This is a genomic window from Micromonospora sp. R77, assembly GCF_022747945.1.
Classification (GTDB): domain Bacteria; phylum Actinomycetota; class Actinomycetes; order Mycobacteriales; family Micromonosporaceae; genus Micromonospora.
Map to the genome: position 1 here is coordinate 4273714 of NZ_JALDST010000001.1, position 57671 is coordinate 4331384.

At 73.3% G+C, this 57671-nt stretch carries 52 protein-coding genes and 3 pseudogenes (1 of these 55 running past the window's edge); 40 read left to right on the plus strand and 15 right to left on the minus strand.

Annotated elements, in window-relative coordinates:
- Positions 1-329, minus strand: partial view of a YifB family Mg chelatase-like AAA ATPase gene (locus MRQ36_RS20225; RefSeq protein ID WP_242797692.1) — the start only. It extends 1192 nt beyond the left edge of the window; 329 of the gene's 1521 nt are visible here — the first part of the coding sequence; it begins with the start codon at positions 327-329; its stop codon lies off the left edge, out of view.
- 2 nt (positions 330-331) lie between these two features.
- Positions 332-691, minus strand: coding sequence for a YraN family protein (locus MRQ36_RS20230; protein ID WP_242797694.1), 360 nt, complete (start codon positions 689-691; stop codon positions 332-334).
- 234 nt (positions 692-925) lie between these two features.
- Here MRQ36_RS20230 and MRQ36_RS20235 point away from each other — a divergent pair, with 234 nt between their 5' ends.
- From MRQ36_RS20235 to MRQ36_RS20275, 10 genes and pseudogenes are all read left to right on the plus strand, one after another.
- Positions 926-1423: a hypothetical protein gene (locus tag MRQ36_RS20235; RefSeq protein WP_242797696.1), complete on the plus strand. Its 498-nt coding sequence runs from the start codon at positions 926-928 to the stop codon at positions 1421-1423.
- Between the two features lie 187 nt (positions 1424-1610).
- A pseudogene (locus tag MRQ36_RS20240) lies at positions 1611-2000 on the plus strand (hypothetical protein); the annotation flags it as partial.
- A 271-nt stretch (positions 2001-2271) separates the two neighbouring features.
- Positions 2272-3153, plus strand: coding sequence for a 30S ribosomal protein S2 (gene rpsB, locus MRQ36_RS20245; RefSeq protein ID WP_242797698.1), 882 nt, complete (start codon positions 2272-2274; stop codon positions 3151-3153).
- 131 nt (positions 3154-3284) lie between these two features.
- Positions 3285-4112 carry a translation elongation factor Ts gene (gene tsf, locus MRQ36_RS20250; protein ID WP_242797700.1) on the plus strand — a complete coding sequence of 276 codons (828 nt, stop codon included), beginning with the start codon at positions 3285-3287 and terminating at the stop codon, positions 4110-4112.
- A gap of 162 nt (positions 4113-4274) precedes the next feature.
- Entirely contained in the window at positions 4275-5042 is a 768-nt protein-coding gene (gene pyrH / locus MRQ36_RS20255) for a UMP kinase (RefSeq protein WP_242797702.1), read from the plus strand.
- Between the two features lie 81 nt (positions 5043-5123).
- Entirely contained in the window at positions 5124-5681 is a 558-nt protein-coding gene (gene frr, locus MRQ36_RS20260; RefSeq protein ID WP_242797704.1) for a ribosome recycling factor, read from the plus strand.
- A gap of 253 nt (positions 5682-5934) precedes the next feature.
- Positions 5935-6546, plus strand: coding sequence for a hypothetical protein (locus MRQ36_RS34490; protein ID WP_374250468.1), 612 nt, complete (start codon positions 5935-5937; stop codon positions 6544-6546).
- On the plus strand, positions 6483-7256 hold the full coding sequence (locus MRQ36_RS34495) for a phosphatidate cytidylyltransferase (RefSeq protein WP_374250470.1): 774 nt from the start codon (positions 6483-6485) through the stop codon (positions 7254-7256). The genes MRQ36_RS34490 and MRQ36_RS34495 overlap by 64 nt, the downstream gene beginning before the upstream one ends.
- A 104-nt stretch (positions 7257-7360) precedes the next feature.
- The gene (gene rlmN / locus MRQ36_RS20270) at positions 7361-8509 is read left to right on the plus strand and encodes a 23S rRNA (adenine(2503)-C(2))-methyltransferase RlmN (protein ID WP_242797706.1); all 1149 of its coding nucleotides are present in this window, start codon (positions 7361-7363) and stop codon (positions 8507-8509) included.
- A 31-nt stretch (positions 8510-8540) separates the two neighbouring features.
- Positions 8541-9695: a DivIVA domain-containing protein gene (locus MRQ36_RS20275; RefSeq protein ID WP_242797708.1), complete on the plus strand. Its 1155-nt coding sequence runs from the start codon at positions 8541-8543 to the stop codon at positions 9693-9695.
- Between the two features lie 97 nt (positions 9696-9792).
- Here MRQ36_RS20275 and MRQ36_RS20280 read toward each other — a convergent pair whose 3' ends face one another.
- Positions 9793-10017, minus strand: coding sequence for a DUF2631 domain-containing protein (locus tag MRQ36_RS20280; protein WP_242797710.1), 225 nt, complete (start codon positions 10015-10017; stop codon positions 9793-9795).
- 259 nt (positions 10018-10276) lie between these two features.
- Between MRQ36_RS20280 and MRQ36_RS20285 the strand changes: the two genes are divergently transcribed.
- Together MRQ36_RS20285 and MRQ36_RS20290 are read left to right on the plus strand one after the other, a co-directional pair.
- On the plus strand, positions 10277-11857 hold the full coding sequence (locus tag MRQ36_RS20285; RefSeq protein WP_242797712.1) for a Rieske 2Fe-2S domain-containing protein: 1581 nt from the start codon (positions 10277-10279) through the stop codon (positions 11855-11857).
- Positions 11858-11965: 108 nt separating this feature from the next.
- Positions 11966-12604 (plus strand): TMEM175 family protein, encoded by a 639-nt coding sequence (locus MRQ36_RS20290; RefSeq protein ID WP_242801240.1) that lies wholly within the window; start codon positions 11966-11968, stop codon positions 12602-12604.
- A gap of 3 nt (positions 12605-12607) precedes the next feature.
- Here MRQ36_RS20290 and MRQ36_RS20295 read toward each other — a convergent pair whose 3' ends face one another.
- Together MRQ36_RS20295 and MRQ36_RS20300 are read right to left on the minus strand one after the other, a co-directional pair.
- On the minus strand, positions 12608-14209 hold the full coding sequence (locus MRQ36_RS20295; protein ID WP_242797714.1) for an NAD(P)/FAD-dependent oxidoreductase: 1602 nt from the start codon (positions 14207-14209) through the stop codon (positions 12608-12610).
- Positions 14210-14330: 121 nt separating this feature from the next.
- Positions 14331-15251 (minus strand): YhjD/YihY/BrkB family envelope integrity protein, encoded by a 921-nt coding sequence (locus MRQ36_RS20300; protein WP_242797716.1) that lies wholly within the window; start codon positions 15249-15251, stop codon positions 14331-14333.
- A gap of 51 nt (positions 15252-15302) precedes the next feature.
- On the opposite strand from MRQ36_RS20300, the gene MRQ36_RS20305 reads away from it, so the two are divergent.
- Positions 15303-15848: a GNAT family N-acetyltransferase gene (locus tag MRQ36_RS20305; protein ID WP_242797717.1), complete on the plus strand. Its 546-nt coding sequence runs from the start codon at positions 15303-15305 to the stop codon at positions 15846-15848.
- A gap of 40 nt (positions 15849-15888) precedes the next feature.
- Here MRQ36_RS20305 and MRQ36_RS33995 read toward each other — a convergent pair whose 3' ends face one another.
- A complete protein-coding gene (locus MRQ36_RS33995) occupies positions 15889-16011 on the minus strand; it encodes a hypothetical protein (RefSeq protein ID WP_308194889.1) in 123 nt (40 codons plus the stop codon).
- Positions 16012-16176: 165 nt separating this feature from the next.
- Complete coding sequence (locus MRQ36_RS20315) at positions 16177-16386, minus strand: hypothetical protein (RefSeq protein ID WP_242797718.1); 210 nt, start codon at positions 16384-16386, stop codon at positions 16177-16179.
- 189 nt (positions 16387-16575) lie between these two features.
- Here MRQ36_RS20315 and MRQ36_RS20320 point away from each other — a divergent pair, with 189 nt between their 5' ends.
- The 13 genes from MRQ36_RS20320 to MRQ36_RS20375 all read left to right on the plus strand — a co-directional run bounded on the left by MRQ36_RS20320 (position 16576) and on the right by MRQ36_RS20375 (position 31431).
- Positions 16576-17382, plus strand: coding sequence for a DUF5753 domain-containing protein (locus tag MRQ36_RS20320; RefSeq protein ID WP_242797719.1), 807 nt, complete (start codon positions 16576-16578; stop codon positions 17380-17382).
- Positions 17373-17579 carry a DUF397 domain-containing protein gene (locus MRQ36_RS20325; RefSeq protein WP_242797720.1) on the plus strand — a complete coding sequence of 69 codons (207 nt, stop codon included), beginning with the start codon at positions 17373-17375 and terminating at the stop codon, positions 17577-17579. The genes MRQ36_RS20320 and MRQ36_RS20325 overlap by 10 nt, the downstream gene beginning before the upstream one ends.
- Positions 17580-17742: 163 nt before the next feature.
- Positions 17743-18003: a hypothetical protein gene (locus MRQ36_RS34500; RefSeq protein WP_374251161.1), complete on the plus strand. Its 261-nt coding sequence runs from the start codon at positions 17743-17745 to the stop codon at positions 18001-18003.
- Entirely contained in the window at positions 17930-18133 is a 204-nt protein-coding gene (locus MRQ36_RS20330; protein ID WP_242797721.1) for a hypothetical protein, read from the plus strand. Before MRQ36_RS34500 ends, MRQ36_RS20330 begins: the two co-directional genes overlap by 74 nt.
- 43 nt (positions 18134-18176) lie before the next feature.
- On the plus strand, positions 18177-19388 hold the full coding sequence (gene dxr, locus MRQ36_RS20335) for a 1-deoxy-D-xylulose-5-phosphate reductoisomerase (protein WP_242797722.1): 1212 nt from the start codon (positions 18177-18179) through the stop codon (positions 19386-19388).
- A complete protein-coding gene (locus MRQ36_RS20340; RefSeq protein WP_242797723.1) occupies positions 19388-20635 on the plus strand; it encodes an RIP metalloprotease in 1248 nt (415 codons plus the stop codon). Before dxr ends, MRQ36_RS20340 begins: the two co-directional genes overlap by 1 nt.
- Positions 20636-20644: 9 nt before the next feature.
- Positions 20645-21817, plus strand: a complete 1173-nt coding sequence (ispG, locus tag MRQ36_RS20345; protein ID WP_242797725.1) for a flavodoxin-dependent (E)-4-hydroxy-3-methylbut-2-enyl-diphosphate synthase — start codon at positions 20645-20647, stop codon at positions 21815-21817.
- Between the two features lie 214 nt (positions 21818-22031).
- A complete protein-coding gene (locus MRQ36_RS20350) occupies positions 22032-23258 on the plus strand; it encodes an MFS transporter (RefSeq protein ID WP_242797727.1) in 1227 nt (408 codons plus the stop codon).
- A gap of 78 nt (positions 23259-23336) precedes the next feature.
- Positions 23337-24176, plus strand: coding sequence for a DUF4081 domain-containing GNAT family N-acetyltransferase (locus MRQ36_RS20355; RefSeq protein ID WP_242797729.1), 840 nt, complete (start codon positions 23337-23339; stop codon positions 24174-24176).
- Positions 24177-24300: 124 nt separating this feature from the next.
- Positions 24301-25056 (plus strand): ATP-binding cassette domain-containing protein, encoded by a 756-nt coding sequence (locus MRQ36_RS20360; protein ID WP_242797732.1) that lies wholly within the window; start codon positions 24301-24303, stop codon positions 25054-25056.
- Positions 25053-27203, plus strand: coding sequence for a YhgE/Pip family protein (locus MRQ36_RS20365; protein ID WP_242797734.1), 2151 nt, complete (start codon positions 25053-25055; stop codon positions 27201-27203). The genes MRQ36_RS20360 and MRQ36_RS20365 overlap by 4 nt, the downstream gene beginning before the upstream one ends.
- Before the next feature lie 55 nt (positions 27204-27258).
- Positions 27259-27852, plus strand: a complete 594-nt coding sequence (locus MRQ36_RS20370; protein WP_242797737.1) for a TetR/AcrR family transcriptional regulator — start codon at positions 27259-27261, stop codon at positions 27850-27852.
- Positions 27853-27936: 84 nt separating this feature from the next.
- The gene (locus MRQ36_RS20375; protein WP_242797739.1) at positions 27937-31431 is read left to right on the plus strand and encodes an ABC transporter ATP-binding protein; all 3495 of its coding nucleotides are present in this window, start codon (positions 27937-27939) and stop codon (positions 31429-31431) included.
- A gap of 42 nt (positions 31432-31473) precedes the next feature.
- On the opposite strand, the gene MRQ36_RS20380 is transcribed toward MRQ36_RS20375, so the two are convergent.
- The 3 genes from MRQ36_RS20380 to MRQ36_RS20390 all read right to left on the minus strand — a co-directional run bounded on the left by MRQ36_RS20380 (position 31474) and on the right by MRQ36_RS20390 (position 35721).
- Entirely contained in the window at positions 31474-32541 is a 1068-nt protein-coding gene (locus tag MRQ36_RS20380; RefSeq protein ID WP_242797741.1) for an NADH:flavin oxidoreductase/NADH oxidase, read from the minus strand.
- A gap of 91 nt (positions 32542-32632) precedes the next feature.
- Complete coding sequence (locus MRQ36_RS20385) at positions 32633-33925, minus strand: dicarboxylate/amino acid:cation symporter (RefSeq protein ID WP_242801242.1); 1293 nt, start codon at positions 33923-33925, stop codon at positions 32633-32635.
- An 830-nt stretch (positions 33926-34755) separates the two neighbouring features.
- Positions 34756-35721, minus strand: coding sequence for a glutathione S-transferase family protein (locus MRQ36_RS20390; protein WP_242797743.1), 966 nt, complete (start codon positions 35719-35721; stop codon positions 34756-34758).
- Between the two features lie 106 nt (positions 35722-35827).
- On the opposite strand from MRQ36_RS20390, the gene pcaF reads away from it, so the two are divergent.
- The 7 genes and pseudogenes from pcaF to MRQ36_RS20425 all read left to right on the plus strand — a co-directional run bounded on the left by pcaF (position 35828) and on the right by MRQ36_RS20425 (position 43439).
- Positions 35828-37033, plus strand: coding sequence for a 3-oxoadipyl-CoA thiolase (gene pcaF, locus MRQ36_RS20395; protein WP_242797744.1), 1206 nt, complete (start codon positions 35828-35830; stop codon positions 37031-37033).
- A 225-nt stretch (positions 37034-37258) separates the two neighbouring features.
- Positions 37259-38077 carry an SAM-dependent methyltransferase gene (locus tag MRQ36_RS20400; protein WP_242797745.1) on the plus strand — a complete coding sequence of 273 codons (819 nt, stop codon included), beginning with the start codon at positions 37259-37261 and terminating at the stop codon, positions 38075-38077.
- A 5-nt stretch (positions 38078-38082) separates the two neighbouring features.
- Positions 38083-40251: a bifunctional diguanylate cyclase/phosphodiesterase gene (locus MRQ36_RS20405; protein ID WP_242797746.1), complete on the plus strand. Its 2169-nt coding sequence runs from the start codon at positions 38083-38085 to the stop codon at positions 40249-40251.
- Positions 40248-40748 (plus strand): DUF456 domain-containing protein, encoded by a 501-nt coding sequence (locus MRQ36_RS20410; RefSeq protein WP_242797747.1) that lies wholly within the window; start codon positions 40248-40250, stop codon positions 40746-40748. The genes MRQ36_RS20405 and MRQ36_RS20410 overlap by 4 nt, the downstream gene beginning before the upstream one ends.
- A gap of 92 nt (positions 40749-40840) precedes the next feature.
- Positions 40841-41212: pseudogene (locus tag MRQ36_RS20415) on the plus strand (MBL fold metallo-hydrolase); the annotation flags it as partial.
- A 73-nt stretch (positions 41213-41285) separates the two neighbouring features.
- Positions 41286-41588 carry an MBL fold metallo-hydrolase gene (locus tag MRQ36_RS20420; RefSeq protein ID WP_242801543.1) on the plus strand — a complete coding sequence of 101 codons (303 nt, stop codon included), beginning with the start codon at positions 41286-41288 and terminating at the stop codon, positions 41586-41588.
- 282 nt (positions 41589-41870) lie between these two features.
- Entirely contained in the window at positions 41871-43439 is a 1569-nt protein-coding gene (locus MRQ36_RS20425) for an amino acid permease (RefSeq protein WP_242797748.1), read from the plus strand.
- 100 nt (positions 43440-43539) lie between these two features.
- On the opposite strand, the gene MRQ36_RS20430 is transcribed toward MRQ36_RS20425, so the two are convergent.
- Complete coding sequence (locus MRQ36_RS20430) at positions 43540-44709, minus strand: sorbosone dehydrogenase family protein (protein WP_242797749.1); 1170 nt, start codon at positions 44707-44709, stop codon at positions 43540-43542.
- Positions 44710-44906: 197 nt separating this feature from the next.
- Between MRQ36_RS20430 and MRQ36_RS20435 the strand changes: the two genes are divergently transcribed.
- The 5 genes and pseudogenes from MRQ36_RS20435 (at position 44907) to MRQ36_RS20455 (ending at position 53146) form a co-directional block, all read left to right on the plus strand.
- Complete coding sequence (locus MRQ36_RS20435) at positions 44907-46271, plus strand: glutamine synthetase family protein (RefSeq protein WP_242797751.1); 1365 nt, start codon at positions 44907-44909, stop codon at positions 46269-46271.
- Positions 46272-46376: 105 nt separating this feature from the next.
- Positions 46377-47762 carry an aldehyde dehydrogenase gene (locus MRQ36_RS20440; RefSeq protein ID WP_278188519.1) on the plus strand — a complete coding sequence of 462 codons (1386 nt, stop codon included), beginning with the start codon at positions 46377-46379 and terminating at the stop codon, positions 47760-47762.
- Positions 47763-47767: 5 nt separating this feature from the next.
- Positions 47768-48535, plus strand: a complete 768-nt coding sequence (locus tag MRQ36_RS20445) for a 3-oxoacyl-ACP reductase (RefSeq protein WP_242797756.1) — start codon at positions 47768-47770, stop codon at positions 48533-48535.
- Positions 48536-48591: 56 nt separating this feature from the next.
- Positions 48592-49277: pseudogene (locus tag MRQ36_RS20450) on the plus strand (gamma-glutamyl-gamma-aminobutyrate hydrolase family protein).
- A gap of 203 nt (positions 49278-49480) precedes the next feature.
- On the plus strand, positions 49481-53146 hold the full coding sequence (locus MRQ36_RS20455; RefSeq protein ID WP_242797758.1) for a SpoIIE family protein phosphatase: 3666 nt from the start codon (positions 49481-49483) through the stop codon (positions 53144-53146).
- A gap of 16 nt (positions 53147-53162) precedes the next feature.
- Here MRQ36_RS20455 and MRQ36_RS20460 read toward each other — a convergent pair whose 3' ends face one another.
- Positions 53163-53477 carry an STAS domain-containing protein gene (locus tag MRQ36_RS20460; RefSeq protein WP_242797760.1) on the minus strand — a complete coding sequence of 105 codons (315 nt, stop codon included), beginning with the start codon at positions 53475-53477 and terminating at the stop codon, positions 53163-53165.
- A gap of 95 nt (positions 53478-53572) precedes the next feature.
- Here MRQ36_RS20460 and map point away from each other — a divergent pair, with 95 nt between their 5' ends.
- Positions 53573-54430, plus strand: a complete 858-nt coding sequence (map, locus tag MRQ36_RS20465; protein WP_242797762.1) for a type I methionyl aminopeptidase — start codon at positions 53573-53575, stop codon at positions 54428-54430.
- The gene (locus MRQ36_RS20470; protein ID WP_242797764.1) at positions 54427-55143 is read left to right on the plus strand and encodes a VIT1/CCC1 transporter family protein; all 717 of its coding nucleotides are present in this window, start codon (positions 54427-54429) and stop codon (positions 55141-55143) included. The genes map and MRQ36_RS20470 overlap by 4 nt, the downstream gene beginning before the upstream one ends.
- A gap of 10 nt (positions 55144-55153) precedes the next feature.
- Here the strand turns inward: MRQ36_RS20470 and MRQ36_RS20475 are convergent, their stop codons facing one another.
- The 3 genes from MRQ36_RS20475 to MRQ36_RS20485 form a co-directional block, all read right to left on the minus strand.
- The gene (locus tag MRQ36_RS20475) at positions 55154-55897 is read right to left on the minus strand and encodes a nucleotidyltransferase domain-containing protein (RefSeq protein ID WP_242797766.1); all 744 of its coding nucleotides are present in this window, start codon (positions 55895-55897) and stop codon (positions 55154-55156) included.
- A 66-nt stretch (positions 55898-55963) separates the two neighbouring features.
- Positions 55964-56458, minus strand: a complete 495-nt coding sequence (locus tag MRQ36_RS20480; RefSeq protein ID WP_242797768.1) for a nitroreductase family deazaflavin-dependent oxidoreductase — start codon at positions 56456-56458, stop codon at positions 55964-55966.
- A 73-nt stretch (positions 56459-56531) separates the two neighbouring features.
- Positions 56532-57506 (minus strand): FtsX-like permease family protein, encoded by a 975-nt coding sequence (locus MRQ36_RS20485; RefSeq protein WP_242797770.1) that lies wholly within the window; start codon positions 57504-57506, stop codon positions 56532-56534.
- Positions 57507-57671: the final 165 nt, after the last annotated feature.

Sequence of the window (57671 nt, forward strand, 5' to 3'; positions counted from 1 at the left end):
AGTTCGCCGAGGACCACGGTGCGCTCGACCGGCAGCAGCGGCAGCTCGCCGGAGCCGCCCAGCACCGCCACGGCGATAGCCAGGTCGAACGCCGAGCCGTACTTGGGCAGCGTGGCCGGGAGCAGGTTGAGGGTGATCCGCCGGTTGGGCCACTTCTCGCCCGAGTTCACGATGGCGGCGCGGACCCGGTCACGGGCCTCGTGCAGCGCGGTGTCGGGCAGCCCCGAAATGACCACCGCCGGCAGCCCGGGCGCCAGGTCGGCCTCCACCTCCACCACGTGCCCGGTCACCCCGACCAGCCCCACGCAGATCACCTTGGCGTAGCTCATGGTCAGAACGCGCCCTTGAGGTGTTCGACCCGGGCCGCGCCGGCACCGGCCAGGCGGACCGCCAGGACGTCGAACCGCACCTCGTCGGCGGTGGTGCCGGTCTCCGCCAGCCAACGGGCCGCCAGGCCGCGCAGCCGGCGCGCCTTGGCCGGCACCACCGCCTCCGCCGGGGTGCCGAAGTCATCGGTACGGCGGGTCTTCACCTCGCAGAACGCCAGCACCTCGCCGTCGAAGGCGATGATGTCGATCTCGCCGTCGGGGCAGCGCCAGTTCCGGGCGACCGGCCGCAGCCCCGCCTCGATCAGGTGTCGCAGGGCGCACCGCTCGCCGTACGCGCCGACGGCCTGGTTCCGCTTCGTCATGGCGTCCACGGTGCGGACCGGCCGGGCCCGCGTGCCGCCCCGGGGCGGCGACCTGTGGACGACGGACCCGCCTGTGGACAGCCGGACGATCATGCGGGTGGCGTGCTATGCGACCGGGCCGACCGTCACGCTGCGTGTGCCCGCGATGACCCTCCTCGTGCCGGAATGACCGGGACGCTCGTCACCCACCGGGGCGGATGGCGCGCGTGGAGCGGGTCGCATACCGTGCCGGTCGTGGACGGACGACGGAGCTTTCCCGACGATCAGCAGGGGTCGCGCTGGAGCGACCGGGGGTACCCCGAGGGGGACTGGCGCGGCACGGACGACTCCCGCTACCGCGACGACGACTTCCGTGCCCCGGAGCAGCGTGGCGGCACCGACGAGGGCCGGTACGCCGACGCCCCGCCCCGGTACGGCGACACGGGACGCTTCGGCGCGGCCGACCCGCTCGGCGACGTACGCCAGGAGACCGAGGGTTACCGCGGCCGTTCCCGTCGGGGCGAGCCGGACCCCTCGGAGGTCTCCGGCGAGCTGCCCGGCGAGCGCGGTGGCCGCCGGGCGGCCCGGGAGAGCGCGGACCCGCTCGGGCTCGGTGGCCTCGCGCGAGACGGCCGACCCGCTCGGTACGGACCGGACGTCCGACGCACCGCGGCCCGCTCCGCTCGGCGGCTACCCGATCGTCGAGCCGTCCCGCCCGGACGGGTCGGCGCACGGCGCCCTCGGCGTCGTTGACGGTCGGTGACCGGCCGTCCGGTCCGACGCCCCTCATCGTCGGCGAGCGGCCGTCCGGCCCCGCCCCGGCGGGCCCTGCCCCTCCGGCCCCGCCCCGTTCGGCGCGGGCGAGCGGCCGGGCGGTGGGCCGGTGTTCGGCGCGGGTGAGCAGCCGGCCGGCGCGGCAGGGTTCGGGGAGCAGCCAGCCGGCCCGCCCACCGTGCACCCGCTGGACCTGCCGACCGGACCCATGCCGGCGGTCCTGCCCCGTCCGGACGGGCCGCCGCCGGGCGACGGGGTCTACCGGACCCGCCGGCCGGCGCTGGCCGTGCTGCTGGCGGTGCTGGTGCTGGTCTTCGAGGTCCCCGCGCTGCGGGTGCTGCTGCACGGCCTGCTCGGTGACCCGGTGTCGGCGTCGCACGTCGTGGTCGGCACCTTCCTGGTGGCCGGCCTGCCGATCTTCGCGGCCGGCCTGTACGGGCTGCGCACCGGCGGGTTGGCCCTGGCCGACGGCTCGCGGGGCTGGTTGCGCCCGCCGACGGCGTACCTGACCGTCGGGCTGGTGCTCTTCGTGGCGGCGGCCCTCGCGGTCGGCTGAGCCCACCAGCCGCAGGTGTTAACAGGGGCCCCTTCCTATGCGAAATGCGTTAAGAAGGGGCCCCTCCTTACACCCGAAGGGTGCGCGTACACTGGTCAACCGGCGACCGCCTCGTGCGGTCGACCTCGCGCGCCCTCTCCACGGTTCGTCGTGGGGCGACGGCTCCCTGGTCCCGATCCCGTTCGGGCCCACCATGGCCGGCGACCAGGCGCCAGGACGCCCGGCCACCGGCCGGACGTGACAAACCAGGGATCTTGAGGAGTACCCCACCATGGCCGTCGTGACCATGCGTCAGCTGCTGGAGAGCGGTGTCCACTTCGGGCACCAGACCCGGCGCTGGAACCCGAAGATGAAGCGCTTCATCATGACGGAGCGCAACGGCATCTACATCATCGACCTGCGCCAGACCCTCGACTACATCGAGAAGGCGTACGACTTCGTGCGGGGCACCGTCGCCGAGGGTGGCAGCATCCTCTTCGTCGGCACCAAGAAGCAGGCGCAGGAGGCCATCGCCGAGCAGGCGACCCGGGTCGGCCAGCCGTACGTCAACCACCGCTGGCTCGGCGGCATGCTGACCAACTTCCAGACGGTGTACAAGCGCCTTCAGCGGATGAAGGAGCTGGAGGCCCTGGGTGACCTGAGCGGCACCGCCGCCGGTTACACCAAGAAGGAGACCCTGCAGCTCTCCCGCGAGAAGATCAAGCTCACCAAGACCCTCGGTGGTCTGCGGGACATGCAGAAGCTCCCGGCCGCGGTGTGGATCGTCGACACCAAGAAGGAGCACATCGCCGTCGACGAGGCCCGCAAGCTGGGCATCCCGGTGATCGCGGTGCTCGACACCAACTGCGACCCCGACGAGGTCGACTTCCCGATCCCGGGCAACGACGACGCGATCCGCTCGGCCGAGCTGCTGACCAAGGTCGTGGCCGCCGCCGTCGCCGACGGTCTGATCGCCCGCTCCGGCCGTCGTCGTGGTGGCGACGAGAAGCCCGAGCCGGGCCAGGTCGGCGCCGACGAGCCGCTGGCCGAGTGGGAGCGCGAGCTGCTGGAGCAGCCGAAGAAGGCCGACGAGCAGCCGGCGCAGGCCGCCGAGCAGCCCGCCCAGCCGACCGAGCAGCCCGCCGAGCAGCCGGCGACCGCCGCCGCGGAGTGACCGCACCGTCGCGTCCCCGCCGTCCGTCCCGACGGGCGGCGGGGCGCGGCGGGTACGCCGGGCACGTCCGGCCCGGATCCGGGTAACCGGCACCCAGACCATCCCACCGACACGACACCGAAGAGAGAGTCATGTCCAACTTCACCGCCGCGGACGTCAAGAAGCTCCGCGACCTCACCGGCGCCGGCATGATGGACTCCAAGAAGGCGCTGACCGAGGCTGAGGGCGACTTCGACAAGGCCATCGAGATCCTGCGCGTCAAGGGCGCCAAGGACGTCGGCAAGCGGGCCGGCCGCACCGCCGCCAACGGTCTGGTCGCGCACTCCGGCAAGGCGCTGCTCGAGCTCAACTGCGAGACCGACTTCGTCGCCAAGAACGACGCCTTCATCGCCCTGGCCCAGCAGCTCGTCGAGCACGGCGAGCGCAGCGGCGCCGGCACCGCCGAGGAGCTGCTGGCCAGCTCGATCGACGGCAAGCCGGTCGCCGACCTGATCCAGGAGCAGTCCGCCAAGATCGGCGAGAAGCTGGTGCTGAACCGCTTCGCCAAGCTGGACGGCACCACCGCGGTCTACCTGCACCGCAAGAGCCAGGACCTGCCGCCGGCGGTCGGCGTGCTGGTCGAGTACGCCGGCAAGACCGACGAGGCCGGTGACGCCGACGCCCGCGCCGTGGCCATGCAGATCGCCGCGATGCGCCCGAAGTACCTCACCCGGGACGAGGTGCCGGCCGAGGTCGTCGAGTCCGAGCGGCGCATCGCCGAGCAGACCGCCCGCGAGGAGAACAAGCCCGAGGCGGCGCTGCCGAAGATCGTCGAGGGCCGGGTGAACTCCTTCTTCAAGGACTACGTCCTGGTCGAGCAGGCGTCGGTCGCCGACAACAAGAAGACGGTGAAGCAGGTGCTGGCCGACGCCGGCATCGAGGTCACCCGCTTCCTGCGGTTCGAGGTCGGCCAGGCCTGAGCCGCCGGATCGGGCGCATGACGCGTCCGTGGGCAGGGAACCAAGGACGAGGAGGCCCGGTGTACGTGACAGGCACCGCGGCCTCCTCGTCACATAGGGTCGGCAAGGGCAGCTACGCGGTACGCGGCGCACGTGCGGTGCGCGACGGGAAGGGCGGGTCGGATGACGCAGGTTGTGAGTGACCGGAGCCTGGCGGCGGATGATCCCACCGCCCCGCCGCCCGGCCGGGCGCGTCGGGTGGTGCTGAAGCTCTCCGGCGAGGTCTTCGGCGGCGGCGCGATCGGTGTCGACCCGGACGTCGTGCAGGCCATCGCCCGGCAGATCGCCACCGTGGTCCGCCGCGGCGTGCAGGTCTCCGTGGTGGTCGGCGGCGGCAACTTCTTCCGCGGCGCGGGGCTGCAGAAGCGGGGCATGGACCGGGCCCGGGCCGACTACATGGGCATGCTCGGCACGGTGATGAACTGCCTCGCGCTCCAGGACTTCCTGGAGAAGGAGGGCATCGAGACCCGGGTGCAGAGCGCGATCACCATGGCCCAGGTCGCCGAGCCGTACATCCCGCTGCGGGCGATCCGGCACCTGGAGAAGGGCCGTGTGGTCATCTTCGGTGCGGGCGCCGGCATGCCCTACTTCTCCACCGACACGGTGGCGGCCCAGCGCGCGCTGGAGATCCGCGCCGACGTGGTGCTGATGAGCAAGAACGGCGTGGACGCCGTCTACACCGCCGACCCCCGGGTCGACCCCACGGCCAGCAAGCTCGACTCGATCACCTTCTCCGAGGTGCTGCGCCGCAACCTGCGGGTGGCCGACGCCGCGGCGTTCAGCCTCTGCATGGAGAACGGCCTGCCGATGCTGGTCTTCGGCGCACAGGGCGACGACACGATCGTCCGCGCCGTCAGTGGCGAGAAGATCGGCACCCTGATCACCGCCTGACCGGCTCCGCCGACGACAGCGGCCCTCCCCACGACATCCCGCAGAGCCCACGACGAGCACAAGAAGGAGGCGAGGAGACCGGTGATCGACGACACCCTCCTCGAAGCCGAGGAGAAGATGGAGCGTGCCATCGAGCACGCCAAGGAGGAGTTCGGCGCCATCCGCACCGGTCGCGCCAACGCCGCCATGTTCTCCAAGGTCATCATCGACTACTACGGCAGCCCCACCCCGCTGCCCCAGATGGCGTCCATCGGCGTTCCCGAGCCGCGCATGGTGATCATCAAGCCGTACGACAACTCGCAGATCAACGCCATGGAAAAGGCGATCCGCGACTCGGACCTCGGCGTGAACCCGAACAACGAGGGCAACCAGCTGCGCATCCTGCTGCCGCAGATGACCGAGGAGCGGCGGCGCGAGATGATCAAGGTCGCCCGGCACAAGGGTGAGGAGGCCAAGGTGGCCGTCCGCAACATCCGCCGCAAGGGCAAGGAAGAGCTGGACCGCCTCGTCAAGGACGGCGAGGTCGGCGAGGACGAGGGCCGCCGCGCCGAGAAGGAGCTGGACGACCTGACCCAGCGCTTCGTCGCCATGGTCGACGAGCTGGTCAAGCACAAGGAAGCCGAGCTGCTCGAGGTCTGAGCGCCCGACGACCCACCCGGCACCGGGCCCGCCGCCTCCCGCGCGGCGGACCCGGTGCCGTCGTCGTGCCGGGGCCAGCGTCCGCCGTGCCGGGTTCCCCGGTGCAGTAGGCTCGGCACGATTCCCGACCACCACCGGGTGAACGGCGGGGGTCACCCGGCCGTCGGGCCGGTCAACCGGAACTTCGCACGCCTGTAGGGGATGTCTTGGTCTTGCGTCATGTGGTGGCACTCGTACCGCGTCCGCTCGGTGCGTGATGTCCCACCCCGACCCCTACGGCGCCACCGATCCCCGCGGCTGGGACCGGCCGGACCGACCGCCCGCGCTGCCCTGGCCGGAGACCGACCTGGAGCCGGGTCCGCGGCGGCGGCCGGGCGGCAACCCTGAGGCGTACGCCGAGCCGCAGCGCCGGCCCCGGCCGACGGCGGACCCGTACGCCGAGCCGTACGCCCGACCCGACGTCGACCGGCACGAGCCGCCCCGCGCCGGCCACCCCGCCCCGTACACCGGGCAGCTCGGCGGGCCCGACGAGCACCCCGGGGCGTACGACGAGCGCGCCGGCCGGGTCGACGGCCGCTCCGGGCGCGACCGGGACGACCACGACGGACCCGGTCGGGACGACGAGTACCCGACGGCGCAGCTCGCGCCGGTCCGGGCCGACGTGACACCCGACCCCGAGCCGGGGCGCCGACGGGCCGCCGGTCCCGGGGGCGTCGCCGGGCCAGTGCCGACCGGCCGCCCACCCAGCAGGCCGCGCCCAGCCGGGCCGGCCGCAACCTGCCGGCCGCGATCGCGGTCGGGTTGGGGCTCGGCGCGGCGATCCTGGTGCCGCTCTTCTTCTATCCGCTGGCCTTCCTCGGGGTGATCGCCGTCGCCGTGGCGATCGGCATCTGGGAGATGGCCCGGGCGGTACGCCGCAGCGGCGCCCACCCGCCGCTGGTGCCGCTGATCGCCGGTGGTGTGCTCACCGTCGGGCTGGCCTGGTTCGCCGGCCCGGACGCGTTGAGCCTGGGCCTGCTGGTCACCGTCCTCGGCACGATGATCTGGCGGCTCGGCGACGGCCCCGGCAACTACCAGCGGGACCTCACCGCGGCCACCCTGATCGCGGTCTACGTGCCATTCCTGGCCGGCTTCGCGGCGATGCTGGCCGCGGCACCCGGGGACGGTCGGCTGCGGGTCCTGGTGACCCTGGTCGCGGTGGTCCTCTCCGACACCGGCGGTTATGCGGCGGGCGTCTCCTTCGGCAAGCACCCGATGGCCCCGTCGATCAGTCCGAAGAAGTCCTGGGAGGGGTTCGCCGGGTCGGTGACCGCGGCGGCGGTGGGCAGCGCGGTGCTGATCTGGCTCTTCTTCGACGTGGCCCCCTGGTGGGGGGCGCTGTTCGGGGTGGCGGTCTCCGGCGCGGCGGTCCTCGGCGACCTGGCCGAGTCGATGATCAAGCGGGATCTCGGCGTGAAGGACATGAGCAACCTGCTGCCCGGTCACGGTGGTCTGATGGACCGGCTGGACTCGATCCTGTTCGCGGTCCCCACGGCCTACCTGCTCCTCGCCCTCTTCGCCCCGGCGGCGGGCTGAGGCATGAATCACGTCGCGGGAGCCGGCTCCGTCGCCTGGTCGGGGTCGATTCGGCACCCACAGCCGGGTGTGTCCCGCTCCGCGCGTGTCAGACTGGACCCGCCATGACGAGCCTCCCCCTGATCTCCGTAGACCCCGACGCCCGCGGCCGGCGGCCGGCGATGCCGCCCCGGCACCTCGCCGACCTGGACCTGCCGGGCCGGCAGGCACTCGCCACCGAGCTGGGCGAGCCGGCGTTCCGTGCCAAGCAGATCTCCCACCACTACTTCGGTCGGCTGGTGCGCGACGCCGCCCGGATGACGGACCTGCCGGCGGCCACCCGGGAGAAGTTGGCCGGCGCGTTGCTGCCCACGCTGCTCACCCCGGTACGCGAGCTGGCCTGCGACGACGGCGCCACCCGCAAGGCGCTCTGGCGACTGCACGACGGTTCGCTGGTGGAGAGCGTGCTGATGGGCTACCCGGACCGGGTCACCGTCTGCATCTCCAGCCAGGCCGGCTGCGGCATGGCCTGCCCGTTCTGCGCCACCGGCCAGGCCGGCCTGACCCGTAACCTCTCCACCGCCGAGATCGTCGACCAGGCGGTCTATCTCGCCGGGGTGGCCGCCTCCGGTGCCGTCGCCGGCTCCCCGCCGCGGCTGTCGCACGTCGTCTTCATGGGCATGGGCGAGCCGCTGGCCAACTACTCGCGGGTGGTCGCGGCGATCCGCCGGCTGGTCACGCCGGCCCCCGAGGGGCTCGGCCTGTCGCAGCGGCACATCACCGTCTCCACGGTCGGGCTGGTGCCGGCCATCCGCCGACTGGCCAGCGAAGACCTCTCAGTGACCCTTGCGTTGTCGCTGCACGCCCCCGATGATGAGCTTCGCGACGAACTCGTCCCGGTCAACCAGCGCTGGAAGGTGTCCGAGGTGCTGGACGCGGCATGGGACTACGCCGCCACGACGGGGCGTCGCGTGTCGATCGAGTACGCGATGATCAAGGACGTGAACGACCAGCCGTGGCGAGCCGATCTGCTCGGGCGGCTGCTGGCCGGCAAGCTGGCCCACGTGAACCTCATCCCGCTCAACCCGACTCCGGGCAGCCGCTGGGACGCCAGCCCGAAGCCGGTCGAGCGGGAGTTCGTCCGGCGGTTGCGCGACGCCGGGGTGTCGACCACCGTGCGGGACACCCGGGGACGCGAGATCGACGGCGCGTGTGGGCAGCTCGCCGCCGCCGAGGACAGGGACACCGATGCGCCGCACGAGGCAACGGCGTGACCGGGCGTAGCGAACGAGACCAGGAGACATAGTGGCGAGTCAGGGTCAGCGTTTCCGGCGTAAGGCGCTCCGCCGGGGATACAAGGTCGACGAGGTCGACGCCTTCCTGGACCGGGTCGAGGCGACCCTCGACGGCCAGCCGATCGGCGCACCCGTCGCCTCCCAGGAGGTCCACGACGTCGTCTTCCGGGTCCGCTTCAACGGCTACGACGAGTGGCAGGTCGACCTGCACCTCGACCGGGTCGAGCGGCAGCTGGCCGAGCTGGAGGAGCGCACCGGCGCGGCCGGCGGGCGCGGGGGCGACCCCCGGATGGCCGACCGGCTGGGCCCGCCCGTACGGGACGATCGTGGCCTGTCGCCGGTGCCGCAGCCGCCGATGCCGCCCCGGTCGATGCCGGCGCAGGCCGGCCCGCCCGCCGACCGTTACGGCCGCTACGACGAGCCGACCGGCGCGTTCGCCGGCGGGTACGACGCCCCTCGGGGCGGGTACGACGCGCCGCGCGGCCCGGCCGGTCCCGGCCCGATGGGTCACGGTGGGCCGATGGGTCACGCCGGTCCTCCGCCGTCGCGTGGCCTGCCCCCGGGCCCGTCCGGCTACGGCGCCCAGGACGATCCCCGCTACGGTGCCCAGGACGACCCCCGCTACGGCGCTCCGGAGGACCCGCGCTACGGCGGCGGCCACGACGAGCCCCGCTACGGCGGCCAGGACGAGTCGCGCTTCGACGGCTTCGAGGCCGGCCGGCACGGCCGCGCCGACATGACCGCCGAGATCCGGATGCCCGAGCGGGAGCTGCGCGACCCGCGGGGTCGGGGCCCGGCCGGCCCGCCGGCCCTCCCGCAGCAGGGCATGGGCCCGGGAATGGCCGGCCCGCCGATGGGCGGTCCCGCCGTCGGTGGCCCGCCCATGGTCGGCCCGCCGATGGCCGGCCCGCCCGGCAGCGACCTCTATCGGGTGGACCAGATCCGGCGCAGCTTCCAGGTGCGCCGCTTCGGCAGCGGGTACGACCCGGACCAGGTCGACCGCTTCTTCGACACCCTGCTCGGTGGCATGCAGGGGCGCAACCCGATGCCGGTGAACCCGAAGGACCTGGACACCCTGCGCTTTCCCCTGGTGCCCGGCGGCTACTTCGAGGCCGAGGTCGACGCCGCGCTCAAGGACGTCCAGGACATCCTCTTCGGCCGCTGACCGGCCGGCAGGCCGCTGACGCCGCCCGCAACGACGACGAGGGCCCACCCCGACGGGGTGGGCCCTCGCGTGTCTCCGGGTCCGGGATCCGGCCCGGTCAGGACCGCAGGCCGTTGCGGCGCAGCACCGAGTCGCCGATGACGATGGCGAGCAGCACCAGGGCGATCCCGATGAGCCAGATGTCCTCGACCTTGCCCTCGTGATTGCCGCAGAGCGCCATCACTACCAAGACCACCGCCGAGAGCACCGCACCGATCCGCCCCGACTTGCGGTGCCCGGGCTTGTGCTGATCTGGCGCGGTTACCGGCTCGCTTCCTGCCACTGTCGGTCCTTCCCTCGCAATCGGATCTCCGGTTAGTCTGGCACGCCCCGTACCGGGCCCGGCGCAGGGTCCGACCTGATCGCCGGTGGGCCGTGGGCGTGGCCGGGACGGGCGGAGCCGGTCCTGGGCCGAGTGCCCGGGCCGTTGGACCCCTTCTCGACGGGGCGGAACGGCACTACCGGCGTCGCGGGGCGGTGACCAGACTGCCTCCGGTAGCGTCTTGACGTACACCTTGATTGTCGTTTTGAGGGGGACTGCGGTGCGAGTGACCGGTACGGGGCATGCCAGCATGCGGATCGACACGGCCGCGGGCAGCATCCTGTGCGACCCGTGGGTCAATCCGGCCTACTTCGCCTCCTGGTTCCCGTTCCCCGACAATTCGCTGCTCGACTGGGAGACCCTGGGCCAGGTCGACTACCTGTACGTGTCGCACCTGCACCGGGACCACTTCGACGCCAAGCACCTGCGCGACTTCGTCTCGAAGGACGCCACCGTCCTGCTCCCCGAGTTCCCCACCTCGGAGATGGAGGACGAGCTGCGGGAGCTGGGCTTCACCAAGTTCCTCAAGGCGCCGAACGAGCAGGTCGTGGAGCTGCCCGGCGGCCTGAAGATCATGATCCAGGCGCTGACCAGCCCGACCGACGGCCCGATCGGTGACTCCTCCCTCTGGGTCGAGTACGACGGCGTCCGGCTGCTCAACCAGAACGACGCCCGCCCCACCGACCTGACCGTCTTCGCCGAGCTGGGCCACGTGCACGCGCACCTGCTCCAGTTCTCCGGCGCGATCTGGTACCCGATGGTCTACGAGCTGCCGCAGTCGGCGAAGACCGCGTTCGGCAAGCAGAAGCGGGAGCGGCAGTTCGACCGCACCTGGCGCTACATCGACGACCTGAAGGCCGACCACGTCTTCCCGATCGCCGGCCCGCCGTGCTTCCTCGACGACGCGTTGTGGCAGTTCAACGACATCCACGGCGACGAGGGCAACATCTTCCCCGACCAGTCGGTGTTCCTGTCGGAATACGCGAAGGTCGGCGGCACCAACGGCATCGTGCTGCTGCCCGGCAGCGTCTCCGAGATCACCACCTCCGGCGCGAGCACCACCCACCCGCAGCCGGTGGAGGAGTTCTTCGCGAACAAGGTCGCCCACCTGGAGGAGATGCGGGAGCGCAAGCGCGGCGTCATCGAGGCGGAGAAGGCGTCCTGGCGGCACCCCGAGGTGGACGTGCTCGCCGGCATGAAGCGCCGGATCGAGCCGCTGCTGGACGAGTCGATCTATCTGGCCAAGGGGGTCGGCGGCCCGGTCCGTTTCGACCTGGTCGGTTACGACGGTGAATCCGTCGAGTCGATCGTGGTGGACTTCCCGGGCAAGGAGGTCCGGCCGTACGCGGACGAGAAGGTGCGCTACCGGTTCCGTACCGAACGGGCGCTGATCGAGCACCTGCTGCACATCGGCGAGGTGGACTGGGTCAACTCGCTCTTCCTCTCCTGCCGGTTCTCCGCGGCCCGGATCGGCCAGTACAACGAGTTCGTCTACGCCTTCTTCAAGTGCCTCTCCGAGGAGCGCCTCCAGTACGCCGAGGGCTGGTACGACGAGCACGAGCGGGCGGTCGACGCCGAGGACATCACCCTGGACGGCTGGGTGGTGCAGCGCCGCTGCCCGCACCTGAAGGCGGACCTGAGCCGGTTCGGGATCGTGGACGGTGACCAGCTCACCTGCCAGCTGCACGGCTGGAAGTTCGACCTGCCCAGCGGGCGCTGCCTGACCAGCGTCGGCCACAAGGTCCGCGCCCACCGGGTCGACGCCGACACCTCTGCCCCGGCCGGCGAGGCGGTCAGCTGACGGTTCCGCCCCGCACGCCGCCCCCGGCGGGTGACCATGAGGTCGGAAGGGGGCGGCGTGACGGGCGCGGACAGGGAACCGGGGCGGCGGTTCGTACGGGGCAGCGAGATGGCCCGGGACGCCTCCCGGGTGGAGGCGTTCAGCGACGCGGTGATCGCCATCGTGCTGACGCTGATGGCGGTCGAGCTGCTCCAGTTCAGCCCGGACGCCCCGGACGGGCACGGGCTCGCGGCCGCGCTGGCCCACGAGTGGCGGGCCTACCTGGCGTACGTCATCACGTTCGGGATCGTCGGACAGGTCTGGCTGACCCACCACAACATGTGGCGGTACGTCTGCCGGGTCGACCAGATGCTGCTCGTGCTGAACCTGCTGCTGCTGATGTTCGTGGCGGCCATCCCGTTCACCGCGAACCTGCTGTCGGACAATCTGCGCGGCGCGGCCGTCGACCAGCGGCTGAGCGCCGCGCTCTATGTCGGCACGGTGCTCGGTGAGGCGCTGTTCTTCAACCTGAGCTGGTGGTGGGCGCGCCGGCGCGGCCTGCTGCACCCGGATCTGGACCCCCGGCTGGCGAAGGCGGTGGCCCGCCGGTTCCTGCTCGGGCCGCTGCTCTATCTGGTCGCCTTCGCGGTGGTCTTCGTCGACCCGATCCTGAGTCTGCTGGCCTACCTGTTGCTGATCGCGCTCTATCTGATCCGGGGCCCCGGCGACCTCCCACCCGCCGGGCGGGAGGCCGCCGAGTCGGGGTGAGGGCTACCGGCCCAGGTCGGCGAGGATGCGGCGGGCGGCGTTGTGGCCGGCGGCGCCGATGACGCTGCCGGCCGGATGGCAGCCCGCGCTGCCGGCGTAGACGCCGTCGACCCCGGTGGCGTACGGCATCCGGTCGGTGAAGCTGACCGTGTTGTCGACATGGTGGATGTGCCCGCCGGTGATGCCGAAGTGCGCCTCGATCCCGGGCGGGGGCAGCGGCACGGCATCGGCGATCAGCTCGGCGGTGCCGGGGGCGTAGCGTTCGCAGATCCCGATCAGGGTGTCGACGTAACCGGGCAGCGCCTCGTCCCAGGTGGTGCCGGTCAGCTCGTAGGGGACCGACTGGACGAAGAGTGCCGACGAGTGGTGCCCGGCCGGGTCGGAGAGCGACGGGTCGACGGTGGTGTGCAGGTACCACTCGATGGTCGGCTCGGCCGGCAGCCGGCCGGCCTGCACGTCCGCCCACATCGCGCGCAGCGCCGCCATCGGCGACTCGCCGCCCGCCCCGACCAGCGACGCCGAGCCGGGCAGCAGGTGGATGGTGGAGCCGAACGGGCTCGGCGCGTCGGCCGGCAGGCAGGAGAAGCGGGGCAGCCCGGTGAGCGCCAGGTTGAGCTTGAGTGTGGTGCCGGTGCGGCGGACCGCCGCCATCCGCTCGCCGAGCGGCGCCGGCAGCGCGCCGTCGGGCAGCAGCTCCATCAACCGGTACGGGTCGCACGCCCCGAGCACCACGGAGGCGTCGACGGAGCGCCCGTCGGCGAGGACCACGCCGCTGGCCGCGCCGCCGTCGAGGGTGACGGCGGTGACCGGCGTACCGGTGCGGATGGTGGCCCCGGCGGCGCGGGCGGCCTCGGCGAACGTGCGGGAGACGGTGCCCATGCCGCCTTCGGCGATCATCCAGGTGCCGTCCGCGCCGGGCAGCCGGCACATGTTGTGCACCAGGAAGTTGTGTCCGGTGCCCGGGTCGTCCGGGCCGGCGTTCAGCCCGGAGAGGCCGTCGGTGACCGCGTACATGCTGACCAGCAGCTCGGAGCGGAAGTCGAAGCGGGCCAGGTGGTCGGCGACCGAGCCGCGGACCAGGTCGACGAAGACCTGCCGCAGGGCGGGCCGGACGTACCGTTCGGCGGTCTCCTCGACCGGCAGCGGCTCGGCCAGCCAGGCCGGTGCCAGGTCCTCGCGGAGCTGGGCCAGCTCGGCCTGCATGGCGTCGTCGGCGGCCACGTCGGCGGGGGAGAAGAACTCGGTGAGCTGCCGCCGGGTGGCCGCGTGGTCGCTCCCCATCAACAGGTACGGCGCGCCGAGGCCGCCCGGGGTGGGCAGGAAGTAGTGCGGGTCGCGGCGCAGCACCGGGATGCGGACGTCGAGCGTGGCGAGCAGTTCCGGCGGCATCAGGCCGAGCAGGTACGACCCGGTGGAGTGGCGCAGTTGCGGCACCTTCGGGAACGGGTTCTCGGTGCGGGTGGCCCCGCCGATGACGTCCGCCGCCTCCAGCACCAGCACGTCGAGGCCGGCGCGGGCCAGCAGGATCGCGGAGACCAGTCCGTTGTGCCCGGATCCGACGATCACCACGTCGGCGCGGGCGGGCAGCTCACTCGCTTCGCTCATGCCCGATCACCCTAGCCGCGCACGCCCCCCGACGGGAGCCCCCGCCCGACGCCGCCCCATGTTTCGGTGATCATGGAGTTGGCGCCGTGGGGAAGCGCTTTCTTGACCGCTAACTCCATGATCACGAGCGGAATCGCCGGGGGTGCGCCGGCCGGGCCGGCCGGCCGGTGGGTCGGCCGGCCGGCGGGTGGGTGGGGCGGTCAGGGCGGGCGGCGGCGCGGGTGGCGCGCCAGCGGCTCAGGGCGAGGGTGGCGGAGTAGCCGGCCAGGACGATCACGTGGAACAGGTAGAGCCAGAGCAGGACGGCGACGCCGCCGCCGATCTCGTCGAAGCCGCCGAACGGCACCCCCAGGTTCAGCGGCAGCGAGCAGAACAGCACGAAACCGTGCAGGAAGCCGGAGAGGTTCGCCGCCGTGAACGAGCCCATGCCGAGCGTCGACAGCCAGTCCGGCGAGGCCGGCCCGACCACCCGGAACACCCACATCAGCACCGGGGTCAGCACCAGCCAGGTGGCCAGGAAGGAGAGCACCACGCCCAGCGCGCCGAGCCAGCCGCCCTGCCGGACCAGGTGGGTGGTGAGCGGCAACGCCAGCAGCACCGACAGCAGCAGGGCCGGCGCGGGGGCGAGCAACGGGAGCAGCAGTAGCCGCCCGCGCCAGCCCACCAGGGCCCCCGACTCGCCGCGCGGCTCGGCCACCGAGACGAAGGCCCGACGCAGCCCTTCGCCGTAGAGCGACGCCGGCAGCAGCGATGCCAGCGCCAACAGCGGGGTCAACCCCAACCCGGCCGTGACCAGGGCGGCCACCGCCCGGTTCGCACCGATGTCGGTGGGCAGCGTGTCGATGGCGTACGACGTGAGCCGGCGGACCCGGTCGTCCCCGGCCACCAGCCCGGTCATCCAGATCGCCAGCAGCGCCACCGGCACCACGGCGATCGCCCCGTAGAAAGTGATCGCGGCGGCGTGCAGCGACAGGTCCCGGCCCCGTACCGGCCGGAACGCGGCACTGGTGATCCGTTTCGTCCGCTGCCATGCTCCGCCCATTGCGATCTCCTTCCCCCTGGAGGGGCCCGGCACGCATTACGATCCGGCGGCATGACCATCGTCTCGACCGAGCGCCTGCTGATCCGCGACTGGACCGAATCGGCGGCGGATCTGGACCGGGTCTTCGACATCTATTCCCGGGACGAGGTGATGCGTTGGCTCGGCGGCGGTAAGGGCAAGCTGACCGACCCGGCGGAGGCGCGCGACCGCGTCCGTTTCTGGCACAGCCGGTACGCCCCCCACGCCGGCCGGTACGGGCTCTGGGCCATCGAGCCGCGCGCCGCCGGTCCGGTCGCGGGCAGCGTGCTGCTCAAGCCGCTACCCGGTGTGGACGGCGTCACCTGGACCGACGACATCGAGGTCGGCTGGCACCTGCACCCCGACTCGCAGGGCCGCGGCTACGCCACCGAGGCGGCCCGCGCGGTCCTCGACCGGGAGTTCGCCACCGGCACCCGCGTGGTCTACGCGGTGGTGACGCCCGGCAACGAGCCGTCCATGGCGGTGGCCCGCCGGCTCGGCATGACGCACGAGGGCATTCGCACCGACTGGTACGGCGGCGAGGAACTGGAGACCTTCGTACTGCGCGCCGCCCCGTAGCCCGCTCGGGGCAGCACCGAACCGGACCGCCTCCTGACGTTCACGGTCGTGCTTGTCGCCTGACCGGGAGAGCGCGCGTCCAGCCGATGAAGCGGTGGAAGAACTCGGCCGGATCCACCTGCCCGGGGTGGGTGCGCAGCCGGTCGGCGATCGCGTCGTGCATCAGCAGGCAGAGGTAGACGGCGAGCCCGGGGCGGTCGTGTGCGTACTCCGCGCAGGCAGAGCTTGGCGGGTTGGCAGGGCCAGGGTGCGGCGCAGACCCGGCACCGCCACGTCGGGCGGACGGCCAGGTGTCGCCGCAACTCGGCCAGGGAGACGCCGTCGCGGCTCACCGCTCGCCCCCGGAGCGGGCGCGCAGGGCCGCGACCCGGACCAGCGCGGTACGGAGCCGACCGTCGACGGGTTCGCCGCCGACGTACCGGATCTCCCGGCCGGTCAGCGTGATCCACTCCAACGCCGGGTGGTCGAGGCCGACGGGCGGCTCGGTGATCCGCAGCCGCAGCGGCCCCCGGCCATAGCAGTAGTCCGCTTCGCTCACAGTGACGACCGCCCCGACGGTCACCGGCTCTCTCGTCAACTTCGTCCTCTTTTCGTCGCGCGTCTTCACAGCCTGCGGTGGCATGACTACGGTCGGAAGGCGGCGCGTACCCCCGGCGTCGTTGTGGCGGTCGGCGTCCGCTCGGTGGGGGCGGCAGCGTGGAGTGGCGACCGGTGTGGTGGAGGTGTGATGGTCGACGGCGCGCTCTCGACGCTGGAGTTCCTCGGCGCGGAACTACGGCGGGCCCGCCGTGAGCGCGGGCTCAACCAGGAGGACCTGGCGCAGCGGATCACGTACTCGTCGTCCCTGGTCGGCATGGTGGAGATCGGCCACCGGACCCCGTCGCAGGACTTCATCGCCCGGGCGGACGCGGCACTGGAGGCCGGCGGCCTCTTCGAACGCCTGCTCACCCTGGTCCGCGCCGACGCCGCCCCGCCCTGGCTGCGGGAATGGATCAGTGTGGAGGCGGAGGCGACCCTGATCCGCTGGTTCGAGCCGTCCCTCATCCCGGGCCTGTTGCAGACCGAGGCGTACGCCCGCGCGGTGCTGCGCGGCGGCGGGATGCTGCGGGAGGCCGAGGTCGAGCAGCGGATCACCTCCCGGCTGGCGCGGCAGGCGATCCTGGCTCGGGAGACGCCACCGGAGTTCGTGGCGGTGGTGGACGAGGGGGTGCTGCGCCGCTGTGTGGGCGAGCCGGCCGTCATGGCGGAGCAGTTCGCCCACCTGCTCCGGGTCACCGAGTGGTCGCACGTCGACCTGCACGTGGCGCCGGCCGAGGCGGGCATGCACGCCGGGCTGGCGGGAGCGTTCATCCTGGCCCGCACGCCCGAGGGCGGTGAGGTCGCGCACCTGGACAACCCGTTGCGCGCGCACGTGACCGACCGGCCGGAAGACGTTGATAGCCTTCAACGACGGTGGGAGAGCCTGCGGGGCGAGGCGTTGCCCCGACGGGCCTCCCGGGACCTGATACGGGAGCTGGCGAAGTCATGGACCTGACCGGCGCGGTCTGGCGGAAGTCCACCCGCAGCGACAACGGTGGATCCACCTGCGTCGAGGTGGCCACCAACCTGCCCGGCGTGGTCGGGGTGCGGGACAGCAAGGACCGGCAGGGGCCGGCGCTGACCTTCGCGCCCGCCGCCTGGTCGGCCTTCACCCACGCCACGGTCAGCAGCCGCCTCGTCCGCACTCACTGAGCTGGGCCTCGGCGCGGGGCGTGCGGCGGTCCGACTCACGTTCGGAGACGAGCCGGCGACGGAGCATCACCTTCGTCAGGCTCGGCGAGTTGACCAAATGGACCTCGCTGCGTAGTTGGGCCCGCGCAAGCTCGCCGACCTGGCACGGTGGCGGGCGCGGGTGGTGCTGCTTCCGTTCGATGAGGCCGTCGCCACCACCTGGGGACAGTTGCAGGCCCGAGCCCAGCAGCGTGGGCGTCCGCGTCCCGTCAATGACTCCTGGATTGCCGCCTGCTGCCTGGTGGACCGGCTTCCCCTGGCCACCTTCAATGGCAAGGATTACAGCGACTTCGCCGAACACGACGGCGGGTGTGCCCTTCTTCCTCCGGGTCGACCTGCGCAACCGGGTCCCCGCGATGGCCCTCTACGAGCCGGCCGAGGGTGAATATCGTCCCTTGTCCGCAGCGGCGGCGGGCACCACCTTCGTCATGAAGCAGCCCTTCGAGTTCTCCCTCGACCCGGCCGATCTGCTGGACGAGGAGGCGCCGGAGGCGCAGGCCGACGGCGAGGGCTGAGGCTCCCAGCGGAGGCTCAGGAGGGCTGGGGAAGAATGGTCGGGTGACCACTCCCCGCGACGTCGTCCTGCTCGGTTCCACCGGCTCGATCGGCACCCAGGCCATCGACATCGTCCGGCGCAGTCCGGACCGGTTCCGGGTGGTGGCGCTCGGTGCCGGCGGCGGCAACGTCGCGCTGCTCGCCGCCCAGGCCCTCGAACTCGGCGTCGAGGCGGTCGGGGTGGCGAAGGCGTCCGCCGCGCAGGACCTCCAGCTCGCCTTCTACGCCGAGGCGAGCCGGCGCGGCTGGGCCACCGGCGACTTCAAGCTGCCCAAGATCATCGCCGGGCCGGACGCGATGACCGAGCTGGCCGAGTGGCCCTGCGACACCGTGCTCAACGGGGTGGTCGGCTCGCTGGGGCTGGCGCCGACCCTGGCGGCGCTGCGCGCCGGTCGTACCCTCGCTCTGGCCAACAAGGAGTCCCTGGTGGCCGGCGGCCCGCTGGTGCGGGCCGCGCTGACGCGGCCGGGGCAGCTCGTGCCGGTCGACTCGGAGCACACGGCGCTGGCGCAGTGCCTGCGGTCCGGCTCGGCGGCCGAGGTACGTCGGCTGGTGGTGACCGCCAGCGGCGGCCCGTTCCGGGGCCGGCGGCGCGACGAGCTGACCGGGGTGACCCCGGAGCAGGCGCTGGCCCACCCCACCTGGAACATGGGCCCGGTCATCACGATCAACTCCGCCACCATGGTGAACAAGGCCCTGGAGGTGATCGAGGCGCACGAGCTGTTCGACGTGCCCTACCCGGACATCGAGGTGGTGGTCCACCCGACGTCGGTGATCCACTCGATGGTCGAGTTCGTCGACGGCTCCACCATCGCCCAGGCCAGTCCGCCCGACATGCGGCTGCCGATCGCGGTGGCGCTGGGCTGGCCGGACCGGGTGCCGGGCGCCGCCACCCCGGTCGACTGGACCACGGCCCACACCTGGGAGTTCTTCCCGCTGGACGACGCCGCGTTCCCGGCGGTGGCGCTGGCCAAGGCGGCCGGCGAGGCGGGGCGCTGCCGACCGGCGATCTACAACGCGGCCAACGAGGAGTGCGTCGCCGCGTTCGTGGCCGGGCGGCTGCCGTTCCTGGGCATCGTCGACACCCTCGAGCGGGTGCTGGAGGAGGCTCCCGACTTCGACGAACCAGGTACCGTCGAGGACGTGCTCGCCGCCGAGTCGTGGGCACGGGCGCACGCCCAGGAGATCATCGTCGGGTCGGTGGAAGGAGCCTGATGGCAAACCTGCTCGGGGTGGTGCTCTTTGCCCTGTTCATTCTCGTCTCGGTGAGTCTGCACGAGGCGGGGCACATGCTCACCGCGAAGGCCTTCGGGATGAAGGTCACCCGCTACTTCGTCGGCTTCGGCCCGACGCTCTGGTCGTTCAAGCGGGGTGAGACGGAGTACGGCGTCAAGGGCATCCCGCTCGGCGGCTTCTGCAAGATCGTCGGCATGACGCCGCAGGACGACGACGTCGAGCCGGGCGACGAGCCGCGCGCGATGTGGCGCTACCCGGTGTGGAAGCGGACGATCGTGATGTCCGCCGGCTCGATCACCCACTTCGCGCTGGCCCTCTCCGCGCTCTGGATCATGGCGGTCGCGGTCGGCCTGCCCAACCCGAAGTTCCCGAGCACCGAGCAGGAGTTCCTCGCCGAGCCCGCGGTGGTCGCCCTCGCCCCGTGCGTGGTGGTGGAGAACGCCAGCCGGCCCTGCCAGGCCGGCGACCCGGCCAGCCCGGCCGCCCAGGCCCAGCTCCGCGACGGCGACCGGATCACCTCGGTCAACGGCCGGCCGGTGGGCAGCTGGGGCGAGATGCTCGACGTGGTCCGGGCCACCCCGCCCGGCAAGGCCACCGTCGGCTACGTGCGTGACGGTGCCGCGGCCAGCACCACCATCGACCTCGCCGCCGTGCAGCGCCCGCCGCTGGGCAACCCCAAGGGCACCACCTCGGCGGTCTCCGCGATGGGCGTCGCGCTTCGCCCCAGCACGCCGCAACTGATCGAGTACGGCCCGGTCGGTGCCGTCGGGGCCACCGCCGACTTCACCGGCAACATGGCGGTGCAGACCGCGCACGCCATGCAGCGGATCCCGCAGAAGGTCCCCGCCCTGTGGAACGCCATCACCGGCGGTGAACGGGACATGGACACCCCGATCAGCGTGGTCGGTGCGAGCCGGCTCGGCGGCGAGTTCGTGGCCAACGACGCCTGGTACGGCTTCTTCATGCTCTTCGTGTCGCTGAACTTCTTCATCGGCGTGTTCAACCTGCTGCCGTTGCTCCCGCTCGACGGCGGCCACATCGCCATCTCCTGGTTCGAACGGGCCCGGTCCTGGCTCTACGCCCGGATCGGCCGGGCCGACCCGGGGCGCGTCGACTATCTCAAGCTCATGCCCGTCACGTACGTGGTGATCCTGATCGGTGGCGTGTTCACGCTGCTGACCGTCACCGCGGACGTCGTCAACCCGATCACGCTCTTCCCAAGGTGAGTGCCTGAAGTGACCGCTGTCAGTCTCGGTATGCCCCCCGTACCGCCGCCGCCGCTCGCCCCGCGCCGGGCCAGCCGCCAGATCATGGTCGGCTCGGTGCCCGTCGGTGGGGGTGCACCGGTGTCGGTGCAGTCCATGACCACCACCCTGACCTCCGACGTCAACGCCACCCTCCAGCAGATCGCCGAGCTCACCGCGTCCGGGTGCCAGATCGTCCGGGTCGCCGTGCCGTCGCAGGACGACGTCGAGGCGCTGCCGGCGATCGCCCGCAAGTCGCAGATCCCGGTGATCGCCGACATCCACTTCCAGCCCAAGTACGTCTTCGCCGCGATCGACGCCGGCTGCGCCGCGGTCCGGGTCAACCCGGGTAACATCCGGCAGTTCGACGACAAGGTGAAGGAGATCGCCAAGGCGGCCGGCGACGCCGGCGTGCCGATCCGGATCGGCGTCAACGCCGGTTCGCTGGACAAGCGGCTGCTCGCCAAGTACGGCCGGGCCACCGCCGAGGCGCTGGTCGAGTCGGCGCTGTGGGAGTGCTCGCTCTTCGAGGAGCACGGCTTCCGGGACATCAAGATCTCGGTCAAGCACAACGACCCGGTGGTGATGATCCGGGCGTACCGGCTGCTCGCCGAGAAGTGCGACTATCCGCTGCACCTCGGCGTGACCGAGGCCGGCCCGGCGTTCCAGGGCACCATCAAGTCCGCGGTCGCCTTCGGCGCGCTGCTGGCCGAGGGGATCGGCGACACCATCCGCGTCTCGCTCTCCGCCCCGCCGGTCGAGGAGATCAAGGTCGGTAACGCCATCCTGGAGTCGCTGGGCCTGCGCGAGCGCGGCCTGGAGATCGTCTCCTGCCCGTCCTGCGGCCGCGCCCAGGTGGACGTCTACAAGCTGGCCGAGGAGGTCACCGCCGGCCTGGAAGGGCTGCCGGTGCCGCTGCGGGTGGCCGTGATGGGCTGCGTGGTGAACGGCCCCGGTGAGGCCCGCGAGGCCGACCTGGGCGTCGCCTCCGGCAACGGCAAGGGCCAGATCTTCGTCAAGGGCCAGGTCGTCAAGACCGTCCCCGAGGCGCAGATCGTGGAGACGCTGATCGAGGAGGCGCTGCGGATCGCCGACGAGATGGGCGCCGACCTCCCCGACGACCTCCGCGCCCTCGTCCCCGGCGCCACCGTCACCGTCCACTGACCCACCCACACACCCGGAAAGGGCGGTCCTCCTCACGGAGGGCCGCCCTTTCCCGTCCCGGCCACCCCGGTGGCGTCGATCATGGGGTTAGCGCCGCCGTCTGCCCCTTTTGTCGCCGCAAACTCCATGATCACCGCAGCGGTGGGCGTCGCGGATGTCGTGCCGGCTGTTGAGCGGAACAGAAACCGTACGTACGTCTTGTTAAAGTGCGGTGGTGCGCCTGCTTCCCGAACCGGGCCCGGCCCGGACGCTCGCCCTGTCCACCCTGGTCAACACCGTCGGCCGCGGCACCTGGCTGACCGCCAGCGCGCTCTTCCTGACCCGCTCGGTCGGTCTCTCCGTGGCCCAGGTCGGCCTCGGTCTCACCCTCACCGCGGCGGTCAGCCTGCTCGCCAGCACCCCGATGGGCTACCTCGCCGACCGGTACGGCCCCCGCGGCATCCAGCTCGCCGCCCTGGTCGCCTCCGCCGGGTTCACCGCCGCCCTGCTCACCGTCCGGTCGTTCCCCGGCTTCCTCGCGGTCGGCATGGCGATGGCCGTCGCCGACGCGGCCAGCCGGGGCGCCCGGGGCGCGTTGATCGCCGGCGCCGTCCCCGCCGACCAGCGGGTCCGTACCCGGGCCTGGCTGCGCGCCGTCACCAACGTCGGGATCTCCGTCGGGGCGGTGGTCGCCGGGTTCGGCATCGCCGCGGGCACCCGCGCCGGCTACCTGACGCTGATCCTGCTCGACTGCGTGACGTACCTGGTCGCGGCGGCGATCCTGCTCCGGTTGCCGTCGGTCCCGCCGGTCCCGGCACCCACGCACGGCCCGCGGTTGATCGCCCTGCGGGACCGCCCGTTCCTGGTCTTCACCGTGCTCGACGGCCTGATGTCGGTGCACTTCGGGCTGGTCAACATCGCCCTGCCGCTGTGGATCGCCGAGCACACCACCGCCCCGGAGTGGCTCGTCTCGGGCTGCATGCTGGTCAACACCGTGATCGTCGTGCTCTTCCAGGTGCGCGCCTCGCGGGGCACCGAGGAGGTGGCCGGGGCGGCGCGGGCCGCCCGGCGGGCCGGTGCCGTGATCGCGGTGGCCTGCGGGCTCTTCGCCGCCAGCGGGGGCGTACCCACCCCGGCCGCGGTCGCCCTGCTGCTGGCCGGGGCGTTCGTGCACGTGGTCGGCGAGCTGTGGCACGCGGCGGCCGGCTGGGGGATCTCCTTCGGCCTGGCGCCGGCCCATGCGCAGGGGCAGTACCAGGGCGCGTACGGGATGGGCATGCAGCTCGGCGGGATGGTGGCGCCGGTGGTGGTGACCACCCTGGCGGTCGGCTGGGGCGTGCCCGGCTGGCTGCTGCTGGGCGGCGTGTTCCTGCTGCTCGGGCTGCTGGTGCCGCCGGTGGCGCGGTGGGCGGAACGCACCCGTCCGGACGCCCCGGTGGCCCACCCGGTCCCGGTCGGCTGACCCGCGACGGGTGGCACGAGGTGAGGGGTCGTCAGGTCGGCCCGCGCGTTCCCCGGTCCATCTGGCAGGCTGGTAACCGTGCTGACGGTGCCGGTACGCCAACTGGGGGAGTCGGAGCGCCGTGCGGTCGAGCGGCTGCTCGACCTCGACCCGTTCGCGGGCGCGCAGGTCGCCGAGCGGGTCGCCGCACGCGGACTGGCCTGGTGGCGGGCCGAGGGGCGGATCCTCGGCTACGGCTCCCGCCGCAGCCTGGAGTCGATCTGCTGGCTGGGCGGCAACCTGACCCCGGTGCTCGCCTCGGAGTCCGCCGTCGAGGCCTTCGCCGAACAGCTCGGCACCGAGGAGCGGGTCTGCTCGTCGATCGTCGGGCGGGCCGACGCGGTGCTCGGGCTCTGGGACCGCCTCTCCGCGCACTGGGGGCCGGCCCGGGACGTACGCCCGAACCAGCCGCTGCTGGCCACGGACGCGCTGCCCGCCGTGGCGGCCGACCCGCAGGTGCGTCGGGTGCGTGGCGGTGAGGTCGACCGGCTCTTCCCGGCGGCGGTGGCGATGTACACCGAGGAGGTGGGGGTCTCCCCGCTGACCGAGGACGGTGGACGCGGCTACCGGCGGCGGGTCACCGACCTGGTCCGGGCCGGCCGGGCGTACGCCCGCTTCGTGGACGGCAAGGTGGTCTTCAAGGCCGAGCTGGCGGTGGTGACCCGACGCACCGCACAGGTCCAGGGGGTGTGGGTGGCCCCGGAGTGGCGGGGCCGGGGGATCGCCACCGCGGCGATGGCGGCGGTGGTCCGGGACGCCCTGCTCCGGGTCGCCCCCACGGTGAGCCTCTATGTCAACGACTTCAACACCCCGGCCCGCCGGGTCTACGAGCGCTGCGGGTTCCGCCCGGTCGGCACCCTCGCCACCGTCCTCTTCTGAGGGTCCACCGGCCCCGGCATGGCCGGGATCACGTCGCCTCGAATTGCGCTGAACCGGACTAACGGCGTTATGCTGACCATGTTTTTGTACTGACCAGTCAGTTTAGTCAGGCGGGATGAGGACGTTGAAGATCATTGAGGCCGAAGGGCTGGGCCTGCGGACCCGGCGCGGCTGGGTGTACCGCGACGTCGACCTGGCCGCCGAGTCGGGCGAACTGCACGCGGTGACCGGGCCGCCCGGCAGCGGGCGTACCTCTCTGCTGCTCGCGCTGGCCGGCCGCTTCCCGCACACCGACGGCGAACTGCGCCGCCGGGGACCGGCCGCGCTGGGCCAGGTCGCCGGAGTGCACGAACCCGACCCGACGCTGACCGTCGCCGAGCACATCCAGGAGCGGCTGCTGCTGCTCGGGCCGGTACCGCGACGCCGCCGGCAACTCGTCCCGGTCGCCGCCGTCCGCGCCCGCCGGGCCTACCGCCGCGACGCCTTCGCCGCCGCCATCGCCGGCGCCGGCTTCACCGACGTCCCGCTCGACCCCGACGTGTACGGCCGGGACCTCACCCCCGTCCAGCGGCAGGTGCTCGGCCTGGTCCTGGCCAGCCTCAGCGGCCCCAGCCTGATCGTCGCCGACGACGTGGACGCCGGTTCCGACGCCCCCGAACGGCAGTGGATCTGGGACGCACTGGCCCGCCTCGCCGACCAGGGGTACGCCGTCGTCGCCAGCGCCCGCGCCGTCGAGGCCGGCAGCGCGGCGATCGTGCACCGCATCGGCGACCCGACCCTGCCCGCGCGTACCGAACTCATCCCGCCCCCGGCTGCCGCCCCCGCGCTCGTCGCGCCCCGCGCGGCGGCCCAGGACCAGACCTCTGAGGTGAAAGCATGAGCGTCGTCCGACTCGCGCTGTTCGAGCTGCGCCGGATGACCCGGGGGCGGCTGCCGCGCGCCGCGCTCGCCGTCCTCACCGTGATCCCGCTGCTCTACGGCGCCCTCTACCTCTACGCCTTCTGGGACCCGTACGGGAACCTGGACCGCATCCCGGTCGCGCTGGTCAACGCCGACCGGCCGGCCAAGGCCAGCGACGGCACCGAGGTGCACGCCGGCAAGGACCTCGCCGACGAGCTGATCGACCGGAAGGTCTTCGGCTGGACCGAGACCGACGCGGACGACGCCACCGCCGGGCTGCGCAGCGGCCGCTACCACCTGGTCTTCTCCATCCCGGCGGACTTCTCCGCCAGCCTCGCGGCCAGCCCGGAACCCGACCGGCCGGCCCGACAGGGTGAGCTGAAGGTGGTCAACGACGACGCCACCAACTACCTCTCCGGGCTGCTCGCCCGCTCCGCGTTCAGCGAGATCCGGGCCGCCGCGGCGGAGAGCACGGCCGCGTCGTACTTCGACAAGATGCTGGTCGGCTTCACCGACGCGAAGGCCGAGACCGGCCGGGCCGCCGACGGCGCCGGGCAGCTCCACGACGGGCTCGACGCCTCCGGGAACGGGGCCGGGAAGATCGCCGCCGGGCTGGACAGCGCGGAGGACGGTGCCGGGCAGCTCGCCGCCGGCCTGGACAAGTCCGCGCAGGGGGCCGACAAGCTCGCCTCCGGGCTCGACCAGCTCTACACCGGTGCCGCGCAGCTCGCCGACGGCACCAACCGCGCGGCCACCCAGACCCGCGCCGCCGCGGCCAAGGTGGACGCCGCCGCCGACAAGTACGAGCCGTTGCTGCGCAAGAACGCCACCGACCTGCAGAAGGCCGCCACCGCGGTCGCCGAGGGCGCGCAGGCGCTCGCCGACGGCATCGACGCGCTGCCGGCCAAGGCGGACGAGGTGGTGACCCAGGCGGAGAAGGTCCGCGACCGCCTCGACACGCTGGCCAAGGCGCATCCCGAACTCGCCGACGACCCCGACTTCGTGGCCGCCCGACAGGCCGCCGACAAGGCCGTCAGCACCGCGAAGGCGATGGTGTCCACCCTGGACAAGACCGACCTGGCCACGTTGAAGAAGAAGATGACCGAGGTCGCCGCCACCGCCCGCGAGGTGGCCGCCGCCGCGCCGCACCTCGCCGACGACGTCGCGTCGGCGCGTACCAAGGTGGACCAGCTCGCCAGCGGCCTCACCACTCTCGCCGACGGCAGCGCGAAGCTGCGCGACGGGCTCGGCGGTGCGGCGAACGGCGCCGACCAGCTGCGCGGCGGGCTCTTCCGGCTGTCCACCGGCGCGCGTCAGCTCGACGGTGGCCTGAACCAGCTCGGCACCGGCAGCGACCGCCTGGTCAGCGGCCTGACCAAGCTGGAGAGCGGGGCCGGCGAACTGGCCGACGGGCTCGCCGCCGGGGCGGACAAGCTGCCCGGCTACCACGACGCGGACAGGCGCTCCGACGTCCTCGGCGACCCGGTCGGCCTGATCCGCAACTCCCAGCACCCGGCCGGCTCGTACGGCGTGGGCTTCGCCCCGTACTTCCTGGCCCTGGCGCTCTGGGTCGGCGCGATGATCACGTACATGCTGCTGCGGCCGGTCAACCGGCGGCACGTGATGTCCGGCGCACCCGGCTGGCGGGTCGCGCTCGCCGGCTGGCTGCCCGCCGCGGGCATCGGGGTGGCCCAGGTCGCGGTGCTCTTCACCGTGGTCACCCTGGCGCTCGGCCTGGACCCGGCGCACCCGGTGGCGACCTTCGGCCTGCTCGCGCTGACCTCGCTCGCCTTCACCGCCATCATGCAGCTGCTCGGGGTGGCGCTCGGCCCGGCCGGTAGGCTCGCCGCGCTGGCCCTGCTGATGCTCCAGCTCACCTCCTCCGGCGGCACCTACCCGGTGCAGACGTCACCCGGCTTCTTCCAGGCCGTCCACCCGTGGCTGCCGATGACGTACGTGGTGGCCGGGCTGCGGCACACCGTCAACGGCGGTCCGGCCGGGACGGTGGTCACCGGAGCCCTCGTGCTCGCCGCGTTCGGGATCGGCGCGCTGGTGCTGACCGTCGGCGCGACGCGCCGCTCACGCCGGCTCACCCCGGCCAAGCTGCACCCCGAACTGACCATGTGAGGATGCTGGCGGACCGGCGGCGACGCCGCCGGAGGAGCCGGACGGGGGATGACGAGTGACGGACGGACGGACGCGGCGGCGGGAGGACACCCGCCAACGCCTCTTCGTGGCCGCGGTGGACCTCATCGCCGAGCAGGGCTTCTCGGCGACCACCGTGGACGACATCGCGGCCCGGGCCGGGGTGGCGAAGGGGACCGTCTACTACAACTTCGAGTCCAAGACGGTGCTCTTCGAGGAGCTGCTGCGGCACGGCATCGGCCTGCTCACCGCCGACTTCCGGGCCGCGGTCGACGGGCTGCCGCCGCGCGAGGCGCTCGCCGCCCTGGTTCGCGCCGAACTGGAGTACATCCGCCGCTACCGGGCCTTCGCCCAGCTGCTGCTGTCGGAGATGTGGCGGACCAACCGAGAGTGGCAGCAGACCCTGCGGCTGCTGCGCGGCGAGGCGATCGAGGTGATCGCGGAGACCGTCCGGGCCGGCGTGGCCAGCGGCGACCTGCCGGCCGACCTCGACGTGGGCACGGCCAGCTCGGCGCTGTTCGGGGTCGGCCTGGTGGTGGCGGTGGACTGGCTGGTCTTCCAACCGGACCGGCCGATCGACGACGTGCAGGAGGCGCTGCTCGGCATCGTCCGCCGGGTCGCCCAGACCTGACCGGGTCCGCATAAATTACGTTGAAATACCGCACGGGTACGGAGCAGGCTGGGACTTCGCCATCGAGCTACCGGGGGATGTCCGATGCGCCTGCTCCGTGACCTGTGGGCTGCCGCCCCCCGTCGCCTGACCGTGGTGGCCGTGCTGATCCTGCTCGGTGCCGGCGGCCAGGCCGCCGCCTCCGCGCTGGCCGGTCCGGTGCTGGTGCACCGCTCGGCCGGCTGGTTCGTGGGCCTGGTCGTGGCGCTGGTCGCCGCCGTCCTCGCCGACCTGGGGGTCGGGCTGCTGATGGCCCGGCTCACCGCCGACTGGTCCGCCGACGTGCGCCGCCGGCTCTGCCGGGTCGCCCTCGGGCAGGACCTGCCCACCCTGGAGACCACCCCGGTGGGCGAGCTGCTCGACCGGATCGACAACGACGTCTATCAGGTCGCCGCCGAACTGCGGAACACCGGCATGCGGCTGGCCTGGGGACTCGCCGTGTGCCTGCTCGCCACGGTCAGCGCGCTGTTCGTCTGGTGGCCGGCCGGCGTCGGGATGATCGTGCTGACCGGTCTGCTCGCCGTGGCGCTGCGCGGCCCCACCGCGCGGATCGCGCCGGCCCGGATGGTCGAGGAGGAGGCCTGGTCCGACCTCGCCGCCGTGATGGAGGAGGCCGTCCACGGGCAGGACGACGTCCGGACCAGCCTGGCCCGGCCGTACGTGCTGCGCCTCTACGCGCGGCGGGCCGCCGAGGTGATCGCCCAGGGTGGCCGGGTGTTCCGGCTCTCCGCCCGGGTCACCGCCCTCGCCGCCGGCGCGGTCCGGGTGGGCATCGTCGGCGTGGTCCTCGCCGGTGCCTGGGCACTGGCCACCGGTCGGGTCGACGGGGCCCGGTTGACCGCCGTCTGGCTGCTCGCCATCTCCTTCGGCGCGACCGTGGAACACATCGCCCGCTGGGTGCCGCATTTGCAGCAGGCGCTCGGCGCCTGGGGCCGGGTGCAGCTGCTCGCCGACTCCCGGCAGGAACCGGCCGGCGGGGTCGTACCCGTCGACGGCGACCTGACCGTCCGGGGGCTCACCTTCCGCTACCCGTCCGGCGGGGACGAGCGGGAGCCGGCGCTGCGCGACATCCGGCTGACCTTCGCCCGCGGCCGGTCGTACGCGCTGGTCGGGCGGACCGGGTCGGGCAAGTCGACCCTCGCGAAGGTGCTCACCCGGGCCGTCGACGTGCCCCGGGGCACCGTCTTCCTCGGCGACACCGACCTGGTGGAGCTGGACGTCGAAGCGCTGCGCCGGTGGATCGCCGTGGTGCCGCAGCGTACCGAGATCCTGGCCGGCACCCTCGCCGAGAACGTCGCGCTCTTCGACCCCGACCTGCTCGACGACGCGACCCGGGCGCTGGAGGAGCTGGGGCTGGCCGGCTGGATCGCCGAACTGCCCGACGGGGTGCACACCCGGCTGGGCGAGGGCGGGCAGGCGCTCTCCGCCGGCCAGGAGCAGCTGGTGGCGTTCGCCCGGATCCTGGTCCGCGACCCGCGCGTGGTGATCCTCGACGAGGCCACCGCCCGGCTCGACCCGGTCACCGAGACCCGGGTACGCCAGGCCACCGAACGGCTGCTCACCGACCGGATCGGCGTCGTCATCGCGCACCGGCTCTCCTCGGTGCGGCGCTGCGACGAGGTGGTCATGATGGCCGACGGGGCGGTGCTGGAGGCGGGGCCGCTGCGCGAGTCGGCGCGCTTCGCCGAACTGCTGGCGACCAGCCGGGCCGGCGCGTACGCGGCGACCGGTGCCGGGCGGGGCGGGGTGGACCTGCTGGACGGTCCGGAGTGGGCCGACGAGGAGCCGCCGGCCGCACCGGTCGGGGTCGACCGGCCGGCCACTGTGGTCGTACCCAAGGGCGACCCGCCGCCGCTGCCACCGGCACCGCCCGCGCGGACCATGCGGGAGATCCTGCGCCTGGCCACCAACGACCCACGGTACGGCCTGGTGTCGGTCAGCATGTTCGTGGTCATGACGCTGCTCGGCCTGGACGGTTCGGTGCTGCCGTGGCTCTGGGCCGACCTGGTCGGCGGCGGCGACCCGTGGCTGCCGGCGCTCGGCATCGCCGCCGCGCTGCTGGTCGTCCTGCCGCTGCCCTACCTGACCAACCTGTGGTTCCCGCAGTGGTGGATCCGGCAGATGCTGCGGATCAGCCTGCGCCTGGTGCACGGGCAGACCGGGGCGCGCCGGATCAGCGGGCACACCCCGGCGGAGGTGGTCGCCCAGGGCGGCGACACCGACCGGGTGGTGCAGCTCGCCGACAACCTGGTGGACCAGCTCATCTCGGTGGCCATCCTGGTCACCATGACCGTGGTGACCGGCAGCGTCGTGCCGGCGCTGTTCTTCCTCGGCACGATGCTGGTCTCCGGGTTGGCGGCGACGCTGTTCGGGCCCAGGTTGGAACGCACCGCCGCCGGCACCGTGAAGGCGCGGGCCGCCTTCGCCACCGCGCTGGTCTCCTCACTCTCCGCCGCCCGTACGGTGAAGCTCGCCGGCGCCACCCGCCCGGTGCTGGACCACCTCGCCACGCTGGACACCGTGCGCAGCGACCGGCAGCGCCGGGAGATCTCCATGCAGGTGTGGGCGCGGTCCACCCCGTCGGTGGTCAGCGGACTGCTGCCGATCGGGGCGTGGGCGCTCTACCTGGCCGGTGGGCTCAGCGCGGGGGCCACCCTGGTGGCGGTCTCCACCCTCGGCGCGGCCCGCTGGTTCGCCTGGACCACCGCCGCGCTGGTGTCCCAGTACCCGTCGGCGCGGGTCTGGACCCGCCGGACGGTGGCGATGACGGGGATCGGCCACTATTCGGCGGCGGTGCCGGGGGTGGACCTGGCCGCCGGGACCGCCCCGGCACCGCCGGCGCCGCCCCGGCATCCGCTGCGCCGGCTGGACCTGGTCGGATTCGGCGCCCTGCACCCGGACGGGACGCTCGCCGTGCGGGAGGTCGACCTCACCGTCCAACGGGGACAGCTGGTGCTCGTGGTGGGGCCGGTCGGCGCCGGCAAGTCCTCGCTGCTGCGGGCGCTCGCCGGGATCGTGCACCACACCGGCGCGCTGCGCTGGAACGGCGAGCCGGTGACCGAGCCGGAGCTGTTCCTGCGCCCCAACCAGGTCGGGTACGTGGGTCAGCTGCCGCGCGTGCTCTCCGGCACGGTGGCGGACAACATCGCCCTCGGCCACGACGTCGACCCCGCCGACGCGGTCAGCACCGCCCAGCTGGAGCACGACCTGGCGGCGGCCGGCGGTGGGCTCGGGCTGCTGATCGGGCACAAGGGCACCCGGCTCTCCGGCGGGCAGCTGCAACGGCTGGCGCTGGCCCGGGCACTCGCGCCGCGTACCGAGCTGCTGGTCGCCGACGACGTGTCGTCCGCGCTGGACGTCACCACCGAGCTGGCGCTCTGGGCGGCGCTGCGCGAGCACGGGGTGACCGTGGTCGGGTCGACCTCCAAGCGGGCCGCCCTGGTCCGCGCCGACCACGTCGTGGTCCTGACCGACGGCGTCGTCGCGGCCCAGGGCCCCTGGCGCGAGCTGGAGGCCGACTGGGGTCACCTGGCCGGCTGAGCGCCACCGGCGGGTCGCCCTGCCGGTGGCGCTCCTGGCGCGTCAGAAGGCGCGAGCGTACTGGTCCGACCAGCCGGGCTCGGCGCCCAGCTTGGCGGCGGCGCGGCGCGGCCAGTAGGGGTCGCGGAGCAGTTCCCGGCCGAGCAGGACCAGGTCGGCCTCCCCGGCGGCGACGATCTGTTCGGCCTGCTCGGGCTCGACGATCAGGCCGACCGCGCCGGTGAGCACGCCCGCGTCGCGGCGGATCCGCGCGGCGAGCGGCACCTGGTAGCCGGGGCCGACCGGGATGGCGGCGCCCGTCGAGGCGCCCCCGGAGGAGGCGTCCACCAGGTCCACCCCGGCGGCGGCCAGCTCGCCGGCGAGCGCGACGCTGTCCTCGACGGTCCAGCCGCCCTCGACCCAGTCGGTGGCGGAGATGCGGGCCAGCACCGGCACCGACTCGCCGACCGCGGCGCGGACCGCGTGCGCCACCTCCAGCGTCAGCCGCATCCGCCCGGCCCGGTCACCGCCGTACCCGTCGGTGCGGTGGTTGGTCAGCGGCGACAGGAACTCGTGCAGCAGATAGCCGTGCGCGGCGTGGATCTCCACCGCGGCGAAGCCGGCGTCCAGCGCCCGGCCGGCGGCGGTGGCGAAGGCGGCCACCACGGCGGCGATCCCGGCCGCGTCCAGCGCGGTCGGCTCGCGGTAGTCCGGCAGGAACGGCTCGCCGCCCGGCCCGACGGGGGTCCAGCCGCCCTCGGCGTCCGGCACGCCACCCCGCTGCCGGTCCCACGGCCGGTAGGTGGAGGCCTTGAAGCCGGCGTGCGCGAGCTGCACGGCCGGCACCGCGCCCTGCGCGGCGACGAACGCGGTGATCGGCCGCCAGGCGTCGACGTGCGCGTCGGACCAGAGGCCGACGTCCTGCGGGCTGATCCGCCCCTCCGGGACCACCGCGGTGGCCTCGGTCAGGACCAGGCCGGCACCGCCGACGGCCCGGGACCCGAGGTGTACGCGGTGCCAGTCGGTGGGCAGGCCGTCCGGCCCGGCGCTGTACTGGCACATCGGGGCGAGCGCCACCCGGTTGGGCAGGGTGACGCCACGCAGGGTGAGCGGGGTGAACAGGACACTCATCAGGCGATCCTCCGTCGACGGGCGACGAGGAGGCACCTCGGGGGAGGTGCCTCCTCGTCGCACTGGTGGGTGGTCGGGTCGGTGCCGTGGCTCAGGCGGGGACGAGTTCGTCCTGCCGGGCCGGTCGGTCGGCCTCGTCGGGCTCGACCAGCTCACGCCGGCCGGCCGAGGAGTACGCGGCCCGGTCGAGGGTGCCCTCCCGGGCGGCCACGATGGTCGGCACGACCGCCTGCCCGGCCACGTTGGTGGCGGTACGGATCATGTCCAGGATCGGGTCGATGGCCAGCAGCAGACCGGCGCCGGCCAGCGGCAGGCCCAGCGTGCTCAGCGTCAGGGTCAGCATGACGATCGCGCCGGTCAGACCGGCGGTCGCCGCCGAACCGACCACCGACACGAAGGCGATCAGCAGGTAGTCGGTGACGCCGAGGTCCACCCCGAACACCTGCGCCACGAAGATCGCGGCCAGCGCCGGGTAGATGGCGGCGCAGCCGTCCATCTTGGTGGTGGCACCGAAGGGCACCGCGAAGGAGGCGTACTCGCGGGGGACGCCGAGCCGCTCGACGGAGCGCTGGGTCACCGGCATGGTGCCCACCGAGGAGCGGGACACGAACGCCAGCTCGATGGCGGGCCAGGCACCGGCGTAGAAGCGCAGCGGGTTGAGCCGGCCGGCGGCCAGCAGCAGCACCGGGTAGACCACGAGCAGCACGATCGCGCAGCCGACGTAGACCGCGGTGGTGAACTTGGCGAGCGGGGCGAGCAGGTCCCAGCCGTACGAGGCGACGGCGTGGCCGATCAGGCCGAGGGTGCCGATCGGGGCGAGCCGGATGACCCACCAGAGCGCCTTCTGCACGATGGTCAGCACGGAGCGGTTGAACTCGACGAACGGCTCGGCGGCCCGGCCGACCAGCAGCGCGGCGGCACCGACCACCAGGGCGAGGAAGACGATCTGCAGCACGTTGCCCTCGACGAAGGCGCCGACCGGGTTGGTGGGCACGATGCCGGTCAGGAAGTCGGTCCACGAGCCGGTCTTCTTCGGTGCGGCGGCGCCGGAGACGTCCAGGGTGACGCCCCGGCCCGGGTCGACCAGCAGGCCGAGGCCGAGGCCGATGGTCACCGCGATCAGGGCGGTGATGCCGAACCAGAGCAGCGTCTTGAGCGCCAGCCGGGCCGCGTTGGCCACGCCGCGCAGGCTGACCACGCTGACCACGATGGCGGTGAAGACCAGCGGCGGGACGGCCAGCTTGAGCAGCTGGATGAAGAGGCCGCCGACGGTGTCGAGGGTGCTGGCCAGCCAGCTCAGGTCGTTGGCGCGGGCGAGGAAGCCGAGCGCCACGCCGAGGACGAGGCCGAGCAGGATCTGCACGGAAAAGGGAATCTTGCGCAGGGCGGAAGCCATGAGGATGCGTCCAAGGTCTGTCAGGAGGGTCGGTCGGGGGCAGCGTCAGGAGACTGGCTGCGCCGGACAGACGCCGCTGGCCTGCAGTCGGAGGTCGACATACAGGCGAACGGTGAGGTGCCAGACGTTGGTCATCGCCTGCCGACGCTACTCCCAGCCGGCTCCCAGGTGGAAGGAGTGCCCTCCGTGACGATCCTTACAGCGCTCGTTCCGGTGCGGCTCCCGCGCGTCGCGCGGTCACCTCGGCGGCACCGACCGGCGACGGTGGCCCGCGGTGAACGCCCGGACGTTCCCCGCCGTCCGGCCTGGGGGTCTCCTTCGCCCGCGCGCCGTCGACCGAGGGCTCGGGATCGAGTACGCCGAGGCCGGCTGGCCCTGACCTCACTCTCGGTGATGTCCGCGCGGCCCCGTAGCCACCCCCGCCGCTCCCTTTGCTCTGCAGCCACGGACGCATCGGTGACCGTGTGTTCCTGATGCGTCCGTGGCTGCAGAGCAAAGGCGGGGAAATGAAGGTGGCCGGGTCGGTCGAGGAGGGGTGTTTTTGTCCGTTTGGCGGGTTTCTTTCCGGTGAGCGCGGGTTGAGCCCAGGGTGGTGGGTAACGCTGCGTCAGCGTCACGTTGGGTGTCTACGTAACCGGGAAACCATGTGTCGGGGGACGCGCTGCGGACCGGGGCCGAGCGCCCGGGAGAAATGAGAGCCCAGCGGGACCGAGAGCCGGCAGGAGCGAGAGTCGGGGAGGGACCGAGACCTCGGGAGGAAGGAGAGCCCGAAAGGCACGGGAGCCGGAGGGAGCCCCGGGACATGGCCGCGGCCGTGGTCAGCCTCGGCCGTGCGGGGTGGTCCAGCCCGAGAGGTCCGGGCCGAGCGGGACGATCCGGGTCGGGTTGATCGCGTCGTGGGTGGCGTAGTAGTGCCGCTTGATGTGGTCGAAGTCCACCGTCTCGCCGAAGCCCGGCGTCTGGAACAGGTCGCGGGCGTACGCCCACAGCACCGGCATCTCGGTCAGCTTCTGCCGGTTGCACTTGAAGTGGCCGTGGTAGGCCACGTCGAAGCGGACCAGCGTGGTGAACAGCCGCACGTCCGCCTCGGTGATCGCGTCGCCCATCAGGAAACGGCGACCGGCCAGCCGTTCCGACAGCACGTCCAGCCGGGCGAAGAGCGCCCGGTACGCCTCGTCGTACGCCTCCTGGGAGGTGGCGAACCCGCAGCGGTAGACGCCGTTGTTGACGTCCCGGTGGATCTCGGCCATCAGTGTGTCCAGCTCCGGGCGCAGCTCCACCGGGTAGAGGTCCGGCGCGTCCGGCGAGTGGAACCGCCGCCACTCGGTGGAGAAGTCGAGCGTGAGCTGCGGGTAGTCGTTGGTGACCACCCGCCCGGTCAGCGTGTCGACCAGGGCCGGCACGGTCACCCGACCGGTGTAGTCCCGGTCGGTCGCCAGGTATGCCTCGGAGAGGAAGCCGATGCCCAGCACCGGGTCGAAGCCGTCCGGGTCGAGGGCGAAGCGCCAGCCCCGCTCGTCGCGGATCGGGTCGACCGTGCCCAGCGAGATCACCTGGTCCAGGCCGAGCAGGCTGCGTACGATCCGCGCCCGGTGCGCCCACGGGCAGGCCCGGCACCAGATCAGCCGGTACCGGCCGGCCTCCAGCGGCCAGCGGTCCTGCTCGTCGGGGCCACCACCCGCCGGCGAGGTGGAGTGCGGGGTGACCCGGCCGGTGAACCGGTTGGGCTGGCGGACGAACTGCCCGCTGCCGGCGGTCTCTGCGTCGAACTGTGCCCGGGCCATGCCGTCAACCTAGCCGCTCCGGGCGCGGATATCCTGGCGCCGGGCGTCCCCGTGACCCGGTGGGCGCCGCCACCGAGCCCCTTCCCACCCCCGAAGGACAGCGCTGATGACCGTGGCATACCTCGTGGCCGGAGTCCGTACCCCGATCGGCCGGTACGCCGGCGCCCTCGCCGGGGTCCGCCCCGACGACCTCGCCGCGCACGTGATCCGCGAACTGGTCGCCCGCCACCCCTCGGTGGACTGGGCCCGCACCGACGACGTGATCCTCGGCTGCGCCAACCAGGCCGGCGAGGACAACCGCAACGTGGCCCGGATGGCGGCGCTGCTCGGCGGGCTGCCCGAGGAGGTGCCCGGCAGCACGGTCAACCGGCTCTGCGGCTCCGGTCTCGACGCCCTCGCCACCGCCGCCCGCTCGATCGTGGCGGGTGACGCCGACCTGGTGGTGGCCGGCGGGGTGGAGAGCATGAGCCGGGCGCCCTTCGTCATGCCGAAGGCGACCACCGCGTTCTCCCGCACCGCCGAGGTCTACGACACCACGATCGGCTGGCGGCTGGTCAACCCGCTGATGAAGAAGGGCTGGGGGATCGACTCGATGCCGGAGACGGCGGAGAACGTCGCCGCCGAGTACGGGGTCGACCGGGCCGCGCAGGACGAGTTCGCGTACCGCTCCCAGCAGCGGGCCGCCAAGGCGCAGGCCGACGGCCGGTTCGCCGAGGAGATCGTGCCGGTGACCGTGCCGGCCGGGCGGCGCGAGACGAAGCTGGTCGAGGTCGACGAGCACCCCCGGGAGACCTCGCTGGACAAGTTGGCCGCGCTGCCCACCCCGTTCCGCGAGGGCGGCACGGTGACCGCCGGCAACTCCTCCGGGGTCAACGACGGCGCGGTCGCCCTGCTGGTCGCCTCCGGGGCGGCGGTCTCCCGGTACGGCCTCACCCCGCTCGCCCGGGTCGGTGGTGCCGCGGCGGCCGGTGTGCCGCCGAGGACCATGGGCATGGGGCCGGTGCCGGCCACCCGCCGGCTGCTGGACCGGCGCGGCCTGACGCTCGACGCGGTCGACGTGATCGAGCTGAACGAGGCGTTCGCCGCCCAGTCCGTGGCGGTGCTGCGCGAGCTGGGCCTGCCCGAGGACGCCGAACACGTCAACCCGAACGGCGGCGCGATCGCGCTCGGCCACCCGCTCGGCGCCAGCGGCGCCCGGCTGGCGCTGACCGCCGCACTGGAACTGCGCCGCCGCGGCGGCCGGCGCGCGCTCGCCACCATGTGCGTCGGCGTCGGCCAGGGCATCTCCCTGCTTCTGGAGTCCGCCGCCTGAGTCCGGTCCCCGCCGGGATCGCGCCCGCCTGCGGACGCGACCCCGGCGGCACCGCCCGGCCGGCGGCCGGGCCTCGGAAATGTGGATCTCCCGTACGGTGACGGACGGGCCTAGAGTGGTGACCACCACCCGATCCGCGGGTCGGCCGGTGCGGTCCCGGGTGCCCGCGCATCCGTACCCACCGGTGTCCTCCCGCACGGCGGCGACGAACTGGGGCGAACCGAGATGCAGATGCCGGACGGACTTCCCGCCGAGATCGACCTGAGCCGGCCCAGCGCCGCCCGGGTCTACGACTACTTCCTCGGCGGCGCGCACAACTTCGAGATCGACCGGCAGCTCGCCGAGCAGATCGCCGGCATGACCCCGAACCTGGCGGCCACCATGCGCTCCGGCCGGGAGTTCCTGCGCCGGGCCGTCCGCGCCCTGCTCGACGCCGGCATCGACCAGTTCCTCGACATCGGCTCCGGGATTCCCACCGTGGGCAACGTGCACGAGGTCGCCCAGGCGGCGAACCCGAAGGCCCGCATCGTCTACGTCGACATCGACCCGGTCGCCGTGGCGCACAGCCGGGAACTGCTCGCCGGCAACGACCTGACCGCGGTGCTCCACGCCGACCTGCGCGAGCCGGACCGGATCCTCGCCGAGGCCCGCGAGACCGGCCTGATCGACTTCGGTCGTCCGATGGGCATCCTGCTCGCCGGGGTGGTGCACTTCATCCCCGACGCCGACCGCCCCGGCGACATCCTGGCCGCCCTCCGCGCCGCCGCCGCCCCCGGCAGCTTCCTGGTGATCTCGCACTCCACCTTCGAGGACCAGCCGCAGGAGATGCTCGACGCGCAGCGGCTGTCGGCGCGTACCGACACCGAGATCACGCTCCGCTCGCGGGCGGAGATCAGCTCCTTCTTCGGCGACTGGACGATCCTCGAACCGGGCGTGGTGCACATGCCGCTCTGGCGACCCGACTCGCCGTCCGACGTGGACGAGCACCCGGAGCGGTTCGGCGCCTTCGGCGGCGTCGGCCGGTACGACCAGCCGGCCGGCTGAGCCCGATGCTCGCCGCCCCACCGCCCGGCGGGGACGACCTCAGTCGGCCGGGCGCCCAGGCGTACGCGGCCGAGTGGGCGCGGGCGGTCCGCCGGCTCGGGTTCGTGCCGCTGAGCGCGGTCGAGACCGAGCGGCTGCTGCTCGTACACACCGAGCGGTTGGCCCGGGCCCTGCTCGCCGAGACGTTCTCCGCCGAACCGGCGGAGCAGGTCGGGCGGGCGCTGGTGGAGTCGCATCTCACCGAGCCCGGCGTACTCGACTGGTCGGTGCGGGCGTTGGGCGACCGCTTCCTGGCCTGGGTGTTGCCCGCGCTCGCCGGCTCGGCCGCGGCGGCGGAGCGGATCGCGGCGGTGCAGGGCGGCCTCGCCGCCGGGTACGCGCGGGCCCTGCGGGACCGGACCTTCAGCCAGCAGGAGCGGATCGCCCGCTCGGCCTGGCAGGCGCGGGACGCCGTGGAGCGGGCGCTGCGGGACAGCGAGGCGCGGTTCCGGGCGGTCTTCACCGGGGCGGCGATCGGCATCGGCATCGCCGGCATCGACGGTCGGATCATCGACGTCAACCAGTCCTTCGCGGACATGCTCGGGTACACCGCCGAGGAGCTGCGGGAGATCAACGTGGCGTCGCTCTTCCACCCCGACGACGCGGCCGGGATGTGGGAGCTCTACCAGGAGCTGATCGAGGGCAAGCACGACACGGCCCGGGTGGAGAAGCGTTACCACCGCAAGGACGGCAGCATCGTCTGGACGGACCTCGCCGTGTCGCTGATCCGGCACGACGACGGCCGGCCCCGGTTCACCGTCGCCATGATCGAGGACATCACCGAACGGTACGAACTCCAGCAGCGGCTGCGCTTCCAGGCCCTGCACGACCCGCTCACCGGCCTGCCCAACCGGACGCTCTTCTTCGAGACGCTGGGGAAGGTCCTGGAGACCGCCGGCCCGGAGCAGCGGGTCGGGGTCTGCTTCCTGGACCTGGACGGCTTCAAGGCGATCAACGACAGCCTCGGCCACGACCTCGGCGACCGGCTGCTCATCGTGATCGCGCACCGGCTCGCCGACTGCGTGGCCGGCCGCGGGAACCTGGTCGCCCGGATGGGCGGCGACGAGTTCGTCATCCTGGTCGACTCCGGCGACGGCATCGACGACGCGGTGGCGGTGGCCGAGGCCGCCCTGGCCGCGGTCTCCGCCCCGGTGCACGTCGGCGACCAGCAGCTCGCCGTCTCGGCCAGCATCGGCATCGTGGAGTGCCCGGCCGGTGAGACCAGCGCCTCCGAGCTGATGAAGGCCGCCGACACCACCCTCTACTGGGCCAAGGCCGAGGGCCGGGGCCGCTGGGCGGTGTACGACCCGGAGCGCAGCGCCGCCGACATCGCCCGTTCGGCGCTCGCCGCCGGCCTGCCGGCCGCCCTGGACCGGGGCGAGTTCGTGCTGCACTACCAGCCGATCGTCTCGCTGCTGGACGGCGCCATGCTGGCCGTGGAGGCACTGGTCCGCTGGCAGCACCCCGAGCTGGGGCTGATCGGGCCGGACCGGTTCATCGGGCTGGCCGAGGAGACCGGCCTGATCGTCCGGCTCGGTGAGTGGGTGCTCGGCCAGGCCTGCCGCGACGCGGAGAGCTGGCGGCGGGCGTACCCGGAGGCGAAGCTGGTGGTCAGCGTCAACCTGGCCGCCCGGCAGGCCGACGACCCGGCGATCGTGGAGACCGTCGCGCGTGCGCTGTCCCGTACCGGGCTGCCGGCCGAGCTGCTCCAGCTGGAGCTGACCGAGAGCGCCGTGATGGGCACCGCGGGGGAGCCGTTGCGGTCGCTGCACCGGCTGGCCGAGCTGGGCGTACGACTGGCGATCGACGACTTCGGCACCGGGTACTCGAACCTGGCGTACCTGCGCCGGTTGCCGATCCACTGCCTGAAGCTGGCCGGCCCGTTCGTGGAGGGCATCCGGGCCGACGGCGCGGACGTCGCCGCCGACCATCGGGACGAGCGGATCGTCGACGCGCTGGTCCGGTTGGCGCACGCGCTGGAACTCTGGGTCACCGCCGAGGCGGTCGAGACGGCGGTACAGGCCGAGCGGCTGCGCTCGCTGCGCTGCGACACCGGGCAGGGACGCTGGTTCGGGGCCCCCGTCCCCGCGGACCAGATCCGGGCCCGGCTGGCCGGCGGGAAGGAGGCGGCGTGAGTCTGAGCGACACGCAGGCGGTGGTCTCGGTGGTGGCCGCGCTGGCGATCATCGGCGGACTGGCCGGGGTGGTGGTGCCGGGGCTGCCGGCGCTGCCGCTGTGCTGGGGCGGGGTGCTGGTCTGGGCGCTCTTCGGGGACGCCGGGCCGGGACGCTGGGCGGTGCTCGCCGCCGCGACCGTGGTCGCGGCCGGCGGCACCGTGGTGAAGTACCTGTGGCCGGGGCGGAACCTGAAACGCACCGGGGTGCCGACGTCGTCGCTGCTGGCCGGGGGACTGCTGGGGCTGGTCGGCTTCTTCGTCGTCCCGGTGGTCGGGCTGGTGATCGGGTTCGTCGGCGGGGTGTTCGGCGCGGAGCGGCTGCGGCTGGGCAGCAACCAGCTCGCCTGGCCGGCCACCGTGCAGGCGTTGAAGGCGGCCGGCCTGTCGATGCTGGTGGAGTTCCTGGCCGGCGTGGTGATCGCCGCCCTCTGGGTGGGTGGCCTGCTGCTCGCCTGACCGGGCCGGAGGGCGACCGGGTCGAGCGGCGCGTCCCCGGGCGGCCGTCGTCGGGACCACCGGCGGCGCGGCCGGCGGCTAGGGTCGGGCCGGTGCGGATCATCGTCCTGGGCGGTCTCGGCGCCTGGCCCAGCGCCCGGCAGGCGTGCTCCGGCTTCCTCGTCGAGCACGACGGCTTCCGGCTGCTGATCGACCCCGGCTACGCCACCCTGCAACCGCTGCTGTCCCGGCTGGACGCGGCGCAGGTGGACGCGGTCCACGTCAGTCACGGCCATCCCGACCACTGCGCCGACCTGCAACCCCTGCTGCGGGCCCGGGTGCTCGCCGACCGGTCCGGTCCACCCCTGCCGGTGTACGCCCCGGCCGGCAGCCTGGACCGGCTGCTCGCCGTCGACGAGCCGGGGCTGGTGGACGACGCCTACCGGCTCCACGGCTTCACGCCGGGGTCGACGTTCGACCTCGGGCCGTTCACCGTGCGGACCTGGGCGCTGCCGCACTGGGTGCCGAACGCGGGGGCGCGTTTCACCGCCGGGGGGGATGTCGATCGCCTACACCGGGGACACCGGGGCGAGTCCGGACCTGGTCGAGCTGGCCCGGGACGCCGACCTGCTGATCGCCGACGCGACGTACGTGGACGCCGTCCCCGACCGGCACGCCGGGAACCTCTCCAGCGCCGCCGAGGTGGGCCGGTACGCGGCGCTCGCCGGTACCCGGCACGTCCTGCTCACCCACCTCTGGCCGGGCACCGATCCGACGGCCGCGGTCGTCGCCGCCCGGCAGGGGTACGCCGGGCCCGTCGACGTCGCCGAGCCGGGCCTGGTGCTCACCGTCCACCGGTAGGGCGGCGGCGCGGGGCGTCCCGGAGGGTACGGCGGATCGCCGTACGAGTGAGAGAGAGGTGGACGCCCCGCGCCGTCGCGGCCGGGCGTTGCCGAGCGCCCGGGGTCGGCCCGTTGCGATCGGGCCTGGTCACGGGCTCAAGGATGCCGCCGGTCGGGGCGGTGCGGCAAGGCAATTAGGCCGCCCGGCCCCGGTTCCCGCCTGCCGAGGTATTGACCGGCCTTGATCACGGGACCACACTTTGCGCACTCGTACCGGGGAACCACCTCGAGGAGGTGTGCAGTGGCCACGACGCCCGCGCCGACCGCCGAGCAACCGATGGACGACGACGCCCGACGGCTCGCCGAACTCGGTTACAAGCAAGAGCTGCGCCGCAAGTGGAGCGGCTTCTCCAACTTCGCCATCTCGTTCTCGATCATCTCGATCCTGGCCGGTTGCTTCACCACCTTCGGCCAGGCGTGGAACAACGGCGGGCCGGTCGCCGTCTCCTGGGGCTGGCCGCTGATCTCGCTGTTCATCCTGATCATCGGCTTCTGCATGGCCGAGCTGGTCTCCGCCTACCCGACGGCCGGCGGGATCTACTGGTGGGCGGCGACCATGGGTCGGCCGGTGCACGGCTGGTTCACCGGCTGGCTGAACCTGATCGGGCTGGTGGCGGTCACCGCGTCGGTCGACTACGGCTGCGCCACCTTCCTCAACCTCACCCTGTCGGCGCTCTTCGACTCGTGGGCCGGGACGCTGCACCAGACGTTCGGGCTCTTCGTGGTGATCCTCGTGCTGCACGGGTTGATCAACATCTTCGGGCACCGCATCATCGACGTACTCCAGAACGTCTCGGTCTGGTGGCACGTGGCCGGCGCGGCCGTGGTGGTGGCCATCCTGGCGTTCGTGCCGGACGACCACCAGAGCTTCCGGTTCGTCTTCACCGAGCGGTTCAACAACTCGGGCTTCGGCGACGGTGACAGCGGCGGGCTGACCTTCTGGTTCTATGTGCTGCCGCTGGGCTTCCTGCTGACCCAGTACACGATCACCGGCTTCGACGCGTGCGCGCACGTGTCGGAGGAGACCCGGGGCGCCTCGCAGGCCGCCGCCAAGGGCCTCTGGCAGTCGATCTTCTATTCGGCGGTGGGCGGCTGGATCCTGCTGCTCGCCTTCCTCTTCGCCGCCACCGACGTGGACGCGATCAACTCGGCCGGCGGGTTCTCCGGGGCGATCTTCGAAAGCGCGCTCAGTCCGTTCTTCTTCAAGACCGTCATCATCATCTCCACCATCGGGCAGTTCTTCTGCGGGATGAGCTGCGTGACCTCGATGTCCCGGATGGCGTACGCGTTCAGCCGGGACCGCGCGGTGCCCGGCTGGCGGCTCTGGTCCCGGGTCGACCGCAACGGCACCCCGGTCAACGCGATCATCGGGGCGACCCTCGCCGGCCTGGTGCTCACCCTGCCCGCCCTCTACCAGTCCGCCGGCATCCCGGTCGCCTTCTACGCGGTGGTCTCCGTCGCGGTGATCGGGCTCTACCTGTCGTTCCTCATCCCGATCTTCCTGCGGCTGCGGCTGGGGAACCGGTTCGTCCCCGGGCCGTGGACGCTCGGCCCGAAGTACAAGCTGCTCGGCTGGATCGCGGTGGTCGAGATCGCCATCATCTCGATCTACTTCGTGCTGCCGATCGTGCCCGCCGGGGTGCCCGGCAATGACGGCTTCACCTGGTCGGCGGTGAACTACGCGCCGCTCGCCGTCGGTGGGGTGCTGCTGCTGGTCGCGGTCTGGTGGTACGCCTCGGCCCGGAAGTGGTTCACCGGCCCCCGCCGCACGGTCGACGTCCCCGCACCCCGCTCCGCCGAGCCGTCCTGATCGGGATCTTGGACAGTTGCCGTCAGAAGCGGACGGCAACTGTCCAAGATCCGCACTCGGTACGCGAGCGGCGGTGACGCGGGCGCCCGGACGCTCCGGGTCACCGGCTCCCGCGTACCCCGGAAAAGGCCGCGGGCTGCGGGACGCCGGGGGTGAAGCGGAGGACGCGGTCGTCGTCCCCGGCCGGCCGGCCGCGGCCGTCACGGTTGCTGGTGGTCACCCAGAGTGAGCCGTCCGGGGCGACCGCGACGGTACGGAGGCGGCCGTACTCGCCGACCAGTTCGGGCGTCGGGGTGCCGACCGTGCCGGACGCGTCGACCGGCACCGTCCACAGTCGGGCACCCCGCAGGGCGGCGACGAAGAGGGTGCCGTTCGCGAAGGCCGCGCCGCTCGGTGACGCCTCGGCGGGCCGCCAGGTGACGACCGGGCTGCGGAACCGGGGATCGGTGCTGGGGCCTTCCACGATCGGCCAGCCGTAGTTGCCACCCGGCACGATCCGGTTCACCTCGTCCCAGGTGTTCTGCCCGAACTCGGTGGCGAACAGCCGGCCGTCGCCGTCCCAGGCGAGTCCCTCGACGTTGCGGTGGCCCCAGCTGTAGACCGGCGAGCCGGGGAACGGGTTGCCGGGCGGCACGGTGCCGTCCGGCCGGATCCGCAGGATCTTGCCGTTGCGGCTGCTCAGGTCCTGGGCCCGGGTCGGCACCCCGGCGTCGCCGACGCCGACGTAGAGCAGGCCGTCGGGGCCGAACGCGAGCCGGCCGCCGTCGTGGGCGCCGGCCCGCGCGACACCGCTGAGGATCACCTCCTGGCGCTGCGGCGCGTCCAGCCGGAACCGCACGATCCGGAGGTCGATCGCGGTGGTGAAGCAGACGTAGACCAGCCGGTCGCGGCGGTGGTGGGGCGAGACGGCCAGGCCGAGCAGTCCGGCCTCGCCGCCCGCCACGACGCCGTCGATCGCGGCTACCTGACGGGGGGTCCGGCCGGGGCGCACCCGGACCACCGTGCCGAGGTCCCGCTGGGTGACCAGCGCGCTGCCGTCGGGCAGGAAGTCCAGCCCCCAGGGTGCGGCCAGTCCGGCCGCGACGGTCTGCGGGACGGCGAAGTCGAAGCCGCCGGCGGGTAGGGCCCGGCCCGGCGTGTCGACCTGCACGGCGCGCGGTTCGGCGCGGGCCGGTGCGGCCGGCGCTGCCGGTGGCTCGGCCGCGCGGGCACCGGTCAGCCCGACGGTCAGGACGGTGGCGGTGACGGTCAGGATCGCGCGACGGCGCATCACGGCTCCTCGGATCCCAGGGTAAGGGCCGGCGACGATCGCTCGGCATAACGGACAAACAAGACTTTAGGTCAGCGCTGGCGCCTGTCGTCGGCCCCGCGGGCCCGTGTCGCGGAAACTCCGTTTGCGGTGGGGTCGGTGCCGGGCATTGACGGTGATCCGGTTTGCCAGTAGACCTTGGTGATGGAGGCCCGCAGATGAGGAACGCCCCGCTCTCGCTGGAAGAACTGCGGGCCGCCGTCGCCGACGGCGAGATCGACACGGTGGTGCTCGCGCTGACCGACATGCAGGGCCGGTTGCAGGGCAAGCGGATCCACGCGCCCTTCTTCCTCGACAACGTGCTCGAAGCCGGCAGTGAGGGGTGCAACTACCTGCTCGCCGTCGACGTCGACATGAACACCGTCGACGGGTACGCGATGTCGAGCTGGGACCGCGGCTACGGCGACTTCGCCATGAAGCCGGACCTGGCCACCCTGCGCCGGACGCCCTGGCAGCCGGGCAGCGCGCTGGTCCTGGCCGACCTGGAGTGGCTGGACGGCAGCGGCCCGGTGGTCGCCTCGCCCCGGCAGATCCTGCGCCGCCAGCTCGACCGGCTGGCCGCCCACGGCCTCACCGCGTATGCCGGGACCGAGCTGGAGTTCGTGCTGTTCCGCGACTCGTACGAGGAGGCGTGGCGGCGCGGCTACCGCGAGCTGACCCCGGCCAACCAGTACAACGTGGACTATTCGCTGCTGGGCACCGCCCGGGTCGAGCCGCTGCTGCGCCGGATCCGCACCGAGATGGCCGGGGCGGGCCTGACCCCGGAGAGCGCCAAGGGTGAGTGCAACCTCGGCCAGCACGAGATCGCCTTCCGCTACGACGAGGCGGTGGCCTGCGCCGACCACCACGTCATCTACAAGAACGGGGCCAAGGAGATCGCCGCCCAGGAGGGCATGTCGATCACCTTCATGGCGAAGCCGAACGCCCGCGAGGGCAACTCCTGCCACATCCACTTCTCGCTGCGCGACGCCGGCGGCCGGTCGGCGATGCTCGGCGACGGGCCGGCGCACCTGAGCGTGACCGGCCAGCGGGTGCTGGCCGGGCTGCTCGACACGATGCGCGAGTTCAGCCTGCTCTTCGCCCCCAACATCAACTCCTACAAGCGCTACCAGCCGGGCTCGTTCGCGCCGACCGCGCTGCGCTGGGGCACCGACAACCGCACCTGTGCGCTGCGGCTGGTCGGGCACGGGCAGGGCATGCGGGTGGAGAACCGGGTGCCCGGCGCGGACGTCAACCCCTACCTGGCGATCGCCGCCCTGGTGGCCGGCGCCGTGCACGGCATCGAGCGCGAGCTGGAGCTGGCCGACGAGTGCACAGGCAACGCGTACGACGACCCGTCCGCCGAGCGGGTCCCCGCCACCCTCCGCGACGCCCTCGCCCTCTGGGAGTCCTCCCAGGCCGCGAAGGACGCCTTCGGCGACGAGGTGACCGCCCACTACGCCAACCAGGCCAAGGTCGAACTGGCCGCCTTCGACGCCGCCGTCACCGACTGGGAACTCGTCCGTGGCTTCGAACGCCTCTGACCCCCACCACCACCCCACCGCCCCGCCGCCACCCCGGCGCGTCGATCATGGAGTCGTGGTCGGTGACTCGTCCGGTTGGCACCCTTCGTGCGGCGCCACAACGTCATGATCGACGCGAGGAGAGGGGGCGGGGCAGTGGGTGAGGTGGTGAATCCGGCTACCGGGGAGGTCGTCGCCGAGGTGACCGGGACGTCGCTCGCGGAGACGGATGCGGCGATCGCGCGGGCGGCGGAGGCGTACGAGTCGTGGCGGAAGGTGGCGCCGGGGGACCGGGCGCGGCTGTTGCGGCGGTTCGCGGCGGTGGTGGACGCGCACCTGGAGGAGTTGGCGCAGCTCGAGGTGCGGAACGCGGGGCACACCATCGGCAACGCGCGGTGGGAGGCGGGGAACGTCCGGGACGTCCTCGACTACTACGCGGGTGCGCCGGAGCGGCTGACCGGGCGGCAGATCCCGGTGCCGGGCGGACTCGACGTGACCTTCCACGAGCCGCTCGGAGTGGTCGGGGTGATCGTGCCGTGGAACTTCCCGATGCCGATCGCCGGCTGGGGCTTCGCCCCGGCCCTGGCGGCCGGCAACACCGTGGTGCTCAAGCCCGCCGAGCTGACCCCGCTGACCGCGTTGCGCCTGGCCGAGCTGGCCCTGGCGGCGGGGCTGCCGGAGGGCGTCTTCACCGTGCTGCCCGGGCAGGGCAGCGTGGTGGGGGAGCGCTTCGTCACCCACCCGGCCGTCCGCAAGGTCTGCTTCACCGGGTCCACCGAGGTGGGCACCCGGATCATGGCCGGCTGCGCGGCGCAGGTGAAGCGGGTCACCCTGGAGCTGGGCGGCAAGTCCGCCAACCTGGTCTTCGCCGACGCCGACCTGGCGAAGGCCGCCGCCAGCGCGCCGTCCGCCGTCTTCGACAACGCCGGCCAGGACTGCTGCGCACGCTCCCGGATCCTGGTCCAACGCCCGGCGTACGACCGGTTCCTGGAGCTGCTCGAACCGGCCGTCCGCGCCTTCCGGGTGGAGGACCCGGCGGCCGAGACCGCCGAGATGGGCCCGTTGATCTCCGCCGCCCACCGGGACCGGGTCGGCGGCTACGTCGACGGCGCGAAGGTCGCCTTCACCGGCAGCCGCCCCGACGGGCCCGGCTTCTGGTACGCCCCGACGGTGCTGCTCGCCGACTCGCCCGCCGACCGGCACTGGCGGGACGAGATCTTCGGCCCGGTCGTCTCGGTGCTCCCGTTCGACGACGAGGCCGACGCCGTCCGGCTCGCCAACGACACGGAATACGGTCTCTCCGGCTCGATCTGGACCCGGGACGTCGGTCGGGCGCTGCGGCTGGCCCGCGCGGTCGAGGCCGGCAACCTGAGCGTCAACTCGCACTCCTCGGTGCGCTACTGGACCCCGTTCGGCGGCATGAAGCGCTCCGGCCTCGGCCGTGAGCTGGGCCCGGACGCGCTGCACGCCTTCACCGACGTCAAGAACGTGTTCATCGCGACAGAGGAGTGACCAGCGTGCAGGGACGACTGACGGACCGGGTGGCCGTGGTGACCGGGGCGGGCAGCGGGATCGGGTTGGCCACCGTCCGGCGGTTCGCCGCCGAGGGGGCCCGGGTGGTCTGCGTGGACATCGACGCGGAGGCCGGCGAGCGGGCCGCCGGGGAGGTCGGTGGCGACTTCGTGGCCTGCGACGTCGCCGACGACACGGCGGTCCGGGCGCTCTTCGACCAGGTGGTGGAGCGGCACGGCCGGGTGGACGTGGCGTTCAACAACGCCGGCATCTCCCCGCCGGACGACGACTCGATCCTGGAGACCGGGCTGGACGCGTGGGAGCGGGTGCTGCGGGTCAACACCACCAGCGTCTATCTCTGCTGCAAGCACGTCATCCCGCACATGCGCCGGCAGGGTAAGGGCTCGATCATCAACACCGCCTCGTTCGTGGCGCTGATGGGGGCGGCCACCTCGCAGATCGCGTACACGGCGAGCAAGGGCGGGGTGCTGGCGATGACCCGGGAGCTGGGGGTGCAGTTCGCCCGGGAGGGGATCCGGGTGAACGCGCTCTGCCCCGGCCCGGTCGCCACCCCGCTGCTGCTGGAGCTCTTCGCGAAGGACCCGGAACGGGCCGCCCGCCGGCTGGTGCACGTGCCGATGGGGCGGTTCGGCAACCCGGAGGAGATCGCGGCGGCGGTGGCCTTCCTGGCCAGCGACGACTCGTCCTTCATGACCGCCGCGCAGTTCGTGGTCGACGGCGGGATCACCGGCGCCTACGTCACTCCTCTGTGAGTGCGAGGAGTGAGCCGGTTTTGCGAGCCCCGCAGTCGCGAACGAAAAGAGGCTCGGTGACGCGTCCGCTGATCGGGATCACCGCGTACGTCGAACCGGCCGGCTGGGCGGTGTGGCGGGACGTGCCGGCGGCGCTGGTGCCGCAGGCGTACGTCCGGGCGGTGACCGCGGCCGGCGGCCGGGCCGTGGTGCTGCCCCCGACGACGTGGACGCGGACGTGGTGGGCGTGCTCGACGGCCTGCTGCTGGCCGGCGGCGCCGACGTCGGCCCGGAGCGGTACGCCCACCCGCCGGACCCGCGCACCGAGCCGCGCCCGGACCGGGACGCCGGGGAGCTGACCCTGCTGGCCGCCGCGCTCGCCGCCGACCTGCCGGTGCTGGGGGTCTGCCGGGGCATGCAGCTGCTCGCGGTGGCGCACGGCGGCACCCTGCACCAGCACCTGCCGGACGTGGTCGGGCACGACGGGCACCGCCCGGCGCCCGGGGTCTACGGCGCGCATCCGGTCCGGTTCGCCGCCGGTAGCCGCGCGGCGTCGGTGCTGGCCGGGATCGACCGGGTGAACTCCTACCACCACCAGGCGGTCGCCGATCCGGGCCGGTTGACGGTGAGCGGGTGGGCGGACGACGGCGTGGTCGAGGCGGTGGAGGAGCCGGGGCGACGCTTCCTGTTGGGGGTGCAGTGGCATCCGGAGAACGACGCCGACCCGCGACCGGTCACCGCCCTGGTACGCGCCGCGCGCTGACGGTCGACTGTGTCTCCTGTCACATTCAGCCCCGCGATGTGACGCTGCCGGACGCCGGGACGCTGCTGAACAGCCAGTGAGGCGGAGGTAACCGGCGTCCGTCGACCGGAGGGCGTTACGTTGCTCCCCGGCCGGGGTAGTAGGCGGGGACGGCCGACGGATCTTCCTCGGTCGTCGTCGACATGGCCGGAGCGGGAGGCTGCATGAGCTCGGCCCACGGGAGCCCGGACCGGCGTGGGTCGTCCTCGGGGACGGGCGAGGCCGAACTGTCACCGTTGCTGGCGGCGGCCTTCGCGGCGGGCGGCGAGATGGGCTCGCGGCTGCGCGCCTTCGACTGGTCCACCACGCCGCTCGGTGACCCGACGGGCTGGCCGCCCGCGCTCCTGCACGCGGTCAGCATGATGCTCTCGTCCCGCGCCCAGATCGTCATGTTCTGGGGCGAGGACCACCGCGCCTTCTACAACGACGCCTACGTGCCCACCATCGGCGCCAAGCACCCGGCGGTCATCGGCCAGCCGGCCAGCCGGCACTGGGTGGAGACCTGGGACGTGCTCGGGCCGCTGCTCGAGGGGGTCCACCGCGCCGGCGAGCCGTACCGGGGCGAGAACCATCCCTTCGTCATCGACCGGTACGGCTTCCTGGAGGACGTCTACTTCGACATCTCCTACGACCCGATCCGGGACGCCGACGGCACCGTCAACGGCGTCTTCTGCTTCGTGAACGAGACCACCGGCCGGGTCCTCGGCGAGCGTCGACTGCGGGCCCTGGCCGAGCTGGCATCCCGGCTCGCCGACGTGCAGGACACTGGGGAACTGGGCCGGGCCGTGGCCCGGGTGCTCGACGGGCACCGGGCGGACGTCCCGTTCAGCCTGGTCCTGCTGGACGACGGCGACGGCCGGCCGGCGCTCGCCGGGTGCAGCGGTGTCGCACCGGACGACGTCCGCGCCGACGCCGACGCGCTGGCCCGGCTCGCGGCCCCCGCCGGGCACGGCACGGTGGCCGTGCGCGAGCTGCTCGGAGCGGTCCCCGACGACGCGGCCGAGGAGGCCCTCGTCCTGCCGATCGCCGCGACCAACGAGGCCGCCGGCGCGCTCGTCGTCGGGCTCGGCCGCCGGCTCCCGCTCACCCCGGAGTACCGCGACTTCCTCGACCTGATCGCGGCCCAGGTCTCGCGCGCCGTCGGCAAGCAGCGGGCGTACGAGCAGGAGCGGACCCGGGCCGCCGAACTGGCCGCCCTGGACCGGGCCAAGACCAACTTCTTCGCCAACGTCAGCCACGAGTTCCGCACCCCGCTGACCCTGGTGCTCGGCCCGCTGGAGGACCTGCTCGCCGATTCCGCGCTGCCCGAGCCGTACACCGAGCGGCTGACCACGATGCACCGCAACGCGCTCCGGCTGCTCAAGCTGGTCAACACCGTGCTCGACTTCTCCCGCCTGGAGTCCGGTCGGTCGGCGGCCCGCTACCAGCCCACCGACCTCGCCGACTACACCTCGCGGCTGGCCAGCACGTTCCGTTCGGTCACCGAGCGGGCCGGCCTGCGGCTGGTGGTCGACTGCCCGCCGCTGCCCGCGCCCGTCCACGTCGACCGGGACATGTGGGAGAAGATCGTCCTCAACCTGGTGTCCAACGCCGTCAAGTTCACCTTCGACGGCGAGATCCGGGTGCGGGTCCGCGCCGTGGACGGCGCCGCCCGGCTGGAGGTCACCGACAGCGGGGTCGGCATCCCGCCGACCGAGCTGCCGTACGTCTTCGAACGGTTCCACCGGGTCCCCGGGGTGCGCTCGCGGACCCACGAGGGCACCGGCATCGGGCTCGCGCTGGTCCGCGAACTGGTCGAGATGCACGGCGGCACCGTGGACGTGCACAGCCGGGTGGAGGAGGGCACCACCTTCACCGTGACCGTGCCGTTCGGCCACGCGCACCTGCCCGCCGACCGGGTCGCCACCCTCGCCCCGGTGCCGCTGAGCGAGTCGGAGCAGGCCCGGCTGCACGCCGCCGAGACGGTCCTGTGGGCCGACGACGTCACCATCGCCGGCACGCCGCCTGAGGAGACCGGGACGGCCGGCGGGAACGGGCGGATCCTGGTCGCCGACGACAACGCGGACCTGCGCGAACACGTCAGCCGGCTGCTCCGCGCGTCGTACGAGGTGGTCGCCGTGCCGGACGGCGTGGAGGCGCTCCGGCGGGCCCTGGAGGCGCCGTTCGACCTGGTGCTCACCGACGTGATGATGCCCCGGCTGGACGGCTTCGGGCTGGTCACCGCGTTGCGGGCCGACCCGCGTACCCGGCACGTGCCGATCGTGCTGCTCTCCGCCCGGGCCGGCTCCGCCGAGGAGGTCGCCGGGCTCTCGGTCGGCGCCGACGACTACCTGACCAAGCCCTTCTCCGGCCAGGAGCTGATCGCCCGGGTGCGGGCCAACGTCGAGCTGGGCCGGATGCGCGGGCAGATCATCCGCCGGCTCCGCGCCCTCGCCGACGCGGCCGTGGCGATCAACACCGCCCGCTCCACCGCCGACGTGGTGCAGGTGGCCGCCCGGCACGCGCTCAGTTTGGCCGAGGCCGCCCGGGTGGTCGTCACCGCCACCGGCGCCCGGTACGAGGCCGACGGCGGCGGCGACACCGACGTCGAGCCGTCGGTGGTGCTGCCGCTGACCGGCACCACCGGCGAGCAGCTCGGCGAGCTGCGGGTCTGGCGCCGCGACGGGGACGGGACAGAACAGGCCGCGCTCAACGAGCTGGCCCGGCTGATCGGCGTCCGGCTGGAGAACGCCCAGCTCTATGAGGCCGAGCACCGGATCGCCACCACCCTCCAGCACAGCCTGCTGCCCCGCACGCTGCCCCAGCTCCCGGGCGCGGTGGTGGCCAGCCGCTACCTGCCCGGCAGCGCCGACGTCGAGGTCGGCGGCGACTGGTACGACGTCATCGGCACCACCGGGGACGAACTCGTGCTGGTCATCGGCGACGTGGTGGGCAAGGGCGTCCGGGCCGCCGCGGCGATGGGCCAGCTGCGCAACGCGCTGCGGGCGTACGTGCTGGAGGGCTTCGGCCCGGGTGAGGCGCTGACCCGGCTGAACCGGCTGGTCGTCGGCTCCACCGAGGGCGGCTCCTTCGCCACCGTGCTCTGCATCTGGTTCTCCCCGCGCACCGGCCGCCTGCGGTACGCCAGCGCGGGTCACCCGTCGCCCCTGCTGATCCGCGGTGACGACGTGGCGTTCCTGCACCACCGGGCCCTCGGGCCGCCGATCGGGGCGCTCGGCACGGCGTCGTACCGGACCGTCGAGGGGGCGCTGGCCCCGGGCGGCCGGTTGCTGCTGTACACCGACGGCCTGATCGAGGACCGGGAGCTCGGCATCGACGCGGCGCTCGCCCGGCTCCGCGCCGACGCGACCACCCGCGGCGAGCACGTCGCGGACCTGGTCGACGCCGTGGTCGAGCGGGTGGCCGGCCGGCCCCGCCACGACGACGTGGCGGTGCTCGCGCTGGAGGCGGCCGAGCTGAACCGCTTCGCCCTGCGGCTGCCGGCCGACCCGACCCGGCTCACCGTGCTGCGCAAGCGGCTGGAGGACTTCCTCGTCGCCCACCACGTCGGCGAGAACGACCTGTTCGACCTGACCGTGGCGATCTCCGAGGCGGCGGCGAACGCGATCGAGCACCCGGTCTCGCCGACCGAGGCGATGATCGGCGTCGAGGTCACCATCTCCGACCGGACGGTGACCGCCACCGTCCGGGACAGTGGCGCGTGGCGGGAGTCCACCGGCTCCGGCTTCCGGGGCCGGGGGCTGTCGCTGATCCGGGCGCTCGGCGAGCTGAGCGTGCGGCGTACGGCGGCGGGCACCGAGGTGACGCTGCGCCGGCGGTTGAAGGACTGAGCGGGCGGCCGGTGGATCAGGCCGGGGCGAGCCAGGGCTGTTCGCCCAGGCCGGAGATCTCCAGCACCCGCCGGACCTGCCGGGACGGCAGCACGGTCAGCGTGCCGGGGAGGTGCTGCGCGAGCCGGACCAGCGCGTGGATGGCCGCCGAGTCGAAGAAGGTGACCGCCCGCAGGTCGAGCGTGACCTGCCCGGCCGGTTCCCGCAGCGCGGTCTGGAGCATGGTGTCGGCGGTGGCCATGTCGACCTCACCGGTCACCACCACGCGGAGCTGATCACCGTCGGCCTCCGCCGTGGCGGAGAAGACGGGAGATGCGCCCCCTTGATCCACGCAGAAACAATGGCACAGCCGGACGGGTGCGGCAACAACCCGCGCGCCGGGGCCGTGGCAGGGGTCACCCCGACGCCCGGCGATAGGCTGTCGGCATGACCGTCCGTGCGCCGCTGACCCCAGGCACGCTCTCCCCGTGGCGACCGGTGCCTGCCCACATCACCCGCCCCGAGTACGTGGGCAGGCCGAGCCCGACCCCGTGGCGCGGCTCGCACGTGCAGACCCCGGAGACCATCGAGAAGATGCGCCTCGCCGGCCGGCTCGCCGCCCAGGCGACCCAGCTCGCCGGTGAGCACTGCAAGCCCGGCGTGACCACCGACGAGATCGACCGGGTGGTGCACGAGTTCCTCGTCGACCACGACGCCTACCCGTCGACGTTGGGCTACAAGGGCTTCCCGAAGTCCTGCTGCACCAGCCTCAACGAGGTCATCTGTCACGGCATCCCGGACTCGACCGTGCTCCAGGACGGCGACATCATCAACGTGGACGTCACCGCGTACATCGGTGGGGTGCACGGGGACACCGACGCCACCTTCTGCGTGGGCGAGGTGAGCGAGGAGGCCCGGCTGCTGGTCGAGCGGACCCACCAGGCGATGATGCGGGGCATCAAGGCGGTCGCCCCGGGCCGGCAGATCAACGTCATCGGCCGGGTCATCGAGTCGTACGCCAAGCGGTTCGGCTACGGCGTGGTCCGCGACTTCACCGGCCACGGCATCGGCGAGGCCTTCCACAGCGGCCTCTACGTGCCGCACTACGACAGCCCGCGCCCCACCGACATCATGGAACCGGGGATGACCTTCACCATCGAGCCGATGATCACCCTCGGCACCCACCAGTACGACATGTGGGACGACGGCTGGACCGTGGTCACCAAGGACCGCCGGTGGACGGCGCAGTTCGAGCACACCATCGTCGTCACCGACGACGGCTACGAGATCCTGACCCTGCCGTGACCGAGACCCCGGCGGCGCTGCGCGAGGCGCACCACGCGGACGTGTCCGGCGGTTGGCTGCGGCCGGCCGTGTTCGGCGCGATGGACGGACTGGTCACCAACATCGCCCTGATCGCCGGTGTCGGCGGCGGTGGCGTCTCGGCGCACAGCATCGTGCTCACCGGCGTCGCCGGCCTGGTCGCCGGCGCCATCTCGATGGGGTTGGGGGAGTACACCAGCGTCCGCTCGGCCAACGAGCAGGTCGCCGCAGAGGTGGCCAAGGAACGCCGCGAGCTGGAACGGCATCCGGAGGCGGAGGCCCGCGAGCTGGCCGAGGCGTGGGTCGCCCGGGGCCTGCCCCGCGATCTGGCCCTGCAGGTGGCGAATGAGATCCGGCGCAACCCGGAAGAGGCACTGCGGATGCACGTCCGCGAGGAGCTGGGCATCGACCCCGACGAGCAGCCCAGCCCGTGGGCGGCGGCGATCTCGTCGTTCCTCTGCTTCTCCGTCGGTGCGCTGGTCCCGCTCATGACCTACCTGCTCGGCTTCACCAGCCTCTGGCTGGCGCTCGGCGTCGGCGGGGTGGGGCTCTTCGTGGCCGGGGCGATCGTCGCCCGGTTCACCAACCGCCCCTGGTGGTCCGGCGGTCTGCGCCAGCTCCTGCTCGGTGCCGCCGCGGCCGGTGCGACCTATCTGGTGGGTCTCCTCATCGGCATCGAAGGCGGTCTCGGCTGACGGTGCCCGGTCAGCCGGTGAGCAGGTCGTCGACGGTGCCGTCCACGGGGCGGCCCCGCGCGGCCAGCTCGTCGGCCTGGTGGGCCAGCACCTGACCCACCTCGGTCATGTCCGCGCCGGCCAGCCCGGTACGCCGCACCGCGTCCCCCGGGTCGCGGAAGTAGGTGCGGCCGAGCAGCCCCTGCACGGTCGCCGCCGCCAGCCGGGCCTCGCCCAGCATCAGCAGGGCCTGGTCCGTCTCGTACCACTCGGCGAGCCGCAGCGCGCGGGCGTGCGCGGCGCTGCCCCGGTACCAGGCCTGCCGGGCGGCGGTGCTGAACTCGCCGGGCCGGGCCCGGGCCAGCCGCGCCAGGTGCTCGTCGCGCAGCGTGCGCAGCCAGCCGGTCGGGTCGTGCAGCGCCCGGGTGGTGACGTACCGGTCGGCGGTGAGCGGCCAGAGCGCACCCAGCGTGCGGGCCTGCCGCAGGTAGTCGTCGGCGCCCGCCACGGTCAGGTCCACCAGCACCCCGTCCACCCGCCGGGTGGCCGGTGCCGGTCCGGTGCCCGACCGGTAGGTGACCAGCAGCAGGCCGACCTCCCGGTCGCCGCCACCGTCGTCGTCGCCGTGCGCCAGCGGGCCGTGCACCGCGACGGCGAGCAGGTCGGCCGGGAAGCGGCGCAGCGCCGCCGCGCCGGCCCGTTCCGCGACCCGCCACCGGGGGTCGTCCAGGTGCGCCTCGGTGCCCAGTTCCACGCCGCCGCCGTCCACGGTCACCTCCGCCGGGTCGTTCCGCCCACCGTATGCGACACCGGGCCGGCGGGCGGGCGTGCCGCGCCACGGTCAGGACGGTCGGGGCACCGGTCGCGCCTCGCCGACCGGGACCAGCCGGAAGATCCGGATGTCCCGGTCCCCGGCCCGCTGCACGTACGTCCGGTAAGCCGGCCACTCGGTGACCAGCAGCTGCCAGAGCCGGTCCCGTTCGGCGCCGGTGGCCAGCTCGGCCCGGACCGGGATCCGCCGGCCCTTCACGTCCACCTCGGCGGCGGGCTGGGCGAGCAGGTTCAGCGCCCAGCCGGGCTGGTGCTGCTGCCCCCAGTTGGAGCCGATCACCACGTAGCCGTCGCCGTCGGGCACGTACAGCAGGGGGTTGCTGCGGGGCTTGCCGGAGCGGCGGCCGGTGGTGGTGATGACCAGGGAGGGGATCAGCCCCAGCGCGACCACCCGCCCCCGGGTCAGCCGGCCGACCAGCCGGTCGGCGGGGACCAGCAGTCGCATGGTGGCGCCGAACCACTTGTGGTGACCGAGTCGGCGCGCCAGGGTTCCCAGAACGGACACCCGTCCAGTGTGCCGGTTGCCGGGCGTCGGTGGCACCCCCGATCGCCCCGCCGGCCGGCCGGGCGGTCGCCGCTCAGTCGAGCCGTCGTTCGACGGGCAGCCGGGAGCGGGTGAACAGCGCCGCGCCGAGCATCGCCAGCAGCGGCACCACGACCAGCACGCCCAGCGTCGACCAGGGCACCACCACCGGGTACGGCGACTGGACCGGCCAGCTCTCGGCGTAGCTGCGGTTGACCGAGGCCAGGATGATCACCGCCGAGCCGACGCCGGCCACGATGCCGAGCACCGAGCCGAGCACCGCGATCACCCCGGCCTGACAGAGCGAGAGGACGCGGCGTACCCGGGGACTGGCTCCGACCGCCGCGAGGGTGGACAGGTCGCGGCGGCCCTCCGCGGCGGCCAGGCCGGTCGCCACCCCGGCCGCCCCCAGGGTGATCACACCCGCGCCCACCGCCAGCAGGAGCAGCAGCGGTCGCCGGTCCGGTCGGGGTGCGGCCTGCTCCACCTGCACCGACAGCGCGGCGAGGGGACGCAGGTCGGCGGCGAGGCGCTCCCGTTGCGCGCCGGTCGGCGCGGTCGTGGTGTCGACCGCGAAGCCGAACGGCTGGCCCACCAGGCCGACCCGCGCCGCCGCCGCCGGGGAGAGCAGCAGGCGGTCGACCGGCACGCCACCGCGCAGCACATGGCCGGGCAGCGTCGCGGTCAGCGTCCACTGCGCCTCCGGTCCCTCGGCGGGACGCAGCCCGGTCGGCCTGGTGGCGGGCCCGGTCGCCGTGACGGTGACCCGGCCGGCCACCAGGTAGCGCGGGTCGGTCACCACCACGCCGCCGGCCCGCAGCACCGCCGACGCGGCGGCCACCTCCGACGCCGGTGCGCCGGTGAGCGCCGGCAGAGTGGCCCCGTCACCGTCGACCACCGTCGGCACGCCGAGACCGTCCGGGCCGCGGGACGGCCAGCTGCACCGGGGGTCGGCGAGGGCCTGCCGCCGGGTCTCGACCGAGCGGAACTCCGTCGTCTCGTACGGGCAGACCCGGTCGGGCGGGAGCACCGCGGACGCCGTGCAGTAGTCCTCCGGGCCCTGGGGTGGGCGCAGGCCGGCACCGCGATCGCGGCGACGGAGCCGACCGGCAGGACCGCCCGGACCCGCTCCGCGACCGCCGGCAGTCCCGGCGGTGCGGACTGGTCCGACTCCGGCAGCAGCAGCACATGGCCG

What these genes read in the sequence shown, in the direction of transcription:
- MRQ36_RS20230 (WP_242797694.1), bottom strand. Translation starts at nt 691, where the DNA reads ATGACGAAGCGGAACCAGGCCGTCGGCGCGTACGGCGAGCGGTGCGCC.
- rpsB (WP_242797698.1), top strand. Translation starts at nt 2,272, where the DNA reads ATGGCCGTCGTGACCATGCGTCAGCTGCTGGAGAGCGGTGTCCACTTC.
- tsf (WP_242797700.1), top strand. Translation starts at nt 3,285, where the DNA reads ATGTCCAACTTCACCGCCGCGGACGTCAAGAAGCTCCGCGACCTCACC.
- pyrH (WP_242797702.1), top strand. Translation starts at nt 4,275, where the DNA reads ATGACGCAGGTTGTGAGTGACCGGAGCCTGGCGGCGGATGATCCCACC.
- rlmN (WP_242797706.1), top strand. Translation starts at nt 7,361, where the DNA reads ATGACGAGCCTCCCCCTGATCTCCGTAGACCCCGACGCCCGCGGCCGG.
- MRQ36_RS20290 (WP_242801240.1), top strand. Translation starts at nt 11,966, where the DNA reads ATGGCCCGGGACGCCTCCCGGGTGGAGGCGTTCAGCGACGCGGTGATC.
- MRQ36_RS20295 (WP_242797714.1), bottom strand. Translation starts at nt 14,209, where the DNA reads ATGAGCGAAGCGAGTGAGCTGCCCGCCCGCGCCGACGTGGTGATCGTC.
- MRQ36_RS20300 (WP_242797716.1), bottom strand. Translation starts at nt 15,251, where the DNA reads ATGGGCGGAGCATGGCAGCGGACGAAACGGATCACCAGTGCCGCGTTC.
- MRQ36_RS20305 (WP_242797717.1), top strand. Translation starts at nt 15,303, where the DNA reads ATGACCATCGTCTCGACCGAGCGCCTGCTGATCCGCGACTGGACCGAA.
- MRQ36_RS33995 (WP_308194889.1), bottom strand. Translation starts at nt 16,011, where the DNA reads ATGCACGACGCGATCGCCGACCGGCTGCGCACCCACCCCGGGCAGGTG.
- MRQ36_RS20320 (WP_242797719.1), top strand. Translation starts at nt 16,576, where the DNA reads ATGGTCGACGGCGCGCTCTCGACGCTGGAGTTCCTCGGCGCGGAACTA.
- MRQ36_RS20325 (WP_242797720.1), top strand. Translation starts at nt 17,373, where the DNA reads ATGGACCTGACCGGCGCGGTCTGGCGGAAGTCCACCCGCAGCGACAAC.
- MRQ36_RS20340 (WP_242797723.1), top strand. Translation starts at nt 19,388, where the DNA reads ATGGCAAACCTGCTCGGGGTGGTGCTCTTTGCCCTGTTCATTCTCGTC.
- MRQ36_RS20365 (WP_242797734.1), top strand. Translation starts at nt 25,053, where the DNA reads ATGAGCGTCGTCCGACTCGCGCTGTTCGAGCTGCGCCGGATGACCCGG.
- MRQ36_RS20375 (WP_242797739.1), top strand. Translation starts at nt 27,937, where the DNA reads ATGCGCCTGCTCCGTGACCTGTGGGCTGCCGCCCCCCGTCGCCTGACC.
- MRQ36_RS20380 (WP_242797741.1), bottom strand. Translation starts at nt 32,541, where the DNA reads ATGAGTGTCCTGTTCACCCCGCTCACCCTGCGTGGCGTCACCCTGCCC.
- MRQ36_RS20390 (WP_242797743.1), bottom strand. Translation starts at nt 35,721, where the DNA reads ATGGCCCGGGCACAGTTCGACGCAGAGACCGCCGGCAGCGGGCAGTTC.
- pcaF (WP_242797744.1), top strand. Translation starts at nt 35,828, where the DNA reads ATGACCGTGGCATACCTCGTGGCCGGAGTCCGTACCCCGATCGGCCGG.
- MRQ36_RS20400 (WP_242797745.1), top strand. Translation starts at nt 37,259, where the DNA reads ATGCAGATGCCGGACGGACTTCCCGCCGAGATCGACCTGAGCCGGCCC.
- MRQ36_RS20405 (WP_242797746.1), top strand. Translation starts at nt 38,083, where the DNA reads ATGCTCGCCGCCCCACCGCCCGGCGGGGACGACCTCAGTCGGCCGGGC.
- MRQ36_RS20420 (WP_242801543.1), top strand. Translation starts at nt 41,286, where the DNA reads ATGTCGATCGCCTACACCGGGGACACCGGGGCGAGTCCGGACCTGGTC.
- MRQ36_RS20430 (WP_242797749.1), bottom strand. Translation starts at nt 44,709, where the DNA reads ATGCGCCGTCGCGCGATCCTGACCGTCACCGCCACCGTCCTGACCGTC.
- MRQ36_RS20435 (WP_242797751.1), top strand. Translation starts at nt 44,907, where the DNA reads ATGAGGAACGCCCCGCTCTCGCTGGAAGAACTGCGGGCCGCCGTCGCC.
- MRQ36_RS20440 (WP_278188519.1), top strand. Translation starts at nt 46,377, where the DNA reads ATGATCGACGCGAGGAGAGGGGGCGGGGCAGTGGGTGAGGTGGTGAAT.
- MRQ36_RS20455 (WP_242797758.1), top strand. Translation starts at nt 49,481, where the DNA reads ATGAGCTCGGCCCACGGGAGCCCGGACCGGCGTGGGTCGTCCTCGGGG.
- map (WP_242797762.1), top strand. Translation starts at nt 53,573, where the DNA reads ATGACCGTCCGTGCGCCGCTGACCCCAGGCACGCTCTCCCCGTGGCGA.